This window comes from Micromonospora chersina (assembly GCF_900091475.1).
GTDB lineage: Bacteria > Actinomycetota > Actinomycetes > Mycobacteriales > Micromonosporaceae > Micromonospora > Micromonospora chersina.
Genome location: NZ_FMIB01000002.1, coordinates 115,344 through 171,118 on the forward strand (window position 1 = coordinate 115,344; position 55,775 = coordinate 171,118).

Annotated in this window: 53 protein-coding genes, 1 pseudogene and 1 riboswitch (2 of these 55 cut by a window edge); of the genes and pseudogenes, 36 read left to right on the forward strand and 18 right to left on the reverse strand. The window is 75.4% G+C overall.

Going from position 1 to position 55,775, the window contains the following annotated elements:
• The 7 genes from GA0070603_RS00360 to GA0070603_RS00390 form a co-directional block, all read left to right on the forward strand.
• A protein-coding gene (locus GA0070603_RS00360) for a non-ribosomal peptide synthetase (protein ID WP_091305499.1) crosses the window boundary here: on the forward strand, positions 1-3,206 show its 3' end. It extends 23,035 nt beyond the left edge of the window; 3,206 of the gene's 26,241 nt are visible here — the last part of the coding sequence; its start codon lies beyond the left edge, outside the window; it ends in the stop codon at positions 3,204-3,206.
• Positions 3,207-3,235: 29 nt separating this feature from the next.
• On the forward strand, positions 3,236-3,931 hold the full coding sequence (locus GA0070603_RS00365) for a thioesterase II family protein (RefSeq protein ID WP_091305502.1): 696 nt from the start codon (positions 3,236-3,238) through the stop codon (positions 3,929-3,931).
• On the forward strand, positions 3,928-4,788 hold the full coding sequence (locus tag GA0070603_RS00370) for an SDR family oxidoreductase (RefSeq protein ID WP_091305505.1): 861 nt from the start codon (positions 3,928-3,930) through the stop codon (positions 4,786-4,788). The genes GA0070603_RS00365 and GA0070603_RS00370 overlap by 4 nt, the downstream gene beginning before the upstream one ends.
• A gap of 16 nt (positions 4,789-4,804) precedes the next feature.
• Complete coding sequence (locus GA0070603_RS32290) at positions 4,805-7,588, forward strand: amino acid adenylation domain-containing protein (protein ID WP_208862765.1); 2,784 nt, start codon at positions 4,805-4,807, stop codon at positions 7,586-7,588.
• 64 nt (positions 7,589-7,652) lie between these two features.
• Positions 7,653-8,282 (forward strand): class I SAM-dependent methyltransferase, encoded by a 630-nt coding sequence (locus GA0070603_RS00380; RefSeq protein ID WP_091305507.1) that lies wholly within the window; start codon positions 7,653-7,655, stop codon positions 8,280-8,282.
• 178 nt (positions 8,283-8,460) lie between these two features.
• Positions 8,461-9,036, forward strand: a complete 576-nt coding sequence (locus GA0070603_RS00385) for a hypothetical protein (RefSeq protein ID WP_139131781.1) — start codon at positions 8,461-8,463, stop codon at positions 9,034-9,036.
• Between the two features lie 153 nt (positions 9,037-9,189).
• Entirely contained in the window at positions 9,190-10,494 is a 1,305-nt protein-coding gene (locus GA0070603_RS00390; RefSeq protein WP_167544459.1) for a glycosyltransferase 87 family protein, read from the forward strand.
• 63 nt (positions 10,495-10,557) lie between these two features.
• Here GA0070603_RS00390 and GA0070603_RS00395 read toward each other — a convergent pair whose 3' ends face one another.
• The 4 genes from GA0070603_RS00395 to GA0070603_RS00410 form a co-directional block, all read right to left on the reverse strand.
• Positions 10,558-12,036, reverse strand: a complete 1,479-nt coding sequence (locus GA0070603_RS00395; protein WP_244282325.1) for a tryptophan 7-halogenase — start codon at positions 12,034-12,036, stop codon at positions 10,558-10,560.
• A 280-nt stretch (positions 12,037-12,316) separates the two neighbouring features.
• On the reverse strand, positions 12,317-12,973 hold the full coding sequence (locus GA0070603_RS00400) for a response regulator (protein WP_091305517.1): 657 nt from the start codon (positions 12,971-12,973) through the stop codon (positions 12,317-12,319).
• On the reverse strand, positions 12,970-14,226 hold the full coding sequence (locus GA0070603_RS00405; RefSeq protein ID WP_244282326.1) for a sensor histidine kinase: 1,257 nt from the start codon (positions 14,224-14,226) through the stop codon (positions 12,970-12,972). The genes GA0070603_RS00400 and GA0070603_RS00405 overlap by 4 nt, the downstream gene beginning before the upstream one ends.
• 2 nt (positions 14,227-14,228) lie before the next feature.
• Complete coding sequence (locus GA0070603_RS00410) at positions 14,229-14,783, reverse strand: hypothetical protein (protein WP_091305519.1); 555 nt, start codon at positions 14,781-14,783, stop codon at positions 14,229-14,231.
• Positions 14,784-14,900: 117 nt separating this feature from the next.
• Between GA0070603_RS00410 and GA0070603_RS00415 the strand changes: the two genes are divergently transcribed.
• Complete coding sequence (locus GA0070603_RS00415) at positions 14,901-15,806, forward strand: ABC transporter ATP-binding protein (protein ID WP_091305522.1); 906 nt, start codon at positions 14,901-14,903, stop codon at positions 15,804-15,806.
• Between the two features lie 152 nt (positions 15,807-15,958).
• Here the strand turns inward: GA0070603_RS00415 and GA0070603_RS00420 are convergent, their stop codons facing one another.
• Both GA0070603_RS00420 and GA0070603_RS00425 read right to left on the reverse strand, forming a co-directional pair.
• Positions 15,959-17,713, reverse strand: coding sequence for a fatty acyl-AMP ligase (locus tag GA0070603_RS00420; RefSeq protein ID WP_091305525.1), 1,755 nt, complete (start codon positions 17,711-17,713; stop codon positions 15,959-15,961).
• 69 nt (positions 17,714-17,782) lie between these two features.
• Entirely contained in the window at positions 17,783-18,004 is a 222-nt protein-coding gene (locus tag GA0070603_RS00425) for an MbtH family protein (RefSeq protein ID WP_091321320.1), read from the reverse strand.
• A 419-nt stretch (positions 18,005-18,423) separates the two neighbouring features.
• On the opposite strand from GA0070603_RS00425, the gene GA0070603_RS00435 reads away from it, so the two are divergent.
• On the forward strand, positions 18,424-19,752 hold the full coding sequence (locus GA0070603_RS00435) for a cation:proton antiporter (RefSeq protein WP_091305532.1): 1,329 nt from the start codon (positions 18,424-18,426) through the stop codon (positions 19,750-19,752).
• A 43-nt stretch (positions 19,753-19,795) separates the two neighbouring features.
• Here GA0070603_RS00435 and GA0070603_RS32455 read toward each other — a convergent pair whose 3' ends face one another.
• Positions 19,796-20,179, reverse strand: a complete 384-nt coding sequence (locus GA0070603_RS32455) for a chorismate mutase (RefSeq protein ID WP_091321322.1) — start codon at positions 20,177-20,179, stop codon at positions 19,796-19,798.
• A 90-nt stretch (positions 20,180-20,269) separates the two neighbouring features.
• Between GA0070603_RS32455 and GA0070603_RS00445 the strand changes: the two genes are divergently transcribed.
• A complete protein-coding gene (locus GA0070603_RS00445) occupies positions 20,270-22,249 on the forward strand; it encodes an ArnT family glycosyltransferase (protein WP_208862766.1) in 1,980 nt (659 codons plus the stop codon).
• A 50-nt stretch (positions 22,250-22,299) separates the two neighbouring features.
• On the forward strand, positions 22,300-23,358 hold the full coding sequence (locus GA0070603_RS00450) for an alpha-hydroxy acid oxidase (RefSeq protein WP_091305536.1): 1,059 nt from the start codon (positions 22,300-22,302) through the stop codon (positions 23,356-23,358).
• A 34-nt stretch (positions 23,359-23,392) separates the two neighbouring features.
• On the opposite strand, the gene GA0070603_RS00455 is transcribed toward GA0070603_RS00450, so the two are convergent.
• Positions 23,393-24,151, reverse strand: a complete 759-nt coding sequence (locus tag GA0070603_RS00455; protein ID WP_091305540.1) for a class I SAM-dependent methyltransferase — start codon at positions 24,149-24,151, stop codon at positions 23,393-23,395.
• Between the two features lie 246 nt (positions 24,152-24,397).
• Between GA0070603_RS00455 and GA0070603_RS00460 the strand changes: the two genes are divergently transcribed.
• The 5 genes from GA0070603_RS00460 (at position 24,398) to GA0070603_RS00480 (ending at position 29,691) form a co-directional block, all read left to right on the forward strand.
• On the forward strand, positions 24,398-26,677 hold the full coding sequence (locus tag GA0070603_RS00460) for an FAD-dependent monooxygenase (RefSeq protein WP_091321326.1): 2,280 nt from the start codon (positions 24,398-24,400) through the stop codon (positions 26,675-26,677).
• Positions 26,674-26,994, forward strand: coding sequence for a putative quinol monooxygenase (locus GA0070603_RS00465; RefSeq protein WP_091305543.1), 321 nt, complete (start codon positions 26,674-26,676; stop codon positions 26,992-26,994). Before GA0070603_RS00460 ends, GA0070603_RS00465 begins: the two co-directional genes overlap by 4 nt.
• A complete protein-coding gene (locus GA0070603_RS00470; protein WP_091305545.1) occupies positions 26,991-28,217 on the forward strand; it encodes a cytochrome P450 family protein in 1,227 nt (408 codons plus the stop codon). The genes GA0070603_RS00465 and GA0070603_RS00470 overlap by 4 nt, the downstream gene beginning before the upstream one ends.
• Before the next feature lie 38 nt (positions 28,218-28,255).
• Positions 28,256-28,921 (forward strand): TcmI family type II polyketide cyclase, encoded by a 666-nt coding sequence (locus GA0070603_RS00475; RefSeq protein WP_091305548.1) that lies wholly within the window; start codon positions 28,256-28,258, stop codon positions 28,919-28,921.
• Positions 28,922-29,025: 104 nt separating this feature from the next.
• Positions 29,026-29,691, forward strand: coding sequence for a DUF2238 domain-containing protein (locus GA0070603_RS00480; protein WP_091305551.1), 666 nt, complete (start codon positions 29,026-29,028; stop codon positions 29,689-29,691).
• 10 nt (positions 29,692-29,701) lie between these two features.
• On the opposite strand, the gene GA0070603_RS31355 is transcribed toward GA0070603_RS00480, so the two are convergent.
• Positions 29,702-29,869, reverse strand: coding sequence for a hypothetical protein (locus GA0070603_RS31355; protein WP_167544461.1), 168 nt, complete (start codon positions 29,867-29,869; stop codon positions 29,702-29,704).
• Between the two features lie 231 nt (positions 29,870-30,100).
• Here GA0070603_RS31355 and GA0070603_RS00485 point away from each other — a divergent pair, with 231 nt between their 5' ends.
• Positions 30,101-30,484, forward strand: a complete 384-nt coding sequence (locus tag GA0070603_RS00485; RefSeq protein WP_091305553.1) for a DUF1622 domain-containing protein — start codon at positions 30,101-30,103, stop codon at positions 30,482-30,484.
• 31 nt (positions 30,485-30,515) lie between these two features.
• On the forward strand, positions 30,516-30,992 hold the full coding sequence (locus GA0070603_RS00490) for a macro domain-containing protein (protein WP_091321328.1): 477 nt from the start codon (positions 30,516-30,518) through the stop codon (positions 30,990-30,992).
• An 8-nt stretch (positions 30,993-31,000) separates the two neighbouring features.
• Here GA0070603_RS00490 and ygiD read toward each other — a convergent pair whose 3' ends face one another.
• Positions 31,001-31,870, reverse strand: coding sequence for a 4,5-DOPA-extradiol-dioxygenase (gene ygiD, locus GA0070603_RS00495; RefSeq protein ID WP_208862767.1), 870 nt, complete (start codon positions 31,868-31,870; stop codon positions 31,001-31,003).
• Between the two features lie 134 nt (positions 31,871-32,004).
• On the opposite strand from ygiD, the gene GA0070603_RS00500 reads away from it, so the two are divergent.
• The 6 genes from GA0070603_RS00500 (at position 32,005) to GA0070603_RS00525 (ending at position 37,639) form a co-directional block, all read left to right on the forward strand.
• On the forward strand, positions 32,005-34,134 hold the full coding sequence (locus GA0070603_RS00500; RefSeq protein WP_091305555.1) for a heavy metal translocating P-type ATPase: 2,130 nt from the start codon (positions 32,005-32,007) through the stop codon (positions 34,132-34,134).
• A 97-nt stretch (positions 34,135-34,231) separates the two neighbouring features.
• Positions 34,232-34,633 carry a TOBE domain-containing protein gene (locus tag GA0070603_RS00505; RefSeq protein WP_091305557.1) on the forward strand — a complete coding sequence of 134 codons (402 nt, stop codon included), beginning with the start codon at positions 34,232-34,234 and terminating at the stop codon, positions 34,631-34,633.
• Between the two features lie 11 nt (positions 34,634-34,644).
• Positions 34,645-35,409 (forward strand): molybdate ABC transporter substrate-binding protein, encoded by a 765-nt coding sequence (modA, locus tag GA0070603_RS00510; RefSeq protein ID WP_208862980.1) that lies wholly within the window; start codon positions 34,645-34,647, stop codon positions 35,407-35,409.
• The gene (locus GA0070603_RS00515) at positions 35,406-36,206 is read left to right on the forward strand and encodes an ABC transporter permease (protein ID WP_091305561.1); all 801 of its coding nucleotides are present in this window, start codon (positions 35,406-35,408) and stop codon (positions 36,204-36,206) included. The genes modA and GA0070603_RS00515 overlap by 4 nt, the downstream gene beginning before the upstream one ends.
• Positions 36,203-37,264 (forward strand): ABC transporter ATP-binding protein, encoded by a 1,062-nt coding sequence (locus tag GA0070603_RS00520; RefSeq protein ID WP_208862768.1) that lies wholly within the window; start codon positions 36,203-36,205, stop codon positions 37,262-37,264. The genes GA0070603_RS00515 and GA0070603_RS00520 overlap by 4 nt, the downstream gene beginning before the upstream one ends.
• Before the next feature lie 96 nt (positions 37,265-37,360).
• Positions 37,361-37,639 (forward strand): hypothetical protein, encoded by a 279-nt coding sequence (locus GA0070603_RS00525; protein WP_244282328.1) that lies wholly within the window; start codon positions 37,361-37,363, stop codon positions 37,637-37,639.
• Positions 37,640-37,681: 42 nt separating this feature from the next.
• Here the strand turns inward: GA0070603_RS00525 and GA0070603_RS00530 are convergent, their stop codons facing one another.
• Complete coding sequence (locus GA0070603_RS00530; RefSeq protein ID WP_091305563.1) at positions 37,682-39,424, reverse strand: alkaline phosphatase family protein; 1,743 nt, start codon at positions 39,422-39,424, stop codon at positions 37,682-37,684.
• Between the two features lie 269 nt (positions 39,425-39,693).
• Positions 39,694-40,500, reverse strand: a pseudogene (locus GA0070603_RS00535) (CDP-alcohol phosphatidyltransferase family protein); the annotation flags it as partial.
• 53 nt (positions 40,501-40,553) lie between these two features.
• Here GA0070603_RS00535 and GA0070603_RS00540 point away from each other — a divergent pair.
• The 7 genes from GA0070603_RS00540 to GA0070603_RS00570 all read left to right on the forward strand — a co-directional run bounded on the left by GA0070603_RS00540 (position 40,554) and on the right by GA0070603_RS00570 (position 46,203).
• Positions 40,554-41,531 carry a zinc-dependent alcohol dehydrogenase gene (locus GA0070603_RS00540; protein WP_091305566.1) on the forward strand — a complete coding sequence of 326 codons (978 nt, stop codon included), beginning with the start codon at positions 40,554-40,556 and terminating at the stop codon, positions 41,529-41,531.
• 1 nt (position 41,532) lies between these two features.
• Positions 41,533-41,931: a 6-pyruvoyl trahydropterin synthase family protein gene (locus GA0070603_RS00545; RefSeq protein ID WP_091305569.1), complete on the forward strand. Its 399-nt coding sequence runs from the start codon at positions 41,533-41,535 to the stop codon at positions 41,929-41,931.
• A gap of 4 nt (positions 41,932-41,935) precedes the next feature.
• A complete protein-coding gene (locus GA0070603_RS00550; RefSeq protein ID WP_091305571.1) occupies positions 41,936-42,973 on the forward strand; it encodes a glycosyltransferase family 4 protein in 1,038 nt (345 codons plus the stop codon).
• On the forward strand, positions 42,970-43,782 hold the full coding sequence (locus GA0070603_RS00555; RefSeq protein ID WP_091305574.1) for an SAM-dependent methyltransferase: 813 nt from the start codon (positions 42,970-42,972) through the stop codon (positions 43,780-43,782). Before GA0070603_RS00550 ends, GA0070603_RS00555 begins: the two co-directional genes overlap by 4 nt.
• A gap of 52 nt (positions 43,783-43,834) precedes the next feature.
• Entirely contained in the window at positions 43,835-44,812 is a 978-nt protein-coding gene (locus GA0070603_RS00560) for a lysylphosphatidylglycerol synthase domain-containing protein (RefSeq protein WP_091305576.1), read from the forward strand.
• Positions 44,813-44,881: 69 nt separating this feature from the next.
• Positions 44,882-45,517, forward strand: a complete 636-nt coding sequence (locus GA0070603_RS00565) for a GTP cyclohydrolase II (RefSeq protein WP_091305578.1) — start codon at positions 44,882-44,884, stop codon at positions 45,515-45,517.
• Positions 45,514-46,203, forward strand: coding sequence for a RibD family protein (locus tag GA0070603_RS00570; RefSeq protein ID WP_091305581.1), 690 nt, complete (start codon positions 45,514-45,516; stop codon positions 46,201-46,203). The genes GA0070603_RS00565 and GA0070603_RS00570 overlap by 4 nt, the downstream gene beginning before the upstream one ends.
• Positions 46,204-46,252: 49 nt before the next feature.
• Here the strand turns inward: GA0070603_RS00570 and GA0070603_RS00575 are convergent, their stop codons facing one another.
• The 6 genes from GA0070603_RS00575 to GA0070603_RS00595 all read right to left on the reverse strand — a co-directional run bounded on the left by GA0070603_RS00575 (position 46,253) and on the right by GA0070603_RS00595 (position 51,837).
• Entirely contained in the window at positions 46,253-47,365 is a 1,113-nt protein-coding gene (locus GA0070603_RS00575; RefSeq protein ID WP_091305583.1) for an FUSC family protein, read from the reverse strand.
• Positions 47,366-47,493: 128 nt separating this feature from the next.
• Positions 47,494-48,246, reverse strand: coding sequence for an amino acid ABC transporter ATP-binding protein (locus GA0070603_RS00580; protein WP_091305585.1), 753 nt, complete (start codon positions 48,244-48,246; stop codon positions 47,494-47,496).
• The gene (locus GA0070603_RS00585; protein WP_091305587.1) at positions 48,243-49,022 is read right to left on the reverse strand and encodes an amino acid ABC transporter permease; all 780 of its coding nucleotides are present in this window, start codon (positions 49,020-49,022) and stop codon (positions 48,243-48,245) included. Before GA0070603_RS00585 ends, GA0070603_RS00580 begins: the two co-directional genes overlap by 4 nt.
• A 35-nt stretch (positions 49,023-49,057) precedes the next feature.
• Positions 49,058-49,915 (reverse strand): ABC transporter substrate-binding protein, encoded by an 858-nt coding sequence (locus GA0070603_RS00590; RefSeq protein ID WP_091305589.1) that lies wholly within the window; start codon positions 49,913-49,915, stop codon positions 49,058-49,060.
• 103 nt (positions 49,916-50,018) lie between these two features.
• Positions 50,019-50,150, reverse strand: coding sequence for a hypothetical protein (locus GA0070603_RS32295; RefSeq protein ID WP_255509826.1), 132 nt, complete (start codon positions 50,148-50,150; stop codon positions 50,019-50,021).
• 32 nt (positions 50,151-50,182) lie between these two features.
• Positions 50,183-50,293, reverse strand: a riboswitch (SAM riboswitch).
• A 68-nt stretch (positions 50,294-50,361) separates the two neighbouring features.
• On the reverse strand, positions 50,362-51,837 hold the full coding sequence (locus GA0070603_RS00595) for an NAD(P)/FAD-dependent oxidoreductase (RefSeq protein WP_091305594.1): 1,476 nt from the start codon (positions 51,835-51,837) through the stop codon (positions 50,362-50,364).
• A 199-nt stretch (positions 51,838-52,036) separates the two neighbouring features.
• Here GA0070603_RS00595 and GA0070603_RS00600 point away from each other — a divergent pair, with 199 nt between their 5' ends.
• The 5 genes in view from GA0070603_RS00600 to GA0070603_RS00620 are tightly spaced (at most 49 nt apart) and all read left to right on the forward strand, a layout consistent with a single transcriptional unit that may run on beyond the window.
• Positions 52,037-53,296 carry a hypothetical protein gene (locus tag GA0070603_RS00600; RefSeq protein WP_091305598.1) on the forward strand — a complete coding sequence of 420 codons (1,260 nt, stop codon included), beginning with the start codon at positions 52,037-52,039 and terminating at the stop codon, positions 53,294-53,296.
• 43 nt (positions 53,297-53,339) lie between these two features.
• Positions 53,340-53,816 (forward strand): hypothetical protein, encoded by a 477-nt coding sequence (locus tag GA0070603_RS00605; protein WP_091305600.1) that lies wholly within the window; start codon positions 53,340-53,342, stop codon positions 53,814-53,816.
• 31 nt (positions 53,817-53,847) lie between these two features.
• A complete protein-coding gene (gene hflX, locus GA0070603_RS00610; RefSeq protein WP_091305603.1) occupies positions 53,848-54,996 on the forward strand; it encodes a GTPase HflX in 1,149 nt (382 codons plus the stop codon).
• Positions 54,997-55,045: 49 nt separating this feature from the next.
• Positions 55,046-55,606 carry a PadR family transcriptional regulator gene (locus tag GA0070603_RS00615; RefSeq protein WP_091305605.1) on the forward strand — a complete coding sequence of 187 codons (561 nt, stop codon included), beginning with the start codon at positions 55,046-55,048 and terminating at the stop codon, positions 55,604-55,606.
• A protein-coding gene (locus GA0070603_RS00620) for an acyl-CoA dehydrogenase family protein (protein WP_091305607.1) crosses the window boundary here: on the forward strand, positions 55,603-55,775 show its beginning. 1,549 nt of this gene lie beyond the right edge of the window; the window shows 173 of its 1,722 coding nt (coding positions 1-173); the start codon lies at positions 55,603-55,605; the stop codon falls past the right edge of the window. The genes GA0070603_RS00615 and GA0070603_RS00620 overlap by 4 nt, the downstream gene beginning before the upstream one ends.

The following is a 55,775-nucleotide window of genomic DNA, read 5'->3' on the forward strand; positions in this document are numbered from 1 at the left end:
ACGGCGACGGCGCCGGCCTGGTCCGCGCCGGACTGCCGCTGGCGCCCGAGGTGTCCGCGCGGGTCCGGGACGTGGCGCGCCGGCTCGGGGTGAGCCCGGCGACCGTGCTGCACGTGGCCTGGGCCCGGGTGCTCGCCGCCGTGGCCGGCCGCGACGACGTGGTGTTCGGCACCATCCTCTTCGGCCGGTTGAGCACGGGTGCGGACCGGGTGCCCGGCCCGTTCATCAACACCCTGCCGGTCCGGGTGCGGGTCGGCGGCACCGGCGCGGCGGCCGCGGTCACCGCGATGCGGGACCAGCTCGCCGCGCTCCTGGAACACGAGCACGCGCTGCTCACCACCGCGCAGCAGGCCAGCGGCCTGGCCGGCAGCGCGCCGCTGTTCACCGCGCTGTTCAACTACCGGCACAACACCCCCGGCCAGGCCGCCGCGCACGGCGAGGAGGAGATCGAGGGCATCCGCGCGCTGTCCATGCGGGAGCGCACCAACTACCCGATGTCGGTCGCCGTGGACGACGACGGCGCGGGGCTGCGGGTGAACGTCAACGCCGTCTCCCCGGTCCGCCCCGACGCGGTCTGCGCGCTGCTGGCGACCGCCACCGCGAACCTGGTGGACGCGCTGGAGGCCGGGCTCGACGGTGGACCCGACCTCCCGCTGACCGGCGTCGACGTGCTCGACCCGGCCGAGCGGCGGCGGGTCCTGGTCGACTGGAACGACACGGCCACGCCGGCGGCGGACCTGACGGTGGCCGAGGCGTTCGCCGCCCGGGTGGCCGCCGACCCGGACGGGGTCGCCCTGGTGTCCGGTGACGTGACCCTGACCTACGCCGAGCTGGACGCCCGGGCCGGGCGGCTGGCCCGTCGCCTGGTCGCGGCGGGCGTGGGCCCCGAGTCGCCGGTGGCCGTGGTCATGGAACGCTCCGCCGAGCTGGTGGTGGCGCTGCTGGCCGTGGTCCGGGCCGGCGGCGTGTACCTGCCGCTGGACGTGGCCTGGCCGCTCGCCCGGATGCGGACGGTGGCCGCCGACGCGGGCGCCCGGGTGGTGCTGGTGCACGCGCCGACCGCCGGGCACGAGTTCGTCGCCGCGGCCGGCGACGCCGTCATCGTGGCCGCCGACACCCACGAGGACGCGCCCGGAACCGCGCTGCCCCCGGTGACCCCGTCCGCGGCCGTGTACTCGATGTACACGTCGGGCTCGACCGGGGTGCCGAAGGGCGTGGTGACCACCCACCGGGACGTGGTGCGCCTCGCGTACGACCGGGGGTGGGGGAGGACGCCCCGGGTGCTGTTCCACGCGCCGCACGCGTTCGACGCGTCGACCTACGAGATCTGGGTGCCGCTGCTCTCCGGCGGGACCGTGGTCGTCGCCCCGGCCGGCGCCATCGAGCCGGCGGTGCTGCGCGACCTGGTCACCAGCCACGACCTCACCCACGTCCATGTGACGGCGGGCCTGCTGCGGGTGCTCGCCGAGCAGGACCCGGCCTGCTTCGCCGGGCTGCGCGAGGTGCTCACCGGCGGCGACGTGGTGCCCGCCCCGGCGGTCCGCCGCGTCCTGGAGGCCAACCCGGGGGTCCGGGTCCGGCACATGTACGGCCCGACCGAGATCACTCTCTGCGCCACGCACCACGTGGTCACCGACCCGACCCAGGTGGGCGACGTCCTGCCCATCGGCCGCCCCCTGGACAACACCCGCGTTTACGTGCTTGACGACCGGCTCCAACCCGTTCCGGTGGGTGTGCCGGGGGAGCTGTACGTGGCCGGCGCCGGTGTGGCCCGGGGCTACGCCGGCCGGCCGGGGCTGACCGCCGAGCGGTTCGTGGCCGACCCGTTCGGCGGCGGCCGGATGTACCGCACCGGCGACCAGGTGCGCTGGACGCCGGACGGGACGCTCGTCTTCGTCGGCCGCGCCGACGAGCAGGTGAAGATCCGCGGCTACCGGGTCGAGCCCGGTGAGGTCGAGGCCGTCCTGGCCGCCCACCCGGTGGTGGCGCAGGCGGCCGTGCTGGTCCGCGAGGACACCCCCGGCGACAAGCGCCTGGTCGCCTACCTGGTCGCGGTCGAGGCCGGCGCGGAGGTCACCGACACCGTGCGGGCGTACGTCGAGGAGCGGCTGCCCGGATACCTGGTGCCGGCCGCGTTCGTCGCACTCGACGCGCTGCCGCTGACCGGCAACGGCAAGCTCGACCGGGCCGCCCTGCCCGCGCCGGGCACGCCCGCCGGGGGTGGCGGGACGGCCCGGGTCGCCCCCGGCCCCCTGGCCGTGCTGGAGGAACGCATCTGCGAGGCGTTCGCCGAGGTGCTCAGCCTGCCCACGGTCGGCGTCGACGACGACTTCTTCACCCTCGGCGGGCACTCGCTGCTCGCCGTCGCCCTGGTGCAGCGGCTCAAGGTCCGCGGCATCGCGGTCACCGTGCAGGAGGTGATGGCCAGCCCCACCGTCACGGGGCTCATGAACACCCTGAGCCTCTCCTCGGTGCGGGCCTCGCTCGACGTGCTGCTGCCGATCCGCACCGGCGGCGACCGGCCCCCGCTGTTCTGCGTCCACCCCGCCGGCGGCCTGAGCTGGTGCTACATGCCGCTGGCCCGGCACGTGCCGGAGGCGTACCCGATCTACGGCCTCCAGGCCAGCGGCCTTGACGGCGTCGGCACGCTCGCCCCCTCGCTGCGCGAGATGGCCGCCGACTACGTGACGCGGATGCGGGCGGTGCAGCCGTCCGGGCCGTACCTCGTGGTGGGCTTCTCCTTCGGGGTCGCGCCGGCCCACGAGATCGCCGTGCAGCTCCGCGAGCAGGGCGAGCGGGTGTTCCTGGTCATCATGGACTCCTACCCGCCGGACGAGGACGACGAGCCCGGGGCCCCGGCCGAGGAGGTGCCCTGGGAGGAGCTGATCCGGGCCGAGTTCGGGCACGTGATCGCCGGCTTCTCCGACGACGAGGTCGGCCTCCTGGCCCGGGTCGTGCAGAACAACACGGTGGTCCGCGCCGGGCACCGCTACCGGGTGTTCGACGGCGACGCCCTGCTGCTCACCTCCACCGACAGCGCCCCCGACGGCGAGCCGGTCGCCGGCCGGTGGGCCCGGCACGTCACCGGCACCGTCACCGAACGGGCCCTGCCCTGCTCGCACGACGAACTGGTCCGCCCCGACATCCTCGGCCAGGTCTGGCAGGCCGTCGCGGCCTGGCTGCCCGACGACGGACCGGCGGCCTGACGCCCCACCCCAACGGAGAGAGGAACGACATGCAACCCACCTCGCTGGTGTGCGTACCCTTCGCGGGCGCCGGCGCCTCCTTCTTCCACCCGTGGGCCGCGCTCGTCGGGGAGCGGCTGCGGATCGTCGCGCTCCAGCCGCCCGGGCGGGAGTGGCGGCTCGCCGAGGAGCCGTACACCGACGTGGCGACGGCCGCCGACGGGCTGCTGCCCGGCCTGGTCGAGCAGGTCGACGGGCCGGTCGCCCTCTTCGGGCACAGTCTCGGCGCGGTGCTCGCCTACGAGCTGGCGCACCGGCTGGTCGCCCGCGGCGCCCCGGTCACCCGGCTGATCGTCAGCGGCAGCCCCGGCCCGTGGACCGCACGCACCAACCGGGCCACCGGCCTCGCCGACGACGACTTCCTGCTCCGGGTACGCGAGTTCGCCGGCTACGACCACGAGGCCCTCGCCGACGAGGAGATGCGCGAGCTGATCCTGCCCATCCTCCGCGCCGACGTGGAGATGCACGAGAACTACCGGCCGGGCTGCGACGAGCCGCTGCCCGTCCCGATCACGGCCGTGCACGGCCGGGACGACGAACTGGTCACCACCGCGCAGACCGGCGAGTGGAGCAAGGCGACAAGCGGCGAGTTCACCCAGGTCGAGGTCGACGGCGGGCACATGTACCTCACCGAGGACGCCGCCGGGCTGCTCCGGCTCGTCGAGAGCGAGCTGGCCCGCGGATGAGCGCCGACGCCCCCACCAGTACCGCCGGCGCGGCGCGGCTCGCCGGGAAGACCGCCATCGTCACCGGCGCGGCGCGCGGCATCGGCCGGGCCTGCGCCACCGCCTTCGCGGCCCAGGGCGCCGACCTCGTGCTGCTCGACCGCGCCGAGGACCTGCCCGGGGTGCCCTACCCGCTCGGCACCGCCAGTCAGCTCGCGCACACCGTCACGCTCTGCCGCGACCTGGGCGCCGCCGTGCTGCCGGTCCGCGCCGACGTCCGCGACCTGGCCGCGCTGGTGGCCGCCGTGGAGCAGGCGTGCGAGCGCTTCGGCACGGTCGACGTGCTGGTCAACAACGCCGGCATCGCGGCGCCGTCCGGGAAGACCGCCGACGAGATCACCGAGGACGAGTGGTCCCTCATGATCGACGTCGACCTCTCCGGGGCCTGGCGGATGACCAAGGCCGTCGGCGGGGTGATGACCGCCCGGCGCGCCGGCAGCATCGTCAACGTGGCCTCCACCGCCGGGCTGGTCGGCTACCGGCACTTCGCCGGGTACGTGGCGGCCAAGCACGGCATCGTCGGCCTCACCCGGGCCACCGCCCTGGACTACGCCCCCATGAAGGTCCGGGTCAACGCGCTCTGCCCCGGCTCGGTCCGCGACGACCACGCGGTGGAGGGGCGGATGCTCTCCGAGATCGCCCGCTCCCTCGACGTGCCGGTCGCCGAGCACGAGGAGACCTTCCTTCAGGCGCAGCCCATGAACGCCCTGATCGAGCCGGAGGACGTCGCCGCGGCCGCCGTCTGGCTGGCCTCCGACGAGTCCCGACAGGTCACCGGCTCCGTCCTCACCGTCGACGGCGGATTCACCACCCGCTGAACCCCAGGGAGAGCATGTGCGTACGCTCCAGCCGCCGCCGGCCACCGGGCCCCGCCGGCACCCCGCCGCACCGGCCGGCGCGCCGGACTGCCACGCGCTGCGGATCCGGCTCGACCCTCCGGTCGACGACGAGACGGTCGGGGCGCGGCTCGCCGCCCACGCCGGCACCGCCCGGCTCTGGGTGGAGCCCGTCCCCGATCACGCCGACTCGCCGGCCGCCGTTCGCCGCCGCGACCGCGAGCTGTCCCGGCCGGTGGCCGCCGGCCTGCGGGCCGTGCTGATCCGGTACGCCGACGGCCCCGCCGACCTGGTCCTGGTGGCCCGGCGGGACGCCTGGGACCCGCCCGCGCTGCGCCGGCTCGGCGCGGCGTTCCGCGGCGGCACGGCCGACCCGGCGCCCACCCCGGCCACCGACCGCCCGGCCGCCCCGACCGGTGCCGTCCCCGCGTGGGGGCTCGGCGACCCGCGCGCCGGCGACGCCTGGGGTGAGGACCGCACCGTCCTGCCCGGACACCCCGGCGGCGACCCGGCGACCTGGCTGGCCGCCCTGGCCGTGCTGCTCGCCCGCTACCAGCCGGAGGAGACAGCGGTGGTCGGCGCGCTCGGCGTCCGGGCCGGCGAGGACGTCACGGCGCTGGCCGTGGCGACCCCGGACGACCTCCCGCTGGACGCGCTCACCGCGCGGCTGCGGGACCACCTCGCCGCGCCCGCCGACCCGGCGCCGCCGCCGACGGTCTCGATCGGCCTCGCGTTCGACCTCGGCGACCCGGCCGACGAGTACGTGCCCTGCCTCGCCCCGCGCTTCCCGCTCACCGTCGTCGTCGGCCGGGACGCCGACGGGCACGTCGAGCTGCGCTGGCGGCACCCGCTGCGGGCCGTGTCGCCGGCCGTCGCCGCGCAGGTCGTGCGGCACCTCGCCCACCTGCACCGGCAGGTCACCGCCGCTGCGCCACCCCCCGTCGGCGCCGCCGACCTCGACGACCCGGCCGGGCGGGAGTGGATCGCCGCCCTCGGCCGACCGGCCCGGCCCCTGGTGAGCACGCCGCGGCGGCTGCCCGACGTCTTCGCCGACCGGGTGGCCGAGCGCCCCGACGCGGTGGCCCTCTCCGCCGAGGACGCCCGGGTCAGCTACCGGGAGCTGGACGAGTGGTCGAACCGGCTGGCCCACGGGCTGCGGGCGCACGGCGTCCGGGACGGCGACCTCGTCGGCGTGTGCCTGGACCGCTCCGCCGAACTCGTCGCCACCCTGCTCGCGGTGCTCAAGGCCGGCGCGGTCTACGTGCCCATGGACACGGCGTACCCGGCCGACCGGCTCGCGTACACGGTCCGGGACTCGGGGCTCGCCGTGCTGGTCACCACGCACGCCGAGTTCCCCCGGGTCGACGGGATCACCCCGGTCACCCCGGCCGCGCTGGCCGAGGCGGGCGACGCCGGGGCGGACGCGCCGCCCGCCGTCACGGCCGGACCGGAGGACCCGGCGTACGTCATCTACACCTCCGGCTCCACCGGCCGGCCGAAGGGGGTGGTGGTCCCGCACGCCAACGTGGTCGCCCTGCTCGACGCCACCCGGGCCGACTTCGGGCTCGGGCCGGCGGACGTGTGGACGTTCTTCCACTCCGCCGCGTTCGACTTCTCCGTGTGGGAGATCTGGGGCGCGCTGCTCACCGGCGGGCACCTCGTCGTCGTGCCGTACTGGGTGTCGCGTTCCCCGGAGCAGTTCCACGAGCTGCTGGTCGAGCGCCGGGTCACCGTGCTCAACCAGACCCCGTCCAGCTTCGCCCAGCTCGTCGAGGCCGACCGGGAGGCGGCCGGCCCGCTCGCCGTACGCCTGGTGATCTTCGGGGGTGAGCCGCTGGACGCGCGGAGCCTGCTGCCCTGGTTCGACCGCCACCCGGAGTCGGCGTGCCGGCTGGTCAACATGTACGGCATCACCGAGACCACCGTTCACGTCACCGCCGGCGACGTCACCCGGGCCGGCGCGCTGGCCGCCTCCCGCTCCGTCGGCCGGCCGCTGCCCGGCTGGTCCGTCCGGATCCGCGACACCGCGGGCCGGCCCGTCCCGCCCGGCGTGCCGGGGGAGATCCACGTCGGCGGCGTCGGAGTGGCAACCGGCTACCTGGGCCGCCCCGACCTGACCGCGGAGCGCTTCGCCGTCGACCCCGAGACGGGGGAGCGGACCTACCGCTCGGGGGACCGGGGCCGGCTGCTGCCCGACGGCACCCTCGAACACCTCGGCCGGATCGACAACCAGGTGAAGCTGCGCGGCTTCCGGATCGAACTGGACGAGATCCGCTCGGTGCTGACCGAGTGCCCAGGTGTGGCGGCGGCGGCCGTGGTGCTGCGCCGCGCCGACCCGGACGACCCGGCCACCGGCCGGATCGACGCCTACGTGGTGCGCACCGGGGGCGGCGACGCGCCGCTGCGCGAGCGGCTGCGCCGGATGCTGCCCGAGTACATGCTCCCGGCCACCATCACCGACCTGCCGGCCCTCCCGACCACCGCCAACGGCAAGGTCGACCGGGACGCCCTGCCCGAACCGGCCGCCGAGCCGGCCACGCCCGAGGCGCCCGCCGAGGCGGCCGGGGACGACCTGGCCGGCGGGCTGCTCGGCGTCTGGCAGCAGGTGTTCGGCCGCCCGGTGGGCGTCGCGGACAACTTCTTCGAGTTGGGCGGCAACTCGCTCCTGGCCGTGCGGATGGCGGCCATCATGCGCGAACGCGGGCTGCCCCGGCTGCACCCGCGCACCCTCTACCTGAACCCGACCCTGCGTGGCCTCGCCGACGCGCTGCGCACCGGCTGACGCGGGCACGGCCACGTGGGATGCTGGTCGGACCCAGTCGAGCGGGCCGTTCAGGGGGTCAGCGATGAGCGACGAGCCCTACGACGTCGACTACGACGAGGTCTACCGCGACACCGCCGGCTCGGGCGGCCCGCCCTGGGACATCGGCGGTCCCCAGCCGGCACTCGCGGCCGTGCTCGACGGCGCGGTGCGGGGCCCGAAGGTGCTCGACATCGGCTGCGGCGCCGGTGACCTCGCGATCGCCCTGGCCCGCCGCGGCCACCAGGTGACGGCCGTCGACATCTCGCGGGTGGCGATCGACCAGGCCCGCGCCAAGGCCGCCGGCGAGGGCCTCACCGTCCACTTCGAGGTCCAGGACGCCACCCGCCTGTCGCTGCCGTCGGCGCCGTTCGACTCGATCTTCGACTCCGGCCTGCTGCACAGCCTGGTCCGGCGCGGCGGCGGCGCCGCGGACGCGTACCTCGCCGCGCTGCCGGGCCTGGCCGCGCCGGGCGCCACCGTCTTCGTGCTGGCGGTCTCCCTGGCGGACGGCCAGGGCTGGGGCGTGACCGAGGACCTGCTCCGGGCCGGCTTCGCCGAGCCGGAGTGGACCGGCACGGAGATCGAGGAGATCCAGGTGGCCGCGGAGACCGACGGCCGGCGCCTCTCCCTGCCCGGATTCCTGCTCCGCACGGTCCGCGCGTCCGGCGCCTGACCGGCGCCGCACCCCCCGTCCCGGGTGGACGGAGGCGTGTGCATGCATTCGTGTCGACCATTCTCTGTTTGTGGTACCCATGTGCTGCGCCCTGACGCCGAAATGGCGTACCCGGCGATTCCCGCCGGGACTTCCGGGGCGCGGGACCGTTTTCCGAATCGCATGGAAAGGGCCACTCATGGCTGCACACGTTCGTCGGTTCACGGGGGTCGGCCTGGTGGCGCTGCTGGCGCTGGCCGGCTGCGGCACGACGTCCGGGGAGGCCTCCGGCCGGTCCTCGTCGTCGGCGGCCGCCCCCTCGGCCGTGGCGACCACCGACCCCTCGGCGGCCGCGTCCGTGCAGGAGGGCGTCGACGTCTACCTCAAGCTGCTCGACACCTTCGTGGCGGCGAGCAACGCCGGCGCGGCCGACGCGCCGGACCTGCCGAAGTACGCCTCCGGCCAGGCGCTGCTCACGGTCAAGACCATCCTCACCACCTACCGGGAGCAGGGTGTGCGCACCCAGGGCAACCCGAAGATCGGCAAGCCGGTGGTCACCGCCTACAGCCCGGCCACCGCACCGACAAGCGCCAAGCTCACCGGCTGCTTCGACAACTCCGACTGGCCGTTCGTGAAGGCCGACGGCAAGCCGGTCGACAACCTCGGCCCGCAGCAGCAGGCGCAGGGGCCGAGCGCCGTCAACGCCACCCTGGCGAAGGCCGCCGAGGGCTGGCGGGTCACCGAACTGGTCATCGAGGGCGCCTGCCCGGCCTGAGAAATCCCGTTCGTCGCCGTGCGACCGCCGGAAATCCGCGGTCGCACGGCGATGCTCCCGTCGTATTCCGGCCGCTTTTCCTGGCCGCCGGAAACGTCGGGCGGAAAACCGGCGTGGCCGCCGGAAAAGCAAACGGAACCGACGGGAGGACCCATGGACGCGGACGGTCGAGGCACGGCACCCGAGCGACCCCCGACCCGCACCCGCCGGGCCGTCCCGACGCTGCCGCTCGTCGCCACGGTGCTCACCTTCGCGGTCGGCTTCGCGCAGAAGTGGCCCTGCCACTACGCCGGCTGGCCCTGGGACACCCGGCTCGCCTTCGGCAGCTACTGCTACAGCGACATCCCCATCCTCTTCCGCGGCCGTGGCCTCATCGACGGCGCCTTCCCGTACGCGCCGCAGCCCGCCGGGCCGCCGCTGGAATACCCGGTCGGCAGCGGGTACCTCATGGACCTCACGGCCCGGCTCTCCCGGCTGTTGACCCCCGGCGCCGACGAGGCCACCGCCGCGCAGGCGTACTTCCTCGTGAACGTGGTGGTGCTGCTGGCGCTGGCGCTGCTCACGGTCTGGGCCGTGCACGCGGTGCTGCGCCGCACCGGCGGGCGCACCCGCGACGCGCTGCTGGTGGCGGCCGCCCCGACCCTGGCGCTGGCCGGCACCATCAACTGGGACCTGCTGGCCGTGGCCGCCGCCGTGCTCGCGGTGCTCGCCTGGGCGTACGACCGGCCCCTGCTGGCCGGCGCCATGATCGGCCTGGGCACCGCGGCGAAGCTGTTCCCGCTCTTCCTGCTCGGGCCGCTGCTGCTGCTCTGCCTGCGGGACCGCCGGCTGCGCGACCTCGCCCGGACGCTGGCCGCCGCCGTCGCGGTGTGGCTGGTCCTCAACGCCCCGGTCATGGTGCTCTACCCGGACGGCTGGTGGGAGTTCTGGCGCTTCAACGCCGCCCGCGAGGCCGACTTCGGCGCCCTCTGGTACGCCCTCCAACTCCTCGGCGCGCCGGTGCCGGCGGTCAACGAGGTGGCCCTCGGCGTGCTCGTGCTGCTCCTGCTCGGCGTCGCCGTGCTGGCCCGCTACGCCCGCCGCCCGCCCACCCTCGCCCAGCTCGGCTTCCTCACCGTGGCGGCGTTCCTGCTCACCAACAAGGTCTACTCGCCGCAGTACGTGCTCTGGCTGCTGCCGCTGCTGGTGCTGGCCCGCGGACAGGCGCCGGGGCGGCGGGTGCTGCGCGACTGGGTGCTGTGGCAGGCCGCCGAGGTGCTGCACTGGGTGGCGGTGTGGCGCTACCTGGGGGAGGCGCTGACAGCGGACTGGCAGTATCCGGCCGCCATCCTGATCCGGGTCGCGGTCACCGCGTACCTCTGCGGTCAGGTGGTCCGCGACGTGCTCACCGCCCCGGCGGAGGCCCCGGCCGGCGCACGCCCGGCCCCGCTGCCCGCACCGGCCCCGCAGCCCGCCTGACGGCGCCGCCGACGCGCGACGCCCCCGGCCGCCGAGGGCGGGCCGGGGGCGTCCGGGTGAGCGTCAGTTCTTCGGTTCGGTCCACATGAGGCCGTTGCCGGCCGTGGCGAGCCCGCCCTCGAACAGCGGCGGCTCCTGCGGCGCGTCCTCGCCGAACAGCACCCCCGCCTGGATCTGCGAGCCCTCGAACATCGCGTCGGCGACCAGGCTGGACCGGCCCAGGAAACCGCTGCCGCCGGGGCTGATGGCATTCACCGCCGCGCCCAGCTCGGCGGTGTTCGCGCCCTGCCGGCGGATCAGGTCCGTCGAGCCGGCCAGCGCGTCCTCGCCGGAGGCGACGCCGCCGACCAGCTCGATGAAGGACTGCATGTCCGGCGCGCTGCTCTGCGTGACCTTGCGGGCCTGCCAGAAGTAGGAGTTCTCGTCCACGTGCAGGTCGTAGAAGCTGACCAGGAAGTCGTGGAAGACGGCGTACTCGCGGCGGTAGCGCTGCTCGAACTCGGTGAAGGCCCGCTCCTCGTTCACGGCGCCGGCCAGCACGCTGTTGATCGACCGGGCGGCCAGCAGCGCGCTGTACGTGGCCAGGTGCACCCCGGAGGAGAAGACCGGATCGATGAAGCAGGCGGCGTCGCCGACCAGGCACATGCCGGGGCGCCAGAACGAGGTGTTGCAGTACGAGTAGTCCTTGCGCACCCGCACCTGGCCGTAGTCGCCCTCGGTGACCCGGGTGGCGTCGGACAGGTAGTCGGCGATCAGCGGGCACTCGGCGATCAGGTCGTGCAGCGCCCGCTCCTGGTCGCCCTGCACCTTGTGCGCCATCTCCCGGCGGACGACCGCGCCGACGCTGGTCAGCGTGTCCGACAGCGGGATGTACCAGAACCAGCCGGCGTCGAAGGCGACGCAGAGGATGTTGCCGCTGTTCGGCGCGGGCAGCCGCTTGCCGCCCTCGAAATAGCCGAACAGCGCCAGGTTGCGGAAGAACGGCGAGTATTCCCGCTGCCCGCCGACGGTGCCGTGCAGGCTGCCCTTGTTGCCGGAGGCGTCGACCACGAAGCGGGCGTGCGCCGTGCGGCTCTCCCCGCCCTGCGTGAACCGCACGCCGCGGACCCGCTCGTCGTCGGCGATCACCTCGGTGACGGCGCAGTTCTCCCGGACGTCCACGCCGAGCCGGCGCGTGTTCTCCAGCAGGATCTGGTCGAAGCGCCGCCGCTCCACCTGGTACGCGTGCGACGTCGGCCCGGCCATCCGGGGCGAGACCGCGAACGCGAACGTCCACGGCTCCGGGCTGGTGCCCCACTTGAAGGTGCCGCCCTGCTTCTTCATGAAGCCGGCCGCGGCGATCTCGTCGCCCACGCCGAGCAGGTTGCAGATGCCGTGCACGGTCGAGGGGAGCAGCGACTCGCCGATCTGGTAGCGCGGGAAGGTCTCCCGCTCCAGCAGCAGCACCTTCGCCCCGGCCTTGGCGGTCAGCGAGGCGGCGGTCGACCCACCCGGCCCTCCACCCACGACGATGACGTCGAACTCTTCCGGTTGGCTTGCCACGAATCCTCCTGCCCTGCACGCGGCCGGGGCCCGGGCACGGCGGACAGCCGTCCCGCCCACGGCGGCTCGTCGGCGTGGGTCACCCGTCGCCCCTGCGGGCGACCACCCGAGCAGCATGATCGGTCGTGCTGCCGGGTGTTCGCCAGGCCGGCGGGAGGCACGCCGGACCGGGCCGCCGGACCGTTCGACCGGCGGGTGTCGGCGGTTGCACGGATCGGCGACCGTCGACGCCCGGCGGCTGGCGCGGACGCCGGATCCCGACCAGGATGGAGGGCGCCGGTCAGCTGCTCTCCACCACGCGGTTCTCCCACGCCCACGCCGCGACCTCGACGCGGTTGCGCAGCCCCAGCTTGGTCTGGATGCCCGAGAGGTGGCTCTTGACCGTGCTCAGCGAGATGAACAGCTCGGCGGCGATCTCCTGGTTGGTGCGTCCCCGGGCGATCGCCCGCACCACCTCGATCTCCCGCTCGGACAGGTTCGGGGTGGGGCGCCCGCGGGCCGGCTTACCGACCGTGGTGACGTGCTTGAGCAGCCGCAGGGTCACCGACGGCGAGACCAGCGCGTCGCCGTTGTGCGCGGCGCGGACCGCCTCGACGAGCAGGGCCGGCCCGGCGTCCTTGAGGATGAAGCCGACCGCGCCGTTGCGCAGCGCGCCGTAGACGTACTCGTCGAGGTCGAAGGTGGTCACCACGATGACCCGCATGGGGTTGGGCACCCCCGGGCCGGCCAGCGCCCGGGTCACCTCGATGCCGTCCAGCCGGGGCATCCGGATGTCGACCAGGCACACGTCCGGGCGCAGCCGGCGGGCCTGGGCGATGGCGTCGACGCCGTCGGACGCCTCGGCCACCACGCTGATGTCCGGCTGGTCCTCGAGGATCAGCCGCAGGCCGCCGCGGATCATCGCCTGGTCGTCGGCGAGCAGCACCCGGATGGTCATCGTGCCGTCCTGGAGGGGAGGGGGAGGGTGGCCAGCACGCACCAGCCTCCGCCGGCGCGGGGACCGGTCCGCAGCGTGCCGCCGAGGGTCTGGACGCGCTCGCGCATCCCGACCAGACCGTACCCGCTGCGGTGGCCCTTGCGGGCCGGGCCCGGCGGCGCGTCGTCCACCACCTCCACCGAGATGCCCTGCGCGTCCTGGCCGACGGTCACGGTGACCGACCGGGCGTGCGGGGCGTGCCGGGACACGTTCGTCAGTGACTCCTGGACGATCCGGTAGACCGTCGTGGTCACCTCCGGCGGCCACGGCGCGGCCGGCTCCGGCATCCGCAGCCGCACCGGCGGGCCGTGCCGGTTGAACCGCTCGACCAGGGCGCTGAGCTGCTCCGGGCCGGGCGAGGCGGGCGCCGCGTCCTCGGTGTCGCGCAGCAGCCCGACCACCCGGCGCATGGCCGCGAGGGCGTCCGAGCCGGCCAGCTCGATCCCGGCCAGCGTGGCCGGCAGCTTCTCCGGGTGCTTGCCGGCGACGAGCTGGGCGGCCTGGGCCTGCACCACGATCCCGGTGATGTGGTGGGTGACCACGTCGTGCAGCTCGCGGGCCAGCTCCAGCCGCTCGTCCTGGCGTACCTTCTCGGCGGTGGCCTGGTTGCGGGCGTCGACCAGGCGCAGCGAGAGGCCGACCGCGACGGCGCCCAGCCAGGCCAGCCCGCTCAGGGCGGCCACCGAGGAGATGCCGGAGGGGGAGGGGCGGGCGGCGAACTGGCTGCCCACCACGAGGACGAGGCCGGCGGCGCCCACCGCGCCCGCCGGCACCGGTGGCAGGGTACGCAGTGCCGCGCCGACCAGCACCGCCAGCGCGAGCGCCATGGCCGGGCCCGGCTCGGCCGGCAGGTGGGCCAGCCGGGCGACCAGCACGGTGCACGCCACGGCGACGAGCCCGGCGACGGCCAGCCAGCCCCGGTGCCACCGGCGCAGCAGCGCGAGCACACACACCACCACGGCGGCGAGCCCGCCGAACAACCAGTACCGGGCGCCCCAGGTCTGCGCGATGGCGACCGCCTCGACCGCGAGCGCCATCAGGAACGCGACGACGAACCCCAGGTCGGCGGCGGTGCCGGCGAGCCGGTCCCAGATCTTCACCCCGCCCACGGTACGGAAGCCCGGCCCGCCGACGGCGCCGGCCGGGCGGGAACGGCGGGCGCCGTCCGCCCGGCCGGCGCCGGCCGGCGGGGGGAGGTGGTCGAGATCGGACACGCTCACCGGGCCCGCGCGGACGGCGTCCAGGCGGCGGTGGCCGGTGCGACGCCCGTGCGCGCGTCGCTGCCGCGCAGGGTCAGCCCGGCGGCCACGGCGGCCAGCCAGCCCAGCGCGTCCAGCACGGTCACGGCGCTGAACCCGTTCTGGTTGTCCAGCGCGGACAGGTAGCTGCCGACGACCACGAGCAGGCCGCCGGCGCCGACCGCGGCGGCCGTCTGCAACGGCAGGGTACGCAGCGCCGAGCCGACCAGCACGGCCAGCGCCAGCCCGGTGATCGGGCCGGGCTCCTGCGGCAGGTCCGCGACCAGGGAGACGACGACGGCGACGGCGGCGAGGCCGACACCGGCCACCGCCGTGCGGAAGCGGTCCACGCCGCGCAGCAGGGCCAGCAGGCAGACGAGCACACCGACGGTGCCGTTGACGATCGCGTACCCGGTGCCCCAGCTGTCCGAGATCATGAACGCGGTGAAGGCGAGGCCGAGCACGAACACCACGCCGAGGCCGACGTTGAAGAGGATCCCGGCCACACCGGCCGGTCGATTGGTGTTGGTCATGACGCCCAGGCTAGGAAAACTCCGGGCCGGGCGAACCGGTCAAAAGTACGGTCGCGGGCGCGGCGAACCGTGCTTTGGGCCGATGCTGCCACCGGACCGGGTTCGCAGGATGGGTCCATGCCACACGACGACTCCCCGCCGGTGCTGCGGGCCGAGGGCCTGACCAAGCGGTACGGCAGCCGGACGGCGCTGACGGACTGCCACCTGAACGTCCCGCGCGGGCGGGTGATCGGCCTGGTCGGGCCGAACGGCGCCGGCAAGTCCACGCTGCTGAACCTCGCGTGCGGCCTGACCGCGCCCACGGCGGGCCGCCTGCGGGTGCTCGGCGCGCCGCCGGCCGCCGACGCCGCGCACCTGGCCCGGGTGGGCTTCGTGGCGCAGGACACCCCGGTGTACGCGGGCTTCACGGTGGCCGAGCACCTGCGGATGGGCGCCAAGCTGAACCCGTCCTGGGACCAGTCCCTGGCCGAGCGGCGGATCGCCCAGGTCGGGCTGAACCCGGCGCAGAAGGCCGGCGGCCTCTCCGGCGGCCAGCGCGCCCAGCTCGCCCTGACCGTCGCCGCCGCGAAGCGCCCCGAGCTGCTCATCTTCGACGAGCCGGCCGCCGCCCTGGACCCGCTGGCCCGCAACGGCTTCCTCCAGAACCTGATGGAGTTCGTGTCCGAGCTGGGCGCCAGCGCGATCCTGTCCTCGCACCTGCTCAGCGACGTGGAACTGGTCTGCGACTACCTCATCGTGCTCTGCGACGCCCGGGTGCAGGTCGCCGGCGACGTCGCCGACCTGCTGGCCGACCACCACCGGGTGGTGGCCCCGCGCGGCGAGTTGGACCTGCTGCACCCGCGGGTCGAGGTGGTGGGGATGGAGCACACCGGCCGGTACAGCCGGGCGGTGGTCCGGGCCGAGCGGCTGCTGCCCGAGCCGTCCTGGACGGTGGAGCCGGTCCGCCTGGAGGAACTCGTGCTGACCTACATGACCCGCGCGGCGGGCGCGCCCGGCGGCCGGCTGGTCGGCGCCGGGCGGTGAGACTCGCGCCGGCCGGGGAGGCCGGCCTGCGGATGGCGCCGTTCGCGCTCTCCATCTCCGGAGGGCTGCCGGGGACGGCGGCGGGTTGGATGGTGCGACCCGCGCCGCCGGGGGGGGCCGCCACGGACGGCGGCCCCCCGGCGCGGCGCGGGTCAGGCGCCGGCCGGCAGCTCGTCGCGGAGCGCCGGTTCGAGTTCGGCGTGCAGCGCCGTGAGGTTCCCGGCGAGGAACCGTTCCCGCATGGCCATCCGCTTGATCTTGCCGGAGGTGGTCCGGCGGACCGTGCCGCGCCGGACCAGCACCACGTTGCGCACCGGGACGCCGAACGACACGGTGAGCCGGCGGGTGACCGCGCTGGCCACCCCGGGCAGGTCCGCCGGGGGAGTCCTCGGGTCGACCTCGTGGACCAGCACGATCCGCTCGTCCGGTGCGGCGACGCCGAAGGCCGCGCCGAGCTGACCGCCGAGCGCGTGGTGCGCGGCCCGGGCCTCCTGCTCGACGTCCTGCGGGGCCACGTTGCGGCCGTGCACGATGAGCAGCTCCTTGAGCCGGCCCGTGATGAACAGCTCGCCGTCGAGCAGCGCGCCCAGGTCGCCGGTGCGCAGCCAGTCGCCGTCCCCGCCGTCGGCCAGCCGGGCCGCGAAGGTGGCCGAGGTGGCCTCCGGCCGTCCCCAGTAGCCACGGCCGATGCCCGGCCCGCGCAGCCAGATCTCGCCGATCCGGCCGGCCGGCAGCTCCCGGCGCGTGCGCGGGTCGACGATGCGGGCGGTGAACGGCCCCGGCCGGCCCACCCCGACCATCGGCTTGCCGCCCGCGTCGACCGGGTGCAGGGCGGGCTCCCCGGCCGACTCCAGCCGGGCCCGGTCGACCTGGCGCACGGTGGGCGGCTCACCGGCCAGCTTGGTGCTCACGTAGATCGTGCACTCGGCCATCCCGTACGCGGGGGCCACCGCGTGCGGGGGCAGCCCGATCCGGGCGAACCGCTCGGTGAACGCGGTCATCGTGGGCCCGTGGATCGGCTCCGAGCCGTTCCAGGCGTACCGCAGCGCCGACAGGTCCAGCCCGTCGAGCTGGTCGTCGCGGACCAGCCGCAGGCACAGGTCGTACGCGAAGTTCGGCGCGGCCGTGACGGTGATCCGGTGCCGGGAGAGCAGCCGGAACCACTCCACCGGCCGCCGGACGAACTGCGCCGGCGGCATGAGGACCACCGGGGCGCCGATCAGCAACCCCACGGTGAGCTGGGCGAAGAGGCCCATGTCGTGGTGCAGCGGCAGCCAGCCGCCGAAGCGGTCGTCCGGACCGAGGCGGTCGTGCCGGGCCAGCGCGGCGAGGTTGTCCAGCACCGCGCCGTGGGTCAGCACCACGCCCTTGGGCGAGCCGGTCGAGCCGGAGCTGTACTGGAGCACGGCGACGGTGTCCCGGTCCGGCCGGCGGTCGGCGGGCACCGGCCCCGTCGCGGAGCCGGCGTCGCCCACCGCCTCGACCGGCAGCGCGTCCAGGCCGTGCCCGGCCAGCTGCGCGGTGACCGCGGCCCGGTCCTGCCCGGTGGTCACCACGAGACCCGGTGCGCAGTCGGTGGCGATGGCCGCCACCCGCTCGGTGGCGGTCGCCGAGCCGCCGGGCACCGGGGCCGGTACGGCCACCAGCCCGGCGCGCAGGCAGGCCAGGTAGAGCTCGGCGAACTCGGTGCCGGTCGGCAGGGCGATCACCACCCGGGCGCCGGCGGCCAGCCGCCCGGCCAGCGCCGACGCGCGCCGGTCGACCCGGCGGGCCAGCTCCCGGTAGGTCAGCCGCTGCTCCTCGTCCGGCCCGTGGGCCACGGTGAGCGCGGTCCGGTCGGGCCGGGCCACGACGTGGGCGGCGAACGCCTCGCCGAGGCTCCGGTACCCGTCGAGGTCGATCGTCATGACGTGCCCCCTCAGGTCGTGGCGCCGGCCCGACGCCGGCTCGCGGGCGGCGGCGCGGCGGCACCGCGGTCAGTGCTGCGACTGCTTCTCCATCGCCTCGATCAGGCTCTTCGGCCGCATGTCGGTCCAGGACTTCTCGATGTAGTCGAGGCAGTCCTGCCGGCCGGCCTCGCCGAAGACCGTCTTCCAGCCGTCGGGGACGTCGGCGAAGACGGGCCAGAGCGAGTGCTGGCCCTCGTCGTTGACCAGGACCAGGTAGGTGGCGTCGGGGTCTTCAAACGGATTCGGCACGGCGTCGCCCTCCATCGAACGAATCGGGTCACGGTGGTGGCGGGTGGTCGCCGAACGCCGCCGCGCGGGGCCGCCGGCGGCGTGGCCACGGCCCACCCCTCGGGTGGCCACGGCTCCACCGCGAGCACTATGGACCAGCTCCGCGTGACCGAACAAGAGCGCCCGGTGGCCGCCCGGGGGGTGTACAACTGCGTCGCCGGGACGGTTGGACAGCGGGCGCCGGAGCGCGTTGACGCCTCCTCCGGCCGGCTGGAACGCTGACGCCGCCGGCCCGACGCCCCGTACCGCCGTCGCGCCGCTCGCCGTCGCCGGCGTCACCGGGACTCCCCGGCGCCGGCCGGAGCCGGGCGCCGTCCCGCCCGCGACCGGCGCGCGCGGCCGGATCCCCCGGCACCCGGCCCCCGAGGAGCGCTGCCACCATGCCCAGCACCGTCGCCCCGATCAGCGCCGACCAGGTCCTGCTCCTGCTGCTGCAACTGGGCGTGCTGCTCCTGCTCGCGCTGCTGCTCGGCCGGCTCGCCGTGCGGCTGCGCCTGCCGGCCATCGTCGGCGAGCTGTCCGCCGGCGTCCTGCTCGGCCCGTCGGTCCTGGAACCGCTGGCGCCCGGCGTCTCCGACTGGCTGCTGCCCCGCGACACCGCCCAGTTCCACCTGCTCGACGCCGTCGGCATGGTCGGCGTGCTGCTGCTCGTCGGGATCATCGGCACCGAGCTGGACTGGCGGATGGTCCGCCGGCAGGGGGCCACCGCCGCCCGGATCAGCCTGGCCGGTTTCCTGCTGCCGCTGCTGCTCGGCACCGCCGTCGGCCTGGTGCTGCCGGCGTCCTTCGTGGCCGGCGCCGGTGACCGCGCGGTCTTCGCGCTGTTCCTGGGTGTCGCGCTCTGCGTGACGGCCATCCCGGTGATCGCCAAGACCCTGCTCGACATGAACCTCATGCACCGCAACGTCGGGCAGCTCACGCTGGCCTCGGGGGCCATCGACGACGTGCTCGGCTGGCTGATGCTCTCGGTCGTCGCGGCGATGGCCACCACCGGCGTGCGCGCCGGCCAGGTGGCGCTGTCGGTGCTGCACCTGGTGGTGATCCTGCTGGTCGCCGTGGTGGTGGGCCGGCCGGTGGTGCGGTGGACGTTCCGGGCCACGACCCGGTCGGCGGAGACCGGCCCGACGCTCACCGCGGCGGCGGCGATCGTCTTCCTCGGCGCGGCCGGCACCCACGCGCTGGGCATGGAGCCGGTCTTCGGCGCCTTCCTCTGCGGCATCCTCATCAACGTCTGCGGCGGGCTGGAGCCGGCCCGGCTGGCGCCGCTGCGGACCATGGTGCTCGCCGTCTTCGCGCCGCTCTTCTTCGCCACGGCCGGGCTGCGGATGGACCTCACCGGCCTGGCCGACCCGCCGGTGCTCCTCGCCGCGCTCGCGGTGCTCGCCGTCGCCGTGGCCAGCAAGTTCGCCGGCACGTTCGTCGCCGCGCTGGGCAGCCGGCTCAACCGGTGGGAGGCGCTCGCCATCGGCGCGGGGATGAACTCCCGGGGCGTGGTCCAGATGATCATCGCGATGGTCGGGCTGCGGCTGGGCGTGCTGAACACCCAGTCGTACACGGTGGTCATGCTGGTCGCCATCGTCACCTCGCTGATGGCGCCGCCGGTGCTGCGCGCCGCCATGCGGCGGGTGGAGACCACCGCCGAGGAGCAGCTGCGGCAGGCCGCGCGGGCCGTGCCGGCGCCGGAGCTGCGGTCGGCGCCGCCCCGGTGACCGGCGGCCTCCGCGCCGGTCCGGCCACCGGGACGGTACGCGGTCAGAGCGGCCCGCGGCCGGCCCGCAGCACGAGCAGCGCCAGCTGGGTGCCCTCGTCACCGATGCCGTCGCGGAACCGGGCCAGGATCTCCTGCTCGCGGGAGAGGACCAGGCGGGTGCCGCCCGAGGCGAGCCGCATCCGGCCGATCTGCCGGGAGAGCCCGGCGCGCTCCTGCCACAGTCCGATGATCGTCGCGTCGATCTCGTCGATGCGCCGTCGCATCGACGAGATCTCGGGGGGGCCGGCCGTCGGCCGGTCGCGTCGGCGTGCCCGTCGTCTCGTCCACCAGCGACCTCCTCGTGCGGTGTCGGGGCCGGTGCCGATGCTGACCGTCCACGCCCGATCCGGGAAGCCGGTCGCCGTTCGACTGCGTCGCGGCGTCAGTCGTACGCGTGCCGGCGCGCTGCCCAATCGGGACGCCAGCCCCTACAGTGCTTCCGGCATGCATCCCGACCGATCCCTGGAGGGAGCGCCGTGGCCGACGCCGCAACCGTGACGCGCGCCCAACCGGCGCCGGAACGCGCCGTCGACACACCGACCAGGGCGTCCCGGCTGCGCTTCTGGCGGTCGCCGGGCGACCAGCCGCGCTGGGCCCGCCCGGCGCTGCTCGCCGTCGCCGCGCTCGCCGCCGTCGTCTACGGCTGGCAGGTCCGCCACGCCGGGTACGCCGAGTACTACGCGGTCGCCGTGCGCAGCATGTCGGTGAGCTGGCGGGCGTTCCTGTTCGGCGCGTTCGACCCGGGCGCCACGGTGACCGTCGACAAGCTGGCCGGGGCCTTCCTGCCGCAGGCGCTCGCCGCCCGCGTGTTCGGCTTCCACCCGTGGTCGCTGGCGCTGCCCCAGGTGGTCGAGGGCGTGGTGTCGGTGCTCGTGCTGTACCGCCTGGTCCGCCGCTGGTGCGGCGCGCCGGCCGGGCTGCTCGCCGCCGCGATGTTCGCCCTCACCCCGATCGTCGCGTCGATGTTCGGGCACCCGATGGAGGACGCCGCGCTGACCATGTGCCTGGTGCTGGCGGCCGACGCGTTCGTCGCCGCGCTGGCCGGGGCGCGCACGGGCCGGCTGGCGCTCGCCGGGGTCTGGGTCGGTCTCGGCTTCCAGGCGAAGATGCTCCAGTCCTGGCTGGTGCTGCCCGCGTTCGCGCTGACCTGGCTGGCCTTCGCCCCGGCGTCCCGGCGGCGCCGGCTCGGGCAGGTGGCGCTGGCCGGCGCGGCCACCGTGGCGGTGTCGCTGGCCTGGGTGCTGCTGCTGACCGTCGTGCCCGCCGGCGACCGGCCGTACGTGGACGGCACCACGAACGACAGCGCGGTCGCCATGGTCTTCGGCTACAACGGCCTGGACCGGTTCGGCGCACACGTGCCGGGCACTGTCGAATCCGGGTTCACCACCCCGGACCCGGCCGGCCCCGCCGACGCGGCCGCGTCGCCCGCCGGGTCCTGGCACAAGCTGGCCGACCCCGGGTACGCCACCCAGATCGGCTGGCTCTACCCGCTGGCGCTGGCCGGTCTCGTGGTGGGGCTGTTGCGGCACCGCCGCGCCGGCCGGGCCGATCCGGTCCGGGCCGGGTTCGTGCTCTGGGGCGGCTGGCTGGCCACGGCCGTGGTGGTGTTCAGCGGGATGACGCTGACCCACCGGGCGTACCTGGCCACGCTGGCCCCACCGCTTGCCGCGCTCGCCGCCGCCGGCGTCGTGCTGTCCTGGCGCGCGCTGCGGGACCGGTGGGCGACCTGGCTGCTCCCCGCGGTGCTGCTCGTCCAGCTCGTGTGGACGGCCCACCTGGCCGGCCGGTACGCCGGGTTCCTGCCCTGGCTGACCTGGCCGGCGCTGGCCACCGCCGCGGCGGCCACCGTGGCGCTGGTCGTCGTGGGCCGGCGGCCGCTTCGGGACCCCGGAGCGCCGGCCGTGGCGGGCCGGCGGACGGAGCGGTCGTGGCGGGCCGTGGCCGCGCTGGGCGTGGCGGCCGTGCTCGCCGTGCCGGCCGCCTGGGGGCTGTCCGTCCTCGACCGCCGCTACGCCGGCACCGCCTTCGACGCCGGCGCCGGCCCGAGCGGCCCGGTCGGCCTGGCCCTGGACGCCGACACCACCGACACCCTCACCGCGCCGCGGCGGCGCCTCGACGACTACCTGCTCGCGCACCGCGGCGGGGCGCGCTACGTCGCGGCCACCTCGTCCTGGCGGACGGCCTCGCAGTTCGTGCTCCCCACCGGGCAGCCGTTCCTGCCGCTGGGCGGGTACAGCGGCCTCGTGCCCCAGCCGACGGTCGCCGAGCTGCGCGCGCTGATCGACGCGGGGGAGTTGCGGTTCGTCCTGCTCGGCGGGATCGGTGGCCTCGGCACCACCGATTCCGAGCTGTCCCGGATCATGACGTGGGTGCTGTCCTCCTGCCGGGAGGTGCCGGCCGCCGAGCACGGCGGCGGCGACGAACTGCTGGTCTACCGCTGCGGGCCGGGCTCGTGACGGGCCACCAGGGGAGGCCGGTCGCGGCGTCCCCGCCGGGAGGAGAGCCGATGACGTCCCTGCTGACCCTGCACGACTACGCCGCCGAGGCGTCCCGGCGGCTGTCCCCGCCGGTGTGGGACTTCATCGAAGGCGGCCAGGGCGACGAGCGGAGCCTGCGGGCCAACCGGGAGGCCTTCGAACGGGCCACAGTGGTGCCCCGGGTGCTCACGGGGACGGCCGAGCCGGAGACCGGCACCCGGATCCTCGGCGCGGACTGGGCCGTGCCGTTCGCCATCGCCCCCACCGCGTTCCACGCCATGGTCCACCCGGACGGCGAGCGGGCCACCGCCCGCGGCGCCGCCGCCCTGCCGGTGCCGTACGTGGTGAGCACCATGGCCTCCGTGCCGTTCGCGGACATCGCGGCGGTCGCCGGGGGGCCGCTCTGGTTGCAGCTGTACGCCTTCGCCGACCGTGGCGTCACCCGGCACGTGATCGGGCAGGCCGAGGCGGCCGGCATGGGCGCGCTGATGCTGACCGTGGACGCCCCGCGGCTGGCCCGCCGCCTGCGCGACCTGCGCCGCGACTTCCGGCTGCCGCCGGGCATCCGGGCGGTCAACCTGCCCGACGCCGACCTCGTCTCGCCCGGCGAGCACAGCCGGCGGGCGTTCGCCCCGGCGCTGGACTGGGGCGAGCTGGCCTGGCTGCGCTCGGTGACGGAGCTGCCGTTGCTGGTCAAGGGGGTGGCGGCGGCCGAGGACGCGGCCCTGGCGGTGGCCCACGGTGTCGACGGGATCGTGGTGTCCAACCACGGCGGTCGCCAGTTCAGCGCGGCCCCGGCGACGCTCGACCTGCTGCCGGCGGTCGTCGACCGGGTGGCCGGCGCGGTGCCGGTCCTGCTCGACGGCGGGATCCGTGGCGGCTCGGACGTGCTCGTCGCGCTCGACCGGGGCGCGGACGCCGTGCTGGTCGGCCGCCCGGTGCTGCACGGCCTGGCCGTGGGCGGGGCGGGCGGCGTACGCGGGGTGCTCGACCTGCTGGCCGAGGAGTTGAGCGAGGCGATGCTGATGGCCGGCCGCCCGCGGGTCCGGCCCGCCCCCGCCCGGTCCCCGGTGCCGTCGCCGGCCTGAGCCGACGGCGGGGGGCCGGGCGGGGAGCGGCGGGTCAGCGCAGGGCGGCCACGGCGGCGTCGGCGCCTCCGCGCCAGAGCACCCCGACCTCGGCGTAGCCGGCCGCGCGCAGGGCGTCGAGGTGCCAGGCCGCCGGCGGGGTCCACTCGGGGCTGTGCCCGGTCGGGTAGATCTGCTGCCGCTTCTCCACCAGCGGCCCGAGCACCGGGTCGGCGGCGGCCTGCGCCCACCAGTCCGCCCAGGACAGCGCGGCGCCCGAGCGGTGGCGGGCGTGCCGGTCCGCCCGGGCCCGCTCGGCGATCCGGGTGGTGAGCGTGGGCAACGCGTCGTCGGGCATGTGGTCGGCGTTGACGAACACCCCGCCCGGCCGCAGCACGTCGCGGAGTTCGCGGTAGAGGGCGGCCAGGCGGGGCCCGTCCAGCCAGTGCAGGGCGGTGGCCGTGAGCACCGCGTCGTAGTCGCGGTGGGGGAGCGCCAGCGCCCAGTCGGTCTGGTTGAGGTCGGCGGTGACCACGGTGGCCCGCCCGGCGAGGGACGCCTCGGCGAGGGTGAGCAGGACCGGGTCCAGGTCGAGCACGGTGACCTCGGCGTCGGGCCGGCGGGCCAGCGCCCGCAGGCTGATCGAGCCGGTGCCGCCGGCGAGGTCGAGCAGGCGCGGCGGCCGGTCGCCGGCCACGGCCTCGGCGGCGTCGAGCAGCGCGGCGAAGCGGTGTTCCCGGTCCGGCAGGTACGCCTCCTGCTGCCGGTCCCAGCTCTCCTGCCACGCCCGCGCGTCCAGTCCGTAAGGAGTCATGGCGATGACGATAGTTACCGCCGGGGGCTCCTGTCGAGGCTTGTTGCCAATCTTTTGCAACAAGCGGAAGCCGCGTCGTAGCGGCGTCCCGTCCCCGCGGCGTCACCGGGCCGGGACCTCGCGGGGGTCTCCGGTGACGGCCGGTTGACGCGACCTCCGGCAGGGTCGCAGCGCGACGACGTGGTGGTCCGGGTGTACCGGCCGCGACAGCTCCACCGTCTCCCGCAGGCCGTCGAAGGGGACCTCATGATCAGGACGATGCTCCGGATGCGCGCGCGTCAGGGCTGCGAGCCGGCCGTGCGGTCCGCGTGGGGCACGATCGCGGGGCGGATCGGCGGGCTGCCCGGCAACCTCCGGCACGAGCTGCTGCTCGACGCCCTGGACCCGCGCGGGTTCGTCGTCGTCACCGAGTGGGCCGACGAGGCGGCGCTGGGCGCGTACCGGGAGGGGCCGGTGGCCGCCCGGCTGGCCGAGCTGTTCCGGCCGCTGACCGAGCCGGCCGGCCCCGCCGACTACCCGGTGCTGCGGGAGGACGGGACCGGCGACTCGACGGTCTACGTGGACGTGGAACTCACCGTGCCGGCGCCCCGCCTCGCCGAGTTCCACCGGGGCTACCCCGAGGTCAGGGCCCGGATGGCCGGGATACCCGGGTACCGGCGCGAGCAGTTGCTGCGCGAACCCGGATCGGACGTGCACCACATCTTCGCCGAGTGGAACAGCGCCGCGGAGTTCCTCCGCTGGATCGCCGACCCGGCCCACGCCTCCGCGCAGGCCGGGCCGATCGCGCCGTTCCTTCTCGACATCCGGCGCCGCCTGTTCCACGTCGTGCCCGACGGGGGCGGCCGGCGACAACCCACCACGGGCAGGGAGGCCGACGTGCACAGGGAAACGGACGTACTCGTCGTCGGGGCGGGGCCCGCCGGGCTCACCGTCGCCGTCGAGCTGGCCCGGCGGGGCATCGACTGCCGGGTGATCGACAAGCTGGCCACCCCGGCCGGCCAGGCCGACAAGGCGATCGGCGTGCACTGCCGCACCATGGAGATCTGGGAGGAGCAGGGCGTCGTCCGGGAGGCCATGGACGCCGGCATCTGGCTGACCGGCAACATGGTCTTCGTCAACGGGGTGGAGACCCACCGGATGAGCTGGGAGCTGCCCGGCCTGCCGTACGCGCACCTCGGCCTGCCCCAGTACGAAACCGAGCGCATCCTCACCGCCCGGCTGGCCACCCTCGGGGTACGCCCGCAGCGCGGCGCCGAGCTTGTCGACTTCACCCAGGACGACGACGGCGTGACGGCCACCGTCACCACCGCCGACGGCGGCACCGAGACGGTCCGCGCCAGGTACCTGGTCGGCTGCGACGGCGCGCACAGCCGTGTGCGGGAACTGCTCGGGCTCACCTTCACGGGCGGGCTGGGCCGGTTCCCGCAGCTGTTCATGCTCGGCGACGTCGACGTGGACTGGGACATGCCCGACGGTCACCTGCTGCGGTTCCTGCACGAGACCGACGGCCGCATGGACGGCATGCTGGTCTGCGTACCGCTGCGCGGCGAGCGCCGCTACCGCATCGCCACCCTGGCCCCGCCCCGCTTCTTCGCGCAGACCGGCGGGCAGGACGCGCCGCCCGGGTTCAGCGCGGAACTGGGCTCGCCCACCCTGGCCGACGTCCAGGCCGCCCTCGACCACCTCGCCCCGCCCGGCACCCGCGCCTCGAACCTGCGCTGGTCGTCGGTGTTCCGGATCAGCCACGGCATCGTGGACCGCTACCGCGACGGCCGGGTGTTCGTGGTCGGCGACGCGGCCCACCTGCACCCGCCGGCCGGCGGCCAGGGCATGAACACCGGGATCCAGGACGCCTGGAACCTGGCCTGGAAGCTGGGCCTGGCGGTGCGCGGGCTCGCCGCGCCCGGCCTGCTGGACAGCTACGAGACCGAGCGGCGGCCGGAGGGTGAGGAGATCGTCGGCCGCGCGGTGCGGATGGCGTTCACCGACGAACTGGACCGCGAGGACCTGAAGCGGCAGTTCCTCCAGGAGATGTCGATGCTGCTCAGCTACGCGGGCAGCCCGCTGGTCGGCGAGACCGTGTCCGATCCGGACGCCCTGCGCGACGCGCCCCGCCCCGGTGACCGCGCCCCCGACGTGGACGGGCTGCTCCGGCGCGGCGTCGGCCACCCGCTGCGGCTGCGCGACCTGACCCGCGGCACCCGGCACACGCTGCTGCTCTACGCCGACGAGTCGGCCGACGAGGCGGCGCTGAGGGCGATCGCCGAGCTCTGCGCCGACGTGCGGCGGCAGACGGCCGAGGAGGTCGACGCGTACCTGCTGCTCAGCCCGGACGCCGCCGAGCCGCGGCTGCTCGCCCCGCCGGTGCTGCGCGACGCCGACGGCCGGTTCCGCGCCGTGTACGGGGTGACCGGCACCGGGCTGTACCTGATCCGCCCGGACGGGCACGTCGGGTTCCGCGGCCAGCCGGTCGACCCCGACGCGCTCCGCAAGCACCTGCGCCTGGTGTTCGGCGGTGCCCGGTGACCCGCGTCCGGACCGTGCTGGCGATGCGGACCCGGGAGGGCTGCGAGGAGCGCTTCGAGGCGGAGTGGCGCACCGCGGCCGAGGAGATCCGCACGCTGGACGGCTGCCTGCACCAGGACCTGGTCCGCGACGCCGACGACCCGCGCAGCTATCTGATCATCAGCGACTGGGCGGACCGGGAGCGGCTGGACGCCTTCGGCCGCAGCGAGCACCGGGACCGGCTGCTGCGCATCATCCGCGAACTGCGCGAGTCCGCCCAGCGGCACACCTACCAGGTGCTGCACAGCGTGGGCGGCGCACCGGAGGAGGACCGATGACCGAGGACGCCGTGCCGGCGGGCGAGCTCTACACCGACGGGTTCGCCGCCGACCCCTACCCGACCTTCGCGCGGCTGCGTACCGAGCGGCCGGTGTGCCCGGTCAGCTCCCCGCGCTTCGACTCCTGGCTGATCACCCGCTTCGACGACGCCCGGGCCGCGCTGACCGACCCGCGGCTGTCCAAGGACCTCTACGGTCCCGGGCAGCACTACCTGCGGATCTTCGGGCCGAACTCGGAGGGCCTGAACCGCAACATGCTCAACTCGGACCCGCCGGAGCACACCCGGCTGCGCCGGGTGGTGTCCCAGGCGTTCGCGCCGCGGCGGATCGAGGCGCTGCGGCCGCGCGTGGCGCAGGTCGTCGACCACCTCATCGACAAGATGCTCCCGCAGGGCCAGGCGGAGCTGATGCACGACTTCGCCATCCCGCTGCCCATGACGGTCATCTGCGAGCTGCTCGGCGTGCCGCCGCAGGACCACGACCGGGTGCTCGACTGGACCCAGGTGATCCGCACCTCCGGCTCGACCCGCCGGCCGCCCCAGGAGGAACGGGCGGCCGTGCAGGAGGCCCAGCTCCGGCTGCACCACTACTTCGCCGACCTGGTACGCGCCAAGCGCGACGACCCGGCCGACGACATCATCGGCGCGCTTATCGACGCGGTCGACCGCGACGGGACGCTCTCCGAGGCCGAGCTGGTCACCACCACGTTCCTGCTGGTGTTCGCCGGGCACCAGACCACCGCGGACTTCCTCGGCAACGCGGTGCTCGCCCTGCTCACCCACCCCGAGCAGCTCGAACTGCTGCGCGCCACGCCCCAGCTGCTGCCCGCGGCCATCGAGGAGCTGCTCCGGTTCGACGGCCCGCTGCCGGTGGCCAGCCCGCGGATCGCCACCGAGGACGTCGAGTACCAGGGGGTCTGCATCCCCCAGGGGTCGATCGTCGGCGTGGCCATCAACGCGGCGAACCACGACCCCGCCCACTTCACCGACCCGGACCGGCTGGACCTGCGCCGGGTCCGCGGCCCGCACCTGGGCTTCGGGCACGGCGTGCACTACTGCCTCGGCGTCTCGCTGGCCCGGATGGAGGCGCAGATCGCGCTCGCCGCGCTGCTGCGCCGGCTGCCCGGGCTGCGGCTCGGCGTGCCCGTCGAGGAGGTACGCCGGCTGCCGGCCGCGTCGCCGTTCCGCGGCCTGCTGGAGCTGCCCGTCACCTTCGCCGCCTGAGCCCGCCACCGTCCACCCGAACCCACCAAGGAGCAGCAATGGTCTTCCGGAACGTGATCGTCTGCCACATGGTCCCCGGCAGCGACAAGATCGTCGGGGATGTCTTCGGCCACTACGACCAGGCCACCCGGCCCCAGGACCTCGGGGTCATCGGGCGGATCCTGCTGTCCCACCACGACCTCTACATCCACGTCATCGAGCGCGAGCAGGACCCGAGGATCTCCGGCCAGACCCGGGGGCTGCCCGCGTTCCAGAAGATCGCCGAGGCCATCGGCCCGTACGTGACGCCGTACCCGAGGTACTGGAAGAACCCGTCCGACTCGGTGGCGAAGGAGTTCTACCACTGGGCCCCGGAGGGGGAGCCGCCCACGGACACCACCCTGACCGTGATCGTCGGGCGGATCAAGCCCGGCGCCGAACCGGACGTGGCCCGGGTCTTCGCCGAGTCGGACGCCGGGTCGCTGCCGACCGAGCTGGGCGTCACCGGGCGCTGGCTCTACTCGATCGACGACGTCTACGTCCACCTGCTCGAACAGGAGACGTCGGCGGCCGAGGCGACCCGGAACAACCACGACGCCAAGCCGGTCTTCGCGAAGATCATGCAGGACCTCGCCCCCTACGTCAGCCCGTACCGGCCGGAGGAGTGGCACGGCCCGCAGGACTCGGTGGCCACCGTGTTCTACCGCTGGCAGGCCCAGGACTGAGCCGCGCGGCGGGGGCGTCGGAGGGCGCCCCCGTCACCCGCTATCGTCGGCCTCTCCGGACGGCGTCGGGCCGCACCGGGTGAGACGTGAACAGGCGGTCGCCGGTGTCCCGAGCACGCAGACTCGTCCCACCGGCGCTGCTGGTCCTCGTCCTCGCCGCCCTCGTAGCCTCCGGCATCCGCCCGTACGACCGGCTGACCTGGCTGCTGGAGACGGTCTGGGTGCTCGTCGGCGTCCCCCTGGTGCTGGTCACCTGGCGCCGGTTCCCGCTGACCACGCTGCTCTGCTGCCTGCTCGCCGCGCACGCGCTGATCCTCGTGGTCGGCGGCCACTACAGCTACGCGCGCACACCGCTCGGTGACTGGGCGCGCGAGGCGTTCCACCTGTCCCGCAACCCGTACGACCGGCTCGGCCACTTCGCCCAGGGCTTCGTGCCGGCCATCCTGGTCCGCGAGATCCTGATCCGCCGGTCGCCGCTGCGCGGCAGCCGCTGGCTCGCGCCGCTGGTCGTCTGCGCCTGCCTGGCGTTCAGCGCACTCTTCGAGATGATCGAGTGGTGGGCGGCGCTGGCCGGCGGGTCGGCCGCCGACGACTTCCTCGCCACCCAGGGCGACGTCTGGGACACCCAGTGGGACATGTTCCTGGCGCTGGTCGGCGCGATCACCTCGCTGGCGCTGCTCAGCCGCCTGCACGACCGCCAGTTGCCGGCCGCCCCGCCGGGCGCCGCCGATGTCCGGGCGGCCCGGACCGGGCCGTCACCGAAACCCTGAGCGCGGGGGTTCACTCGTCGCCGACGGTCTCCGTCTCGCCGTCGTGCTGGAACTGGGCGGGCAGGTGCTCGTCGGGCTGCGGCGCCTGCGCCAGGTTGTGGTGCGGGTCCCCGTCCGCGGAGTACAGGACGTCGTCGGTCTTCTTGGTCTTCTCCCGGTCCTCTTCCGGCTCCGTCACGTCCGCTCCTCGCAGTCGCCGTCGGTGACCGCCGCCGGGTGACGGGACGGTCCGGTCCGATCTCCACCCTAGGCGCGGCGGCGCGCGGTGGTGGGCGAATGCCGGCGGGGCCCGCCGTCCGAGCGGGCTCGGGTGAAAGCCGCCCGCCGGGGGCGGTGATGCGACAGGGTGGTGCTGCGGACGGCCCGCGCGTGGCCGTCGCGGGTGCGGCCGGCGGTACGGGGGTGTCGGGTGCCGACCAAGGAGATCATCCAGCACGTCGGCACGCTCCTGGACCTGGCCGGGGTGGTGGTCATCGCGGTCGGCGTCGCGATCGCCACTGTCGTCTTCGCGCTGCGCTGGTGGCGCACCCGGCAGGTCGTCGACCACTACCGGGAGTACCGGCAGGGGGTGGGGCGGGCCATCCTGCTCGGCCTGGAACTGCTTGTCGCGGGAGACATCATCCGGACCGTGGCGGTGTCGCCCACCTTCACCAGCGTCGGCGTCCTGGCGCTCATCGTGCTGGTCCGGACGTTCCTCAGCGTCTCGCTCCAGGTGGAGCTGGACGGTCGCTGGCCGTGGCAGGGCAAGGTGCCGATCGGCGGCTCCGGCGTCGGGTCCCGACCGCAGAGCTAAGGTGTCGTACCGGCCGGGCAGGATCGTGGCCGTGACACCGCTCCGGATCATCAAGGGCGACGCGACCAGCCCGCAGGCCAAGGGTCGCAAGGTGATCGCGCACGTCTGCAACGACCTGGGCGGCTGGGGGAAGGGCTTCGTGCTGGCCATCTCCCGCCGCTGGCCGGAGCCGGAGCGCGACTACCGGGAGTGGCACCGGCACCGGGCCGGCAACGACTTCGGGCTCGGCGCCACCCGCCTGGTGCGGGTCGCGCCGGACGTGTGGGTGGCCAACATGGTCGGCCAGCGCGGGATGCGGCGGGGCAGCGCCGGGCCGCCGATCCGCTACGACGCGGTCGAGCGCTGCCTGTCCGCCCTCGCCGACCAGGCCGACGAGCTGGGCGCGTCGGTGCACATGCCTCGCATCGGCTGCGGCCTGGCCGGCGGCACCTGGGACCGGATCGAGCCGCTGGTGGTCCGCACGCTCTGCGCCCGGGACGTCCCGGTCACCGTCTACGACCGGGACTGAACGGGGTTTCAGATGTTGGCGGAGTCCGGTGGCACCCCGCCGGGCAGCGCCGCCGCGCCGCCCGGCGGCTGCTCGCCCCCGCAGCGCAACCCGAGGGTGTACGCGGTCATCGACAGCGACCCGTACGCGTACCCGTCGACCAGCACGTCGGGGCGGTCCCCGGCGGCGCCGGCCAGCCCGGCCAGGTAGAGCAGCGGGATGAAGTGGTCCGGTGTCGGCACCGCGAGGTCGAAGTCCCGGTGCCCGTCCAGCCGGGCCACCTCGGTCGGGGCGTCCTGGACCGTCTCCCGGGCGGCGTCGTCGAAGCGGCGCGCCCAGTCGAAGCCCTCGTCGGTCAGCCGCGGGTCGACCCCGCCCAGGTTGTGCACCACGTTGCCGCTGGCCACCACCAGCACGCCGCGCTCGCGCAGCGGGGCGAGCCGGGCGCCGAGGTCGAGGTGGTAGTCGAACGGCTTGAACGCGTTGATGCTGAGCTGCACCACCGGGATGTCGGCGTCGGGGAACGCGTGGGTCAGCACCGACCAGGTGCCGTGGTCGATGCCCCAGGAGTCCAGGTCGGCGCCGACCCAGGTGGGGTGCACCACGTCGCTGATCTCCTCGGCCAGCTCCGGCAGCCCGGGCGCCGGATAGCGCACGTCGAAGAGCTGCTGCGGGAAGCCGTAGAAGTCGTGGATGGTGCGCGGCCGGGGCATCGCGGTGACCGCGGTGGCGCCGATGTACCAGTGCGCGGAGACCACCAGGATGGCGCGGGGCCGGGGCACCGACCGGCCGAACTCGCGCCAGGCGGCGGTGTAGCGGTTGACCTCCAGCGCGTTCATCGGGTTGCCGTGCCCGAAGAACGCCGCCGGCAGCACCGTCTGGGTGTTCTGCTCGCTCATCTCGCTCCCCGGGCTGTCCGTGCCCCGAGGCTAACCCGCAGGCGCCGCGCGTGTCCCGGGTCACCGGTTCCGGCGGGGCCGTGAGTTGGCAGATACCCCCTAGGGGTATATGGTGGCGGCGGAGGTGGAGTTCGATGCAACACGAACAGGGGCACCACGGCGCGCACCACGAGCCGCACGCGGGGCACGACGAGCACGCGGGGCACGACCAGCGCGGCACGCACGACCAGCACGCCGGCCACGGCCAGCACGGCGGCCACGACAAGCACGCGGGGCACGACCCCGAGCAGTTCCGCCGGAAGTTCTGGCTGAGCCTCGCGCTGACCGTGCCGATCGTGCTGACCAGCCACATGGTCATGGACTGGCTCGGCTACTCGCTGGACTTCCCGGGCGTCCGCTGGGTCGGCCCGGTGCTGGGCACCGTCGTCTTCTTCTACGGCGGCTGGCCGTTCCTGGTCGGCGGCGTCCGCGAGGTACGCGACCGGGCGCCCGGCATGATGCTGCTGATCTCGATGGCGATCACCGTCGCCTACCTGGCCTCGCTGGCCACCAGCCTCGGCCTGTTCGACCTGGACTTCTGGTGGGAGCTGGCCGCCCTGGTCACCATCATGCTGCTGGGCCACTGGCAGGAGATGAAGGCGATCGGGCAGGCCCAGGGCGCCCTGGCGGCGCTCGCCGCGCTGCTGCCCGACGACGCCGAACGCCTCGACGAGTCCGGCGCCGCGCACCGGGTGCCGGTGGCGGACCTGCGGGTCGGCGACCTGGTGCTGGTCCGCTCCGGCGGCCGTGTCGCGGCGGACGGCCGCATCGTCGACGGCGCCGCCGAACTGGACGAGTCGATGATCACGGGGGAGTCCCGGCCGGTGCCGCGCGCCGTCGGGGACCGGGTGGTCGCCGGCACGGTGGCCACCGACTCGGCTCTCCGGGTGCGCGTCGAGGCCGTCGGCGAGGACACCGCGCTCGCCGGCATCGGCCGCCTCGTCGCCCAGGCGCAGTCCTCCGGCGGCCGTGCACAGGTGCTCGCCGACCGGTTCGCGGCGCTGCTGTTCTACGTGGCGGCCGTCGCCGGTCTGGCCACCTTCGTGGCCTGGCTGGTGCTCGGCAACACCGACGAGGCCGTGATCCGGACCGTGACGGTGCTCGTGATCGCCTGCCCGCACGCCCTCGGGCTGGCCATCCCGCTCGTCGTGGCGCTCTCCACGGCGCTCTCCGCCCGCGCCGGCATCCTGGTGAAGGACCGGCTCGCCCTGGAGCGGATGCGCACCGTCGACGCGGTGCTGTTCGACAAGACCGGCACCCTCACCAAGGGGCGGCACACCCTGACCGGGGTGGCCGCCACGGGCGGGCTGGACGAGGACGGCGCGCTGCGCCTCGCCGGCGCGGTCGAGGCGGACAGCGAGCACCCGCTCGCCCGGGCGCTCGTCACCGCCGCGCAGGACCGGGGCCTCGGGGCGACGGCCCGGGACTTCCGCTCCCTGACCGGCCGGGGCGTACGCGCCACGGTGGACGGCGCCGACTGGGCGGTGGGCGGTCCGGCCCTGCTGCGCGAACTGGGCGCCGACGTGCCCGCCGAGCTGACCCGGGCGGCGGAGGGCTGGTCCCGGCGGGGCGCCGCGGTGCTGCACCTGGTCCGGCTTCCCGACGGCGGCCGCCCCGAGGTGGTCGGCGCGTTCGCCCTCGAGGACGAGGTCCGGCCCGAGGCACGGGCGGCCATCGCCGAGCTGCGCGAGCAGGGGGTGAAGAAGATCGTCATGATCACCGGGGACGCCCGGCCGGTGGCCGAGGCGGTCGCGGCCGACCTGGGCTTCCGCCCCGGCGTGGACGAGGTGTTCGCCGAGGTCCTCCCGGCCGACAAGGACACGGCCGTCACCGAACTCCAGTCCCGCGGGCTGACCGTGGCGATGGTCGGCGACGGGGTGAACGACGCCCCGGCCCTCGCCCGCGCCGACGTGGGCGTGGCCATCGGCGCCGGCACCGACGTGGCGATCGAGTCGGCCGGGGTGGTGCTGGCCAGCTCCGACCCCCGCGGGGTCACCGGCGTGATCCGGCTGTCCCGGGCGTCGTACCGGAAGATGCGGCAGAACCTGGCCTGGGCGGCCGGCTACAACGTGGTGGCCATCCCGCTCGCGGCCGGCGTCCTGGCGTGGGCGGGCGTCGCGCTCAGCCCGGCGGTGGGCGCGGTGCTGATGTCCGCCTCCACCATCGTGGTCGCGCTCAACGCCCAGCTGCTCCGCCGGGTCCGGCTCACCCCGGCGGACGACTGACACCGCGCAACTACGACCGGCCCGGCCCCTCGCTCCTGGCGGATGCGAGGGGCCGGGCCACTTCACACCCGCACCTGCGGGCCGCTAGGGTGGCCGTGTGACGGCGTTCCGGATCGGCGAGGCCGCCGAACTGCTCGGAGTCAGCGCGGACACGGTCCGCCGCTGGATCGACGCCGGTCGGCTGCCGGCCACCCGCGACGAGCACGGCCACCGGGTGCTCGACGGGGCCGACCTGGCCGCGTTCGTCCGCGCCCCCGGTCACCCCGAGCTCTCCTCGGCCCGCAACCGGCTGCGCGGCATCGTCACCGCCGTCGTCAAGGACACCGTGATGGCCCAGGTCGACATCCAGGCCGGGCCGTTCCGGATCGTGTCGCTGATGAGCCGCGAGGCCGTCGACGACCTCGACCTCCAGGTCGGCTCGGTGGCCGTCGCCGTGATCAAGTCGACCACCGTCGTGGTGGAGCGCGCTCCCGCCCCGAAGGGAAGGACCAGCCCGTGACCGCACGGTGGATCCGCGCCGCCCTGGCCGGGGTGGCCGCGCTGGCCCTGTCCCTCACCGGCTGCGGCGCCGGCGACGAGGCCAGCGCCGGCACGCGCGACACGGTGACCGTGTTCGCCGCCGCCTCGCTAACCGGGACCTTCACGAAGCTCGGCAGGGAGTTCGAGGCCGCCCACCCCGGCACCCGGGTCGTCCTCAACTTCGCCGGCAGCTCGGCGCTCGCCACCCAGATCGCCCAGGGCGCCCCGGCCGACGTGTTCGCCTCCGCCTCCCCGGCCACCATGAAGACCGTCACCGACGCCGGTGACGCCGCCGGGCCGCCGGCCGTCCTGGTCCGCAACCAACTCGTCATCGCCGTACCCGAGGGCAACCCGGACCGGGTTGGTGGCCTGGCCGACCTGGGCCGCCCGGGGGTGAAGGTGGCGCTCTGCGCCGAGCAGGTGCCGTGCGGCGCGGCGGCGAGGAGCGCCCTCGACGCGGCCGGCGTGCGGCTCACCCCGGCCACCCTGGAGCAGGACGTCAAGGGCGCGCTGTCCAAGGTGACGCTCGGCGAGGTCGACGCGGCGCTTGTCTACCGCACCGACGTCCGCGCCGCCACCGGGCTGGCCGCCGTCGAGTTCCCCGAGTCCGCCCGGGCGGTCAACGACTACCCGATCGTGGTGCTGAAGCACGCCGGCAACCCGGACGGGGCCCGCGCCTTCGTCGAGCACGTCCGCTCCGACGCCGGCCTGGCCGTGCTCGCCGCCGCCGGGTTCCAGGCCCCGCCGAGCCGGTGACCCGACCCGCGCGCCGCCGGCAACGGGTGCCGCTGGCCCTGCTGCTCCCCGCCGGTCTCGGGCTGCTCTTCCTCGTCCTGCCGCTGGCCGGGCTGCTGGTCCGGGCGCCCTGGACCACGCTGCCCCGGCGGCTGGCCCAGCCCGGTGTGCTCGCCGCGCTGCGGCTGTCCCTGGAGACCGCCACGCTGGCCACGCTGCTCTGCGTGGCGCTCGGCGTACCCCTGGCCTGGCTCCTGGCCCGGGTCGAGTTCCCCGGCCGGCGGCTCGTCCGCGCGCTGGTCACCGTGCCGCTCGTGCTGCCGCCGGTGGTCGGCGGGGTGGCGCTGCTGCTGGTCTTCGGCCGGCGCGGCCTGGTCGGGTCCTGGCTGGACGCCACCTTCGGGGTGACCCTGCCGTTCACCACCGCCGGCGTGGTGCTGGCCGAGGCGTTCGTCGCCATGCCCTTCCTGGTCATCGCCGTCGAGGGCGCGCTGCGCGGCGCCGACGCCCGCTACGAGGAGGCGGCGGCCACCCTCGGCGCCGGTCGCTGGACCACCTTCACCCGGGTCACCCTGCCGCTGGTCGCTCCCGGGGTCGCGGCCGGCGCGGTGCTGTGCTGGGCCCGCGCGCTCGGCGAGTTCGGTGCCACCATCACCTTCGCCGGCAACTATCCGGGGCGGACGCAGACCATGCCGCTCGCCGTCTACCTGGCGCTGGAGGCCGACGTGCAGGCCGCCATCGTGCTCAGCCTCATCCTGCTCACCGTCTCCGTGGCCATCCTGGCCGGGCTGCGCGACCGCTGGGTCGGTGTGACGTGACCACCCCGCCCCTGCTCGACGCGCACCTGGTCGCCGACCGGGGCGCCTTCCACCTCGACGTCCGGCTGCGCATCGAGCCCGGGGAGGTGGTGGCGCTGCTCGGCCCGAACGGGGCCGGCAAGACCACCGCGCTGCGGGCCCTCGCCGGGCTGCATCCGCTCAGCGCCGGGCACCTCACCCTCGACGGCGTCGACCTCGACCGCCCCGACCGGCGGGTGTGGACCCCGCCCGAGCGGCGCCCGGTCGGCGTGGTGTTCCAGGACTACCTGCTCTTCCCGCACCTCAGCGCACTGGACAACGTCGCGTTCGGGCCGCGCCGCCGGGGCGCCGACCGGCGGGCCGCCCGGGCCCGGGCCCAGGGCTGGCTGGACCGGGTCGGCCTGGGCGGGCAGGCCCGGCACCGGCCGCGCCAGCTCTCCGGCGGGCAGGCCCAGCGGGTCGCGCTGGCCCGCGCGCTCGCCGTCGAGCCCACCCTGCTGCTTCTCGACGAGCCGCTTGCCGCGCTCGACGCCCGCACCCGGCTCGACACCCGCGCCGAACTCCAGCGGCACCTCGGCGCGCACCCCGGCGCCACCCTGCTGGTCACCCACGACCCCCTGGACGCGCTGGTGCTCGCCGACCGGCTGGTCATCGTCGAGCAGGGGCGGGTGGTCCAGGAGGGCGACGCGGCGACCGTCACGGCCCGGCCCCGCACCGACTACGTCGCCCGGCTGGTCGGGCTCAACCTGCACCGCGGGCACGCCGACGGGCACGCCGTCACCGTCGGCGGGCTCACCCTCACCACGGCGGACACCGTACGCGGGGAGGCGTTCGTCGCTTTCCCGCCGGCCGCCGTCGCACTGCACCCGACCCGCCCGGACGGCAGCCCGCGCAACGTCTGGGCGGCCACCGTGACCGGGGTGCAGCGGCACGGCGACAACCTGCGGGTCCAGCTCGCCGGGCCGGTCGCCGTGGCCGCCGACGTCACCCCCGCCGCGGCGGCCCACCTCGGCCTGCGCCCCGGCCAGGAGGTCTGGGCGGCGGTCAAGGCCGCGGAGACCCGGGCGTACCCGGCGTGACGCATGCCGCTGGTCGGTCCACCGTCACCGGTGGGAGGTTTGATCCGGGCCCTCGCGGTCACTGAACAGGGGAGCCACCACGAAGGGGGGAACGGGGTGCCCGAGACGACACGATTCCGGTCCAGCCTGGACGCCGTGCTGCCGGACGACGTCACCGATCCGCTGCTGTGGCGGGCCGCGTACGACGTGGCGGTCGCCCACCAGCCCGACACCAGGGGACGCTGTCCCAGCCTGCTCTGCGCCGGTTCGACGGCCCCGTGCGAGCCGATGGCCAACGCGCGGCGGGCGATGCGGCTGGCGCGCGGCGGCGCGCGGCGCGCCGGGTTCGGCGCGAGCACCGGCCGCACGGCCCGCGACCGGCGCCGGGCCGCCTGAGCCCGTCGGGGACGCGGACCGCGTCCCCGGGCGCTCGATCGGTCAGTGTGCGGGGGAGAAGGCGGCGAGGAAGCGGTCCCGGAAGGTGTCCATCCGCCACACCGGAGCGTTCGGGCCGGGGCGCAGCCCGTCCTGCCAGCCCCAGCCGGCGACCCGGTCCAGCACGGCCCGGTCCTTCGCCACGATGGTGATCGGCACGTCCCGGCCGGCGCCCTCGCCGGTCACCGAGGCGTTCGGCTGGTGGTCGCCCAGGAACACCAGCACCAGGTCGTCCCCGCCGTAGGTCAGCACGTACGACACCAGGGTGCCGAGGCTGTACTCGATGGAGTGCCGGTAGTCGTCGCGGACCTGCGCGGTGTCCCGCTGCACCACGTCCCGACTACCCCCGGTGCTCGTGGACGCCGTGTGGAAGACGCTGCCGTCGCCCACCGCGTCCCAGGGCACCGGCTTCGGGATCGCCGACCAGGGGGAGTGGCTGGACACCAGCGGGATCTCGGCCATCAGCGGGGCGTGCGGCCGGTCCCGCTCCCGGCGCTGGAACGTGGCCAGGGTGTACTGGTCGGGCATGGGCGCGTAGCTGAACTTCGGCCCCTGGTAGGCCAGCTTCTCCGCGTCGTAGTAGCGGTCGTAGCCGAAGAACTTCCCCTCCGGCCAGGGCTGGGTGGCGGCGGGCAGCACCCCGACCGTCTGCCAGCCGGCCCGGTGAAACGCGCCGTTGAGGGTGAGCCGGTCCCCGGCCAGCAGGTCGCGGTGGCGCTGGTCGTTGTCGATCCACAGGCCGGAGAGCAGGGTGGCGTGGGCCAGCCAGCTGCCGCCGCCGAAGGTGGGCGAGGTGAGGAAGCCGCTGCGGGCGTCGAAGCCGGCCTCGCGCAGCCGCCGGTACCCGTCGTCGAGGACCGCGTTCACGCCCGGCGCGAGCGCGGGGTCCTCCACGGCGTCCCGCCCGTAGCTCTCCACGAACGCGACAAGAACGTCCTTGCCTCGCAGCCCGGTCAGCAGCCGGTCGCCGGGAACGTCCCGGTAGGCGTCGGTCGTCATCTCCCCGGCGAACGCGGCGCGGTCGCGCAGGCCGGCCCGGACCTGGCCGGCGTGCGCCGCGACCAGGCCGGTCGCCGACCGGTCGGCCACCGGCGCGCCGGCGGCCAGGCGTACCCCGAACAGGGCGCAGCCCAGCCAGAGCACGGCCAGCGCCGCGACCACCCGGACGGCGCCGGTGCGGTGCCGCGCCAGGAGCCGGGCCAGCCGCCGCACGGCGAGCGCCAGGAGCACGGGCAGGCCGACCACGAGCAGCACCACCCCGACGGCCGCCGCGATCGCGCCGGCCCGGCCGGCCGAGTCGGTCAGGTAGCCGAAGCCGTCGTCGAACAGTCCCCAGTCGAGCAGCACGTCGAACGGCCGGTCCCGGGCCACCCGGAAGCCGGCGTCCAGCAGCTTGACCACGGTCAGCAGGCCCAGCACCGCGCCGAGCGCCACGGCGACCGGCCGGCGGAACCGGGCCGGCAGGACGAGCAGAAGCGCCGCCGCGACCAGGGCCTCCACCGGGATCCGCAGCACGGCGGCGGGACCCACGTCGGCCAGCCGGTCCGGCGCGACAAGCGCCGCCACCACGAGCAGCGCGGCCAGTCCGGTCAGGACGGCGCCGGCCACCCGACGGGTACGCGAGGCGGGCCGCGCCGGGCCGGCGGCGTCGGACATCGTGGCGTCGCCCGGCGGTGGGGACGCCCCGGTGTCCGGGACGGGGGTGGCCGGCCCGGCCGGCCGGCGGAGACGGATACGCAGTGCCACGGCGGGTGTCCTTCGGCGAGGGGGAGGGGTCAGGCCGGCTGGTGGGCGACGATCCGGACGGCCACCGGCACCGGAGGCGCGGGCGGATCCGCCGGTCGTGCGCCGGGATCGTGCGCGCCGGCGGGCGCGAGGCGCACCGAGCCGGCCACCGGGGGACCAGCCACCCGGGCGGGGAGGTCGGCCGGGCCGGTGCCGCTGGCCCAGGCCGGAACGGCGCCGTCGCCGCTCCGCAGGCTCAGCACGGGCAGGGCGGTGGCGGCGGGCCCGGCGGCCGGCGCGGGCAGCCCGGCGGCGGGCGCGACGGTGGCGTGCGGGACAAGCTCGACTGCCGGGACGGGCCGCGGCGCCGGGGTGGCCGGGCGGTGCCGCCACAGCCAGGCCACGTCGCGGCCGAACGACTCGACCAGCAGCGCCAGCGCGCCCGCGACCAGCGCCGCGGTCGCCACGGGCGGCAGCAGCCCGCTGGCGGCCGCCGCGAGCACCACGCCCTGCGCCGCCGCCACCACCTTGCGCCAGTACCGGGGCGGCAGCGTGCCGCGCATCCAGGGCAGCGGCCAGGCCGCCGCCACGAAGGCGTACCGCATCCCGCCGATGACCAGCACCCAGGCGCCGACCGACGGGGCCAGGTGGACGCTGAGCACCAGGAGCAGGAACGAGTCGACCTCCATGTCGAAGCGGGCGCCCAGGGCGCTCACCGTGCCGGTGCGTCGCGCCACCCGGCCGTCCACCGCGTCCAGCGCCAGCGCCACCGCGGTGAGCGGGACGAGCACGGCCACCGGCGCCGGCCCGCCCCCGACGACCAGGGCGAGCACCCCGCCGACCAGCAGCGCCCGGGCCAGCGTCACCCGGTCGGCCGGACCCAGCCGCTCCGCGCCGGCCGCCCGCAGGCCACGCCGGAGCAGCCCGCAGAGCACCCCGGCGTACGCGAGGGCGGCGACCCAGCCCGCCACGCCGACGCCCACCGTGCCGGCGAGCGCGGCCAGCAGGACGAACTGCACGATCAACCCGACCAACGGGCCATTTCGAACCGTGGACACCCTGCCTCCGTGTCTATGATCGACAACCCTGCCAGTCATCACGGGAAATTCGGCCGTCCGGTTCGGTCCGGATGCGGAAAAGAGGAGAATTCGTGACCGGTGAGGCCCGCGCCTTCTGGCTCCGCGCCCCCGGCGAGGGCGAGCTCCGCCCGGTCGCGCTCGCCCCGCCCGGCCCCGGTGAGGTGCTGGTCCGCACCCGCTACTCCGGCGTCAGCCGGGGCACCGAGACCCTCGTCTTCACCGGTCGGGTCCCCGCCGACCAGCACGCCACGATGCGCGCCCCGTTCCAGGAGGGCGATTTCCCGGCCCCGGTGAAGTACGGCTACCTGAGCGTCGGCATCGTCGAGGAGGGCCCGGCGGAGCTGCGTGGGCGTACCGTCTTCTGCCTGCACCCGCACCAGACCGCGTACGTGGTGCCCGCCGACGCCGTGGTGGTCGTACCCGATGGGGTGCCGGCGGCCCGCGCGGTGCTGGCCGGGACCGTGGAGACCGCGGTGAACGCGCTCTGGGACGCCGCGCCGCTGGTCGGCGACCGGGTCACCGTGGTCGGCGGCGGCATGGTCGGGTGCTGCGTGGCCGCCGTGCTGGCGGGCTTCCCCGGGGTGCGCGTCGAACTGGTCGACGCCGACCCGGCGCGGGCCGGGGTGGCCGCGGCGCTCGGCGTCGACTTCGCGCTGCCGGCCGACGCGGCCGGCGACCGGGACCTCGTGGTGCACGCCAGCGCCACCGCCGAGGGGCTGCAACGCGCCCTGGAGCTGCTCCGCCCGGAGCGCACCGTGCTGGAGCTGAGCTGGTACGGCGACCGCCCGGTCACCCTCGCCCTGGGCGGGGCGTTCCACTCGAAGCGGCTCGGCATCCGCAGCAGCCAGGTCGGCACCGTGTCGCCCCGGCGCGCGGACCGCAGCTACGCCGACCGGCTGGCCGTCGCCCTGGACCTGCTCGCCGACCCGGCGTTCGACGCGCTGCTCACCGGCCGGTCCCGGTTCGCCGACCTGCCCGACGTGCTGGACCGGCTCGCGTCCGGCCGGCTCCCCGCGCTCTGCCAGCTCATCACCTACGACGAGGAGTGACATGTTCAGCGTCACCGTCCGGGACCACATGATGGTCGCCCACAGCTTCCGCGGCGAGGTGTTCGGCCCGGCCCAGCGGCTGCACGGCGCGACATTCGTCGTCGACGCCACCTTCCGCCGCCCGGACCTGGACGCCGACGGGATCGTCGTCGACATCGGGCTGGCCACCGAGCAGCTCAAGGCCGTGCTCGGCGCGCTCACCTACCGCAACCTGGACGACGAGCCGGACTTCGCGGGGGTGAACACCACCACCGAGGTGCTGGCCCGGACGGTGGCCGACCGGCTGGCCGACGCGGTGCACGCGGGGCGGCTCGGCGAGGGGGCGCGTGGCCTGGCCGGGATCACTGTCACCCTGCACGAGTCGCACGTCGCCTGGGCGAGCTACGAGCGGTCGCTGTGACCGGATGACAGTCGTGCACGTGGTGCTGCCGGGCGACGTCGACGACCCGGCGAGCCCCAGCGGCGGCAACGGGTACGACCGCCGGGCCTGCCAGGGGCTGGCCGCCCTCGGCTGGACGGTGCGGGAACACCCGGTGCCGGGCGGCTGGCCGCACCCGGGAGCGGCGGACCGGGCCGCGCTGGCCGGCGTGCTCGCCGCGCTGTCCGACGGCGCGGCGGTGCTGCTCGACGGGCTGGTCGCCTCGACCGTCCCGGAGGTGCTGGCCCCGCACGCCCGGCGGCTGCGCCTCGTGGTGCTGGTGCACCTGCCGCTGGAGGACGACGTCGAGGCCCGGGCGCTGGCCGCCGCGACCGCCGTGGTCACCACCAGCGAGTGGACCCGCCGCCGGCTGCTCGACCGCTACCCGCTCGCCGCCGACCGGGTGGCGGTCGCCCCGCCCGGCGTGGACCCGGCGCCGGTCACGCCCGGCTCGCCGGCCGGCGCCCGGCTGCTCTGCGTCGCGGCGGTCACCCCGCTCAAGGGGCACGACGTGCTCGCCGCCGCCCTGCACCGGGCCGCCGACCTGCCCTGGTCCTGCGACTGGGTGGGCCCGCTCACCCGCGACCCCGACTTCGTGGCGCGGCTGCGTCGGCGGCTCGCCGACACCGGCCTCGCCGAGCGGGTCCGGCTGGCCGGCCCACGGACCGGGGACGACCTGGCCGCCGCGTACGCCGCCGCCGATCTGCTGGTGCTGCCGTCCCGCCGGGAGACGTACGGCATGGTGGTCACCGAGGCGCTCGCGCGGGGCGTGCCGGTGCTGGCCAGCGACACCGGCGGCCTGCCCGGGACGCTCGGGCACAGCGCCGACGGCGAGCGGCCCGGCCTGCTGGTGCCCCCGGCGGACCCGGCCGCGCTGGCCGGCGCGCTGCGCCGCTGGCTCACCGAGCCGGACCTGCGGGACCGGCTGCGCCGCGCCGCCCGGCAGCGGCGCGACACCCTCACCGGCTGGCCGGTCACCGCGCACCGGCTGGCGGCGGCGCTCAAGGAGGCCACGGCGGCATGACCACCTCACTGCTACCCCCCGACTTCGCGGACTGGCTACGGCTGCGGGAGCCCGTCGACGCGGCCGCCCGCTCCGCCGCACTGCTCGACGAGGTCCGCCGCCGGCTGCCCGCCGACCGGCCGCTGGTCGTGCATGACCTGGGCAGCGGCACCGGGTCGATGGCGCGGTGGCTCGCCCCGCGGCTGCCCGGGCCGCAGCGCTGGGTGCTGCACGAGCGGGACGCGGACCTCCGCGCCCGGGCCGCCGCCGAGCCGGTCGTGGCCGCCGACGGCAGCCCGGTCACCGTGCTGGTCCGGGGCTCCGACATCACCCGGCTGGGCGCCGCCGACCTGGCCGACGCCCACCTGGTCACCGCCTCGGCGCTGCTGGACATGCTCACCGCCGAGGAGGTCGAGCGGACCGTGGCGGCGTGCGCCGGCCACCCCACCCTCTTCGCGATCAGCGTGCTGGGCCGGGTGCGGTTCACCCCCGCCGACCCGCTCGACGCCGAGTTCGAGGCCGCGTTCAACGCCCACCAGCGCCGTGCCGTCGGCGGGCGCGCCCTGCTCGGCCCGGACGCCGTGGACGCCACCGTGGCGGCCTTCCGCCGTCGAGGCGTCGCGGTGCGGACCCGGCCCAGCCCGTGGCGCCTCGGCCCCGAGCAGGCCGCGCTGACCGCGGCGTGGCTGACCGGCTGGCTCGACGCGGCCGTCGAGGAGCGGCCGGAGCTGGCCGGGGTGGTCGACGCGTACCGGGAGCGGCGGCTCGCCGAGGCGGCCGACGGCCGGCTGCGGGTGGTGCTGGACCACGCCGACCTGCTCGCCGGGTGAACCGCGGCGGCCGGCGGTACGTGACAACGGATGGACCGAGGGAGGACCGCTCTTGTCACACGCCGCCGTCGCCGGGCCGGTCCCGGCCGCCGCGCCCGCACCGTCCCGGTCCTTCTGGGCCTGGGCCCGCCCGCTCGCCGGCCTCGCCGTGCTCGCCGCGCTGGTCTGGTCGGTGGGCACCGGCCCGTTCCTGGCCGGGCTGCGGCTGATCGACGCGCCGGCGCTCGCCGCCGCGCTCGGCATCGGCGCGGTCACCACCGTCTGCTGCGCCTGGCGCTGGTCGCTGGTCGCCGGCGGCCTGGGCGTACGGCTGCCGCTGCGGGCCGCCGTCGCGCACTGCTACCGGGCGGTCTTCCTCAACTCCACCCTGCCCGGCGGGGTGCTCGGCGACGTGCACCGGGCGGTCCGGCACGGCCGGGACGCCGGGGACGTGGCCCGGGGCGTCCGCGCCGTGGTCTGGGAGCGCAGCGCCGGCCAGGTGGTCCAGCTGGTCATCGCGGTGGCCGTGCTGGCGGCGCTGCCGTCCCCGGTCCGGCCGTACCTGCCGGCGGTGGCCGCAGGGCTGGCCGCCGTCGCGCTGGCGCTGGCGCTGGCCGCCCGGGCCGTGCCCCGTTCCGGGGCCTCCCGCTGGGCGCGGGCGGCGCGCACCGCCGTCGCCGACGTCCGGGCCGGGCTGCTCGCCCGGCGCACCTGGCTCGGCGTCGTGGCCGCCTCGGCCGTGGTGGTCGCCGGGCACCTGGCCACCTTCGTGGTGGCGGCACGCACCGCGGGCGCCGACGCGCCGCTGTCCCGCCTCGTGCCGCTGACCCTGCTGGCCCTGCTCGCCATGGGGCTGCCGCTGAATGTGGGCGGTTTCGGGCCGCGGGAGGGGGTGGCCGCCTGGGCGTTCGCCGCGGCCGGCCTGACCGCCGCGCAGGGCGTCGCCACCGGCACGGTCTACGGGGCGCTGGTGCTGGTGGCCAGCCTGCCGGGCGCCGCGGTGCTGCTGGTCCGCCGGCGTCCGACCGCGGAGCCCGGCGACTGTCGGTGATCCCGCCTACGGTGAGGGTGCGAGGTGTGCGTTGCCGGCGCGTCCGGCAGCCCGGACTGAGGAGAAGCATTGGACGAAACGCTGCCCACCGCGACGGTCCGGACCGAGGTCACGGTCCCCCTGCGGTTCCCCGACGGGTACGTGACCAGCGCCCGGGTGCACTCCTTCCACGGCCTGGTCGACGGCCGCGAGCACCTCGCCATCGGGCTCGGTGAGCGGCGGGACCCGGACGCCTCCCCACCGCTGGTCCGCCCGCACAGCGAGTGCCTGACCGGGGACGTCTTCGGCAGCCAGCGCTGCGACTGCGGCCCGCAACTGCGCGAGGCGGTCGAGCGGATCGCCGACGCCGGCGGCTACCTGCTCTACCTGCGCCAGGAGGGCCGGGGCATCGGCCTCTACGCCAAGCTCGACGCGTACGCCCTCCAGGACGGCGGGCTGGACACCTACGAGGCAAACGTGGCGCTGGGCCGGGGCGCCGACGAGCGGGACTACACGGTGGCCGCGCAGATGCTCGCGGCGCTGGGCGTGACCCGGGTGGCCCTGCTCAGCAACAACCCGGACAAGGCCGCCCAGTTGGAGCGGCTGGGCGTCACGGTGGTCGACCGGGTGCTGACGGGCGTGCACCTGTCCCCGGCCAACGCGGGCTACCTGGCCGCCAAGGTCACCCGCGCCGACCATGCCCTCGACCTGCCCTTCGTGCCGTGACCGGCCGGCCGTACGTGCTGCTCAGCTGCGCCATGTCGATCGACGGCTACATCGACGACGCCACGGCCGAGCGGTTGCTGCTGTCCAACGACGCCGACCTGGACCGGATCGACGCGGTGCGGGCCGCCGCCGACGCGATCATGGTGGGCGCCGCCACGGTCCGCCGCGACGACCCGCGGCTGCTGGTGCGCAGCGAGCGGCGGCGGGCCGAGCGGGTGGCCCGCGGCCTGCCCCCGTCACCGGCGAAGGTCACCGTCACGGCCAGCGGCGACCTCGACCCGGGCGCTCGGTTCTTCACGATGGGCGACGGGCCGAAGCTGGTCTACTGCCCGAGCGGCGTGGTGGAGAAGACCCGGGAGCAGGTGGGCGCCGTGGCCACCGTTGTCGACGCGGGCGACCCCGTCACCCCGCAGGCGGTCCTCGCCGACCTGGCCGGGCGCGGCGTCGGCCGGCTCATGGTCGAGGGCGGCGGCACCGTGCACTGCCAGTTCCTCACCGCCGGTGTCGCCGACGAGCTGCACCTGGTGGTCGCGCCGTTCTTCGTGGGCGACCGCCGGGCGCCCCGGTTCGTCGGGGACGGCCGCTTCCCGTGGCACCCGGGCCGCCGCGCCCGGGTCGTCGAGGTCCGCCAGATCGGCGACGTGGTCCTCACCCGCTACGCCCTGTCCGACCGCTGCCCAGGCTAGCGGCGCGCCGGCCCGGTGTGCCGCGACCCCGTCACCTCGGTGCCGCCGGTCAGGACGCCGGTGTCGGCAGGCCGAGCGCCTCGTCGACCCGGTCGAGCACGGCCGCGCCGTCCTCGCCGACCCCGCGCAGCAGGTCGATGGCGGTGGCCCGGATCTGCCCGACGATCATGACCACGGGCAGCGGCGGGCCGGACTCCAGCAGCCGCGCGCCGATCCGCACCGCTTCCAGGGCCGACTCGTCCGCCCGTCCCGCGTGCCGGTCGGCGCCCTGGCCGGTCAGGTCGGTGGCCAGGGCCGCGCCGGCGGCGCGTACCGCCTCGGCGAGCGAGCGGATCGCCGCGCCCAGTTCGGGTGGGGCGGCCGTGTGCAGCCGGGTCAGCGTGGCGCCGTTGCGGGCCAGCACCCGGATGTTGCGTACCGCGTAGTCGAGCTGCCGGGCGGTGGCCTCGACCTGTTCGAGCTGGCCGAGGTGCCGGCGGCGGCGGACCCGCAGTCGCAGCGTCTCGGCGCAGGCCCGCACCGCGGAGCGCAGGCGTTCCACGCAGCCGTCCACCTCCCGGGCCCGGTCCAGCGCCGCCTGGGCGGCCTCGGCGTCACAGCGGTCCAGCGCGGCGTTCACCCGGTCGAGCAGGTCGGCGAGGTCGGCGTACGTCCGGCGGGCCTCCGCGACCAGCGGAGCGAGGGGGTCCCGGGCTACCACGAGCTGGCTGGCGGCGAGGGCGACCGCGCCGCCGATCAGCGCGTCGACGAACCGGAACGGGGTGAACTCGCCCTTCGGCGCGGCGACCACCACCAGGTAGAGCGCGGAGACCGTGGTCTGGATGACCAGGGTGCTGCTCGCGCCGGCCGCCACCGTGACGCCCAGGGTGAGGAGCAGGACGAGGAGCATGGTCGCCGTGCCGGGGCCGAGGGCGTGCACCACCAGGTCGGCGACGAGCACCCCACCGGCGACCCCGAGCACCAGCTCGATGGTCTGCCGTACCCGCTGCCCCCGCGATTCGCCGAGCACGATCAGCGCGGCGCTCGGCGCGAAGAACGGGTCCGGGTGGCCGATCAGCCGCGCGGCGATCAACCAGGCCACTGTGGCGGCGAGCGCGGCCTCCACCACCGGCACCCAGGCCTGTCGCAGCCGCCCCACGGCGGCCTTCCCCCAGTCGCGCACCGGCGCCGTCCTCCCCCTCACGGACCGGCGCACCCACGGAATCTCCGTTCCGGCCGCAGGGGCTCCTACCCCGGAAGTTGATCGTCGTAACCGGACCGTCCACGACGGCGACGATCTCGTCCCTCTGGTCAGAGCACCTGGGACAGGAAGCGGCGCAGCCGCGGGTGCTCCGGCGCCTCGAAGAGGGCGGCCGGCGGGCCGGCCTCCAGCACGACGCCGGCGTCCATGAAGGCCACCGTGTCGGCAACCTCGCGGGCGAAGCCCATCTCGTGGGTGACCACCACCATTGTCATGCCGGCGGACGCGAGGTCGGCCATCACGCGGAGCACCCCCTTGACCAGCTCGGGGTCGAGCGCCGAGGTGGCCTCGTCGAAGAGCATCACCTGCGGTCGCAGCGCGAGGGCGCGGGCGATGGCGACCCGCTGCTGCTGGCCTCCGGAGAGCTGCGCCGGCCGGACGTCGGCCTTGTGGGCCAGCCCGACCAGGTCGAGCTGGGCGCGGGCGACCTGCACGGCCTCGTCCTCGGGGAGCTTCTTGAGCTTGCGCAGCGCCAGGGTGAGGTTGCGCAGCACGGTCATGTGCGGGAAGAGGTTGAACTGCTGGAACACCATGCCGATCCGCTGGCGCAGCGCGTCCGGGTCGTCGCCCAGCACGCTGCGCCCGTCCAGCAGCACGTCGCCCCGGTCCGGCTCGATGAGCCGGTTGATGGTCCGCAGCAGCGTCGACTTGCCGGAGCCGGACGGGCCGATGACGCAGGCCGTCCCGCCCCGGGCGACCTCCAGATCGGCGCCGCGCAGCACCTGGTGGCGCCCGAAGGCCAGGTGCACGTCCCGGACGGCCAGGCTGACCGAGGTGGCGGTGGTGGTGGTGGCGGTGCTCATCGCGGGTCCTTTCCGGTCGGCGCCGGCGCACCGGCGGGGTCGAGTTCGACGTCGAGGTCGGGCGCGGCCACCGCCCGGCCCTGCCGCAGCCGCCGGTCGATCCAGTTGACCGCGTGGGTCAGCGGGACGGTCAGCACCAGGTAGAACAGGCCGGCCAGCAGCAGCGCGGACTCGTTGCCGGTGGTGGCCGCGTAGTCCTGGCCGATCCGGAACAGCTCCCGCTGGCTGGCCACCAGGCCGAGGAAGTAGACCAGGCTGGAGTCCTTGATCAGAGCGATGAGCTGGTTGACCCAGGCCGGCAGCACCCGGCGTACGCCCTGCGGGACGATGACCAGCCGCATGGCCTCGCCCCAGGAGAAGCCGAGGGCCCGGGCGCCCTCCAGTTGGGCGGCCTCCACGCTCTGGATGCCGGCCCGGAAGATCTCGCCGATGTAGGCGGCGGCGATCAGCGACAGCGCCAGCACGCCGAGCGGGTACGGGTTCGGGCCCCACACCTGCATGCCCAGCGGCGCCAGGCCGACGCCGATGAGCAGAATGGTCGCCGCCGCCGGCAGGCCGCGGAACACGTCGGTGTAGACCCGGGCCGGCCACCGCAACCATCGGGTACGCGAGATGCCCGCGACGGCCAGCAGCATGCCCAGCACCGAACCGAGCAGGGCGGCGGAGACCGCCAGGATCAGCGTGTTCGGCAGCCCGACGGTCAGCATCTCGGGCAGCGCCTCGCGCATGGAGTCCCAGTCGAAGAAGGTCTCCCACAGGGTGCTCAGTGGATCCATGTCTCCGTCCGCCCCGCTCGAATCGATGGTTCCGGTCAGGAAGCCGCCGACGGCGACGGCACGGCGACCGTGCCGCTGCCCGGCTTGAAGTCGGCCGGGATCGGCCGGCCCGGGTAGTACTGCGCCTGGAGCTTGCTCCAGGTGCCGTCGGCGATCACCTCGTCGAGGGCCTTGTTCAGCGCCTCGCGCAGCTTGTCGTTGCCCTTGGCCACCGCGTACGCGGTCGGGGCCGGGCTGAGCTGCTTCGCGGCGACCGTGATCTTGCCGTTGCTGTCCGCGGCGGACTTGTCGCCGATCTCGGCCGGGGCGATCCAGGCGTCGGCCGTGCCGGCCTTGAGCTGGTTGACCGCGCCGTTGTAGTCGGGCACACGGACCGGGTTCAGGTTCTCGCGGGTGGCGTAGTCGTCCTGCACGGTGCCCTGCACGACGACGACCCGCTTGCCGGCGAGCTGGTCGAAGCCGGTGATCGGGGAGCCGGCCGGCACGTCGAGGCCGAAGTAGCCGAAGTCGTAGCCGTTGCCGAAGTCGACTGTCTTCTTGCGCGCCTCGGTGATGGTGATGGAGGAGCTGCCCACGTCGAACTTGTGGTTGTTGACCTGGGAGAGCAGGGCGGAGAAGTCGGTGCCCACGAACTCGACCTTGAGGCCGGCCTTCGCGGCGACCGCGGTGAGCAGGTCGTTGTCGAAGCCGGTGAACTTGCCGTCCTTCAGGTACACGTTCGGCGGGGCGTCGGTGAGCGTGCCGGCCCGCAGCACGCCGGCCTGGAGCAGGCCGTACGGGTTGGCGGCCTCGCTGGTGCCGCCGTCGTCACCGCAGGCGGTGAGGGCGGTGGCGGCGAGCACGGCGGCGGCGCCAAGCGCGGCGGCGCGGGTCAGGGCGGAACGGATACGCACAGGTGTCTCCAGGGTCTCAGGCGGCGTGGGCGCACGCCGCCGACGGCGCGCCCGGGGCGGGCGAGCCGGAAGGGATGGTGCGGAAAAGGTGGGGGAGTGGCGCTCAGCGCGCGTCGGCGCGGCGACAGGCGTCGCTGCACACCCGCATCAGGTCGACGTGCCGCCGCTTGACCAGCGCGAACCGCGCCGGATAGGCGATGCCGTCGGCGGGCGGGGTGCGGAGCTGAGCAGACATGGTTCCCTCTGGTCGGTGATGACCTGGGTACCAGGCCACGCTTGCACCGGCGGCTGCCGGTGCCTGGTCCTCACCCGGGGCACCCCACCGCGGAGGAGGGTTGCCGGCCAGCGAGCCGGGGCTTGACGCTGGCGCTCATGACCTGCCGAGAAGGCTAGCAGGAAGCCGGCCCGGGCCGTCCAGCCGTTATGACCACCCTCACGCCCGTGCCTTACCGGCGGGCCGGCATGACCGGGGCGTCCCGGCCGGTGCCGTGCCGCGACGGGGTCCGCTGCTCGTGGTAGTCCTGCTCGACGTTGACCGTCCAGACGTCGTGGCCGGCGCCGTGGGCGATGTTCTCGGCGGCCAGCATCGCGGTGAGCATCGAGTGGTCGGCGTTGTTGTAGCGGTGCATCCCGTTGCGCCCCACCGGGTGCACGTTCGGCACCTCCCGGGCCAGCCAGCCGCGGATCACGTCCACGTTGTGCTGGTAGCGCTCGTCGTAGACCGGGTACGCCTTCGGCATCCGGACCACGTAGCCGGCCTCCACGCAGCCGGGCCGGACCAGGCCCAGCCGCTCCAGCTCGGCGGTGGCGAAGGCGACCAGGTCGGCGTCCGGAGTCCGCCACATCTCGTCGTCCTCGAACACGAAGTACTCCAGGCCCAGGCAGGTCCGCCCGTCCTTGACCAGGTACGGCGACCAGGACCCGAAGTTCTGGATGCGGCCCACCTTGGCGGCCGGGTCGTGCACGTAGATCCAGTTGTCCGGGAAGGAGAACTCCTCGGGCACCACCAGCGCGACGGTCAGGAAGTCCCGGTAGCGCAGGTCGTCGGCGGCGGCCCGTACCTCCGGCGGGGCCTCCGGCCGCATGGCCCGCACCAGCGCGGAGATCGGCATCGAGGAGATCACGTGGTCGGCCGGTTCGGTGCGCTCGCCCCCGGCGTCGACCACCGTGACGGCGGTGGCCCGCCGCCGTGCGGGGTTCCGGTGCACCTCGGTCACCCAGGTGTTGGTGCGGACCGTGCCGCCCCGCTTCTCCACCTCCTCGGTGCAGCGCTCCCACATCATCCCGGGGCCGTGCTTCGGGTACTGGAACTCCTCGATGAGGCTTGTCACGTCCTTGCGGTTGCGCCGGGGCAGCAGCGCGTTGAGCACCGCGGTGGACAGCGACAGGTTCTTGATCCGCTGGGCGGCCCAGTCGGCCTGCAACTGGTCGGCCGGCATCCCCCAGACCTTCTCCGTGTACGTCTTGAAGAAGATCGAGTACAGCCGCCAGCCGAACCGGGCCGACACCCAGCCCTCGAAGTGCGACTGGTCCTTCGGCGGTCGCAGCCGGGCCCGCCCGTACGAGCCGACGCAGCGCAGCGCCTCCCGCAGGCCGAGGTTGCGCAGCGCGTTGCCCGCGTTGAGCGGGTAGTCGTAGAGCGCGCCGCGGTAGTAGATCCGGCTCATCCGGGGCCGGAGCAGGAAGTCCTCGTCGGGCAGGATCTCGTGCCAGAAGTCCTCCACCCGGGAGACCTTCGTGAAGAACCGGTGCCCGCCGATGTCGAACCGCCAGCCGTCGCGCTCCACCGTGCGGCTGATCCCGCCGACCACGTCGTCGGCCTCGTAGACGCGGACCGGCTCGCCGTGGCGCAGCAGTTCGTACGCGGCGGTCAGCCCCGCGGGCCCCGCCCCGATGATCACGGTCCCGTTGCCGTCACCCATGCCGTCCGCGCCCCCCGCCGCCAGCCTGCCGATGCGGCAGCGCCCTTACCCGTCCTGCCGGCCGACTCACCTGCGCCCGCGATCCGCGAAGCCCGGGTCACCCGTTCGGGGTCCGCCGGGTGTGAACCGGGGCGGAACGGGGATGCGGGGCGGGTTTCCCGGTCCGGGGGTCGGTCGCGGGGCGACCGGTGGGAGCGGGATGGCGGACGAGCGGCGGGCCGGGACGGCGGACGTACCCGGCCCCGACCTGCGCCCGAGCCGGCGCGCCCGGCTGGCGTCGGCGGGCCGGCGGCTGGCTGCGCGCATCCCGGCGCCCTGGGGCTTCGTGCTCGCCGTCTTCGCCGGCTCCAAGATCGTGCTCAGCCTCGTCGGCGTGCTGGTGCTGACCGCCTGGGACGGGGTGCCCGGCGCCCCGCCCGCCGACGAGACGATGATGCGGATCCAGCAGGACCGGATCTCGTCGCACCGCTGGATCTCGCTCTGGTTCGCCTGGGACTCGTTCCTCTACGACCACCTGGCCCGGCTGCCGCTGGACCGGCCGTGGAAGGACTTCGGCTTCCCGCTGCTCTACCCGTTCCTGGCCCGGCCCCTCGCGCCGCTGCTCGGCGGGCACACCGCCTGGGCGCTGCTGCTGGTCGCCAACGTGGCGCTGCTGTTCCAGCTCTGGTTCGCGTACCGGCTGGGGGCCCGGCTGCTCGGCGACGAGGACGCGGGCGACGGTCGGCGGGCCGTCCGCTACCTGCTGCTCCTGCCGACCGCGTTCCTGTTCCAGGCCGCGCTGACCGAGTCGCTCTTCGTCTGCCTCGCCCTGGCCGCGTTCTGGTACGCCGAGCAGCGTCGTTGGCTGGTGGTCGGGATCGTCGGCTACTTCCTGGCGATGAGCCGCTCGGTCGGCTTCGTGGTGGTGATCCCGCTGGCCCTCGTGCTGTTGCGGCAGCACGACTGGCGCCTGAGTCCGCGCAACCTGCCGCGCTACGCGCGGGAGGGCTGGCCGCTGCTGCTGGTCCCGGCCGGCTGGCTGACCTTCATGGCGTTCTGTCGCTGGCAGAGCGGCGACTGGTTCGCCTACCAGCACGCCCAGGAGAAGGGCTGGGGGATCAAGGTGCAGAACCCGCTCGGGGTGGTCGGGTCGGCGCTCGTCGGCGACAACTCGGCCAACGCCCTGCGGGTCTGGATCGCCGTGGCAATGCTGGCCGTGGCGGCGGTGGGGCTGCGCCGGCGGGCCGACTGGCCGTACCTGGTCTACACGGTGATCGTGGTGCTGGTGCCGCTGTCGATGGGCCCGCCGGTCTACAAGAGCCTGCTGCGCTACCTGCTGGCCGCGTTCCCGGTGGCGCTGGTGCTGGCCCGCTGGGCTCGCCGGCCCGGCCTCGACGGCTGGCTCACCGCCGGGCTGGCGCTGCTCCAGGGCGCGCTGTTCGCGGTGTGGCTCACCTACTGGACCCACCTCATCATCTGACCGCCGCCGGGCGCGGTCGGTCGGCGGCCCGCAGAATGGCCGGATGAGCGACCGCCGGGTGACCCTCGACGACCTCGGCGCCTGGCTGATCAAGGGCAACGCGGACGCGGTGGACCTGGCCGGCCGGTTCGCCGCCGACCCGGAGGTGACCGGCTGGTGCGTCCGCCCCGGTTACCGGGTCCGGCTGATGCGCCCCGGGCAGCCGGTGGTGTTCTGGGCCAGCGGCAGCCGCGGCCGGGCCGCGTACGGGGTGTGGGGCGTGGGCCGGGTCGCCGCGCCGCCGCAACCGGGGGAGCCGGGCGGGCCGTGGACCCTGCCGTTGGACCTCACGATCCTCGCGGAGCCGCTCCGGGTGCGCCGGGACCTGCTGCGGGCCGACCCGCGCCTCGCCGGCGCCGAGGTGTTCCGCCAGCCGCAGGGGGCGAACCCCTCGTACCTGACCGTGGCGCAGTTCGCCGCGCTGTGCGAGCACCTGCCCGCGCCACCCGGCGACGGGCATGGTCCGCCGCCGCCCGGGTAGATCGAGCCCCTCCGGAGAGATGGGGTGGGCGATGGCCGGGACGTGGCTGATGGGAGCGGGTGCCGCGACGGCGGGTCGGCGGCCGACCGCCGTCCTCGTGGCGGTGCACCCCGGGGACAGCGACGGGAGCGGCCCGGGGAGCGAGACCTCGCTGGCCGAGCTGACCCGCCTGGCCGACACCGACGGGCTGACCGTCGCCGACGCGGTCGTGCAGAACCGCCCCCAGCCCGACCCGGCCACGTTCGTGGGCTCCGGCAAGGTGGACGAGCTGGCCGCGGTGGCCGAGCGGACCCACGCCGACGTGGTGATCGCCGACGGCGAGCTGAGCCCCGGCCAGGTGCGCAACCTCGAGGAACGCACCGGGGTGCGGGTGGTCGACCGCACCGCGCTGATCCTGGACATCTTCGCCGAGCACGCCCGCACCAGTGAGGGCCGGGTGCAGGTGGAGCTGGCGCAGATCGCGTACCAGCTGCCCCGGCTGCGCGGTGACGGCCGCGCGCTGTCCCGCGTGGGTGGCGGCCGGATGGCCGGCGGCGCCGGCATGGGCGTCCGCGGCCCCGGTGAGATGAAGCTGGAGACACAGCGTCGCCGGTTGCGGCAGCGGGCCACCCGGCTGCGGGGCAACGTCGCCGAGCTGGCCCGCCGGCGGGAGCGCAACCGCGGCCGGCGGGCCCGCAACCGGGTGCCCTCGGTGGCGATCACCGGCTACACCAACGCCGGCAAGTCGGCCCTGCTCAACCGCCTCACCGGGGCGGACGCGCAGGTCCAGGACGTGCTCTTCGCCACGCTCGACCCGACGGTCCGGCGGATCTCCACCGGCGACCTCACCTACACCGTCACCGACACCGTCGGGTTCGTCCGGCACCTGCCCCACCAGCTGGTCGACGCGTTCCGGTCGACGCTGGAGGAGGTGAGCGGCAGCGACCTGGTGCTGCATGTGGTGGACGCCGCCGCGCCGGACGCGCTGGAGCAGATCACGACTGTGCACGGCGTCCTGCACGAGATCGGCGCGGGGGACGTGCCCGAACTGCTGGCGCTCAACAAAATCGACGTGGCGCCCGCGGAGTGGGTGGCCGCGCTCTGCCGCGCCTGTCCGGAGGCCGTCCCGGTGTCGGCGCTGACCGGCGAGGGCGTCGACCGGCTCCGGGCCGAGCTGGCCGCCCGGCTGGGCCGCCGCTGACCGAAGCCGGGGCTTGCTATGCAACTCGTTGCATAGCAGGATGGCCGGCATGTCGCTGGAGCACGCCATCCTCGTCTCGCTCCTGGAGCAGCCCGCCTCCGGCTACGAGCTGGCCCGGCGCTTCGACCGCTCGATCGGCCGCTTCTGGACCGCCACCCACCAGCAGATCTACCGCGTCCTCAAGCGGATGGAGCACGACGACTGGCTCACCGCCGAGGAGATCGGCCAGGAGGGCCTGCCGGACAAGAAGATCTGGTCGGTCACCCCCACCGGGCGCTCCGCCCTGGTCACCTGGCTGCGCGCCCCCGTGCAGCCCGAGGCGGTCCGGCACGAGCTGGCCGTCAAGATCCGCGGCGCCGCGTTCGACGACGCGGCCGGCCGCGCCGCCCTGGTGGCCGAGGTCGAGCGCTACCGCGCCGACCACGAGGCCACCCTCGCCGGCTACCTGGCCGGCGAACGCCGCGACTTCCCCGACCCCGCCGCCCGGGACGCCCGCGCGGCCCTCCAGCACGTCGTGCTGCGCGGCGGCATCGCGTACGAGCGGATGGTCCTCGCCTGGCTCGACGACGTGCTCGACACCCTCGACTCCCTCGGAAAGGCTCAGCCGTGACCGACCCGCTGCTGTTCCACCCCCACCGCTACGACCCCGCCCACCTCGACGAGACCTCCCGGCGGCTGCTGCGCGCCACCGTCGACTGGTTCGAGTCGCGCGGCAAGCAGGCCCTCGTGGACAGCTACAACCACCAGGAGTGGTACGCCGACTTCCTGGCCTTCGCCGC

What these genes read in the sequence shown, in the direction of transcription:
- GA0070603_RS00365 (WP_091305502.1), top strand. Translation starts at nt 3,236, where the DNA reads ATGCAACCCACCTCGCTGGTGTGCGTACCCTTCGCGGGCGCCGGCGCC.
- GA0070603_RS00370 (WP_091305505.1), top strand. Translation starts at nt 3,928, where the DNA reads ATGAGCGCCGACGCCCCCACCAGTACCGCCGGCGCGGCGCGGCTCGCC.
- GA0070603_RS00380 (WP_091305507.1), top strand. Translation starts at nt 7,653, where the DNA reads ATGAGCGACGAGCCCTACGACGTCGACTACGACGAGGTCTACCGCGAC.
- GA0070603_RS00385 (WP_139131781.1), top strand. Translation starts at nt 8,461, where the DNA reads ATGGCTGCACACGTTCGTCGGTTCACGGGGGTCGGCCTGGTGGCGCTG.
- GA0070603_RS00390 (WP_167544459.1), top strand. Translation starts at nt 9,190, where the DNA reads ATGGACGCGGACGGTCGAGGCACGGCACCCGAGCGACCCCCGACCCGC.
- GA0070603_RS00400 (WP_091305517.1), bottom strand. Translation starts at nt 12,973, where the DNA reads ATGACCATCCGGGTGCTGCTCGCCGACGACCAGGCGATGATCCGCGGC.
- GA0070603_RS00410 (WP_091305519.1), bottom strand. Translation starts at nt 14,783, where the DNA reads ATGACCAACACCAATCGACCGGCCGGTGTGGCCGGGATCCTCTTCAAC.
- GA0070603_RS00415 (WP_091305522.1), top strand. Translation starts at nt 14,901, where the DNA reads ATGCCACACGACGACTCCCCGCCGGTGCTGCGGGCCGAGGGCCTGACC.
- GA0070603_RS00420 (WP_091305525.1), bottom strand. Translation starts at nt 17,713, where the DNA reads ATGACGATCGACCTCGACGGGTACCGGAGCCTCGGCGAGGCGTTCGCC.
- GA0070603_RS00435 (WP_091305532.1), top strand. Translation starts at nt 18,424, where the DNA reads ATGCCCAGCACCGTCGCCCCGATCAGCGCCGACCAGGTCCTGCTCCTG.
- GA0070603_RS00450 (WP_091305536.1), top strand. Translation starts at nt 22,300, where the DNA reads ATGACGTCCCTGCTGACCCTGCACGACTACGCCGCCGAGGCGTCCCGG.
- GA0070603_RS00455 (WP_091305540.1), bottom strand. Translation starts at nt 24,151, where the DNA reads ATGACTCCTTACGGACTGGACGCGCGGGCGTGGCAGGAGAGCTGGGAC.
- GA0070603_RS00460 (WP_091321326.1), top strand. Translation starts at nt 24,398, where the DNA reads ATGATCAGGACGATGCTCCGGATGCGCGCGCGTCAGGGCTGCGAGCCG.
- GA0070603_RS00470 (WP_091305545.1), top strand. Translation starts at nt 26,991, where the DNA reads ATGACCGAGGACGCCGTGCCGGCGGGCGAGCTCTACACCGACGGGTTC.
- GA0070603_RS00475 (WP_091305548.1), top strand. Translation starts at nt 28,256, where the DNA reads ATGGTCTTCCGGAACGTGATCGTCTGCCACATGGTCCCCGGCAGCGAC.
- ygiD (WP_208862767.1), bottom strand. Translation starts at nt 31,870, where the DNA reads ATGAGCGAGCAGAACACCCAGACGGTGCTGCCGGCGGCGTTCTTCGGG.
- GA0070603_RS00500 (WP_091305555.1), top strand. Translation starts at nt 32,005, where the DNA reads ATGCAACACGAACAGGGGCACCACGGCGCGCACCACGAGCCGCACGCG.
- GA0070603_RS00545 (WP_091305569.1), top strand. Translation starts at nt 41,533, where the DNA reads ATGTTCAGCGTCACCGTCCGGGACCACATGATGGTCGCCCACAGCTTC.
- GA0070603_RS00550 (WP_091305571.1), top strand. Translation starts at nt 41,936, where the DNA reads ATGACAGTCGTGCACGTGGTGCTGCCGGGCGACGTCGACGACCCGGCG.
- GA0070603_RS00555 (WP_091305574.1), top strand. Translation starts at nt 42,970, where the DNA reads ATGACCACCTCACTGCTACCCCCCGACTTCGCGGACTGGCTACGGCTG.
- GA0070603_RS00580 (WP_091305585.1), bottom strand. Translation starts at nt 48,246, where the DNA reads ATGAGCACCGCCACCACCACCACCGCCACCTCGGTCAGCCTGGCCGTC.
- GA0070603_RS00585 (WP_091305587.1), bottom strand. Translation starts at nt 49,022, where the DNA reads ATGGATCCACTGAGCACCCTGTGGGAGACCTTCTTCGACTGGGACTCC.
- GA0070603_RS32295 (WP_255509826.1), bottom strand. Translation starts at nt 50,150, where the DNA reads ATGTCTGCTCAGCTCCGCACCCCGCCCGCCGACGGCATCGCCTATCCG.
- GA0070603_RS00595 (WP_091305594.1), bottom strand. Translation starts at nt 51,837, where the DNA reads ATGGGTGACGGCAACGGGACCGTGATCATCGGGGCGGGGCCCGCGGGG.
- GA0070603_RS00600 (WP_091305598.1), top strand. Translation starts at nt 52,037, where the DNA reads ATGGCGGACGAGCGGCGGGCCGGGACGGCGGACGTACCCGGCCCCGAC.
- GA0070603_RS00605 (WP_091305600.1), top strand. Translation starts at nt 53,340, where the DNA reads ATGAGCGACCGCCGGGTGACCCTCGACGACCTCGGCGCCTGGCTGATC.
- hflX (WP_091305603.1), top strand. Translation starts at nt 53,848, where the DNA reads ATGGCCGGGACGTGGCTGATGGGAGCGGGTGCCGCGACGGCGGGTCGG.
- GA0070603_RS00615 (WP_091305605.1), top strand. Translation starts at nt 55,046, where the DNA reads ATGTCGCTGGAGCACGCCATCCTCGTCTCGCTCCTGGAGCAGCCCGCC.